Annotated in this window: 50 protein-coding genes (1 of these 50 cut by a window edge); 22 read left to right on the forward strand and 28 right to left on the reverse strand. The window is 69.7% G+C overall.

The window, feature by feature from the left end; all coding sequences use genetic code 11:
* From ACWEPL_RS28220 to ACWEPL_RS28235, 4 genes are all read right to left on the reverse strand, one after another.
* Window positions 1-1,072 carry the 5' portion of an ABC transporter permease gene (locus tag ACWEPL_RS28220; protein WP_452437920.1) on the reverse strand. 209 nt of this gene lie to the left of the window's left edge, so only the first 1,072 of its 1,281 coding nucleotides appear in the window; it begins with the start codon at window positions 1,070-1,072; the stop codon falls past the left edge of the window.
* The gene (locus ACWEPL_RS28225; protein ID WP_363962326.1) at window positions 1,069-2,211 is read right to left on the reverse strand and encodes an ABC transporter permease; all 1,143 of its coding nucleotides are present in this window, start codon (window positions 2,209-2,211) and stop codon (window positions 1,069-1,071) included. Before ACWEPL_RS28225 ends, ACWEPL_RS28220 begins: the two co-directional genes overlap by 4 nt.
* Complete coding sequence (locus ACWEPL_RS28230; RefSeq protein WP_452437921.1) at window positions 2,211-3,797, reverse strand: ABC transporter ATP-binding protein; 1,587 nt, start codon at window positions 3,795-3,797, stop codon at window positions 2,211-2,213. Before ACWEPL_RS28230 ends, ACWEPL_RS28225 begins: the two co-directional genes overlap by 1 nt.
* An 84-nt stretch (window positions 3,798-3,881) precedes the next feature.
* Window positions 3,882-4,952 (reverse strand): BMP family lipoprotein, encoded by a 1,071-nt coding sequence (locus ACWEPL_RS28235; RefSeq protein ID WP_363962324.1) that lies wholly within the window; start codon window positions 4,950-4,952, stop codon window positions 3,882-3,884.
* A 279-nt stretch (window positions 4,953-5,231) separates the two neighbouring features.
* Between ACWEPL_RS28235 and ACWEPL_RS28240 the strand changes: the two genes are divergently transcribed.
* The gene (locus ACWEPL_RS28240; RefSeq protein WP_452437922.1) at window positions 5,232-7,112 is read left to right on the forward strand and encodes a Xaa-Pro dipeptidyl-peptidase; all 1,881 of its coding nucleotides are present in this window, start codon (window positions 5,232-5,234) and stop codon (window positions 7,110-7,112) included.
* 3 nt (window positions 7,113-7,115) lie between these two features.
* Here the strand turns inward: ACWEPL_RS28240 and ACWEPL_RS28245 are convergent, their stop codons facing one another.
* Complete coding sequence (locus ACWEPL_RS28245) at window positions 7,116-8,342, reverse strand: M20 family metallopeptidase (RefSeq protein WP_350731293.1); 1,227 nt, start codon at window positions 8,340-8,342, stop codon at window positions 7,116-7,118.
* 533 nt (window positions 8,343-8,875) lie between these two features.
* Between ACWEPL_RS28245 and ACWEPL_RS28250 the strand changes: the two genes are divergently transcribed.
* Window positions 8,876-10,228 (forward strand): peptide ligase PGM1-related protein, encoded by a 1,353-nt coding sequence (locus ACWEPL_RS28250; protein ID WP_350731291.1) that lies wholly within the window; start codon window positions 8,876-8,878, stop codon window positions 10,226-10,228.
* Here the strand turns inward: ACWEPL_RS28250 and ACWEPL_RS28255 are convergent.
* Window positions 10,200-10,433 carry an SCO4848 family membrane protein gene (locus tag ACWEPL_RS28255; RefSeq protein ID WP_350731290.1) on the reverse strand — a complete coding sequence of 78 codons (234 nt, stop codon included), beginning with the start codon at window positions 10,431-10,433 and terminating at the stop codon, window positions 10,200-10,202. The two genes, ACWEPL_RS28250 and ACWEPL_RS28255, sit on opposite strands and share 29 nt — an antisense overlap.
* Window positions 10,434-10,516: 83 nt before the next feature.
* On the opposite strand from ACWEPL_RS28255, the gene ACWEPL_RS28260 reads away from it, so the two are divergent.
* A complete protein-coding gene (locus tag ACWEPL_RS28260; protein ID WP_364243402.1) occupies window positions 10,517-11,629 on the forward strand; it encodes a D-alanyl-D-alanine carboxypeptidase family protein in 1,113 nt (370 codons plus the stop codon).
* Here ACWEPL_RS28260 and ACWEPL_RS28265 read toward each other — a convergent pair.
* Together ACWEPL_RS28265 and ACWEPL_RS28270 are read right to left on the reverse strand one after the other, a co-directional pair.
* Complete coding sequence (locus ACWEPL_RS28265; protein WP_452437923.1) at window positions 11,618-12,580, reverse strand: YihY/virulence factor BrkB family protein; 963 nt, start codon at window positions 12,578-12,580, stop codon at window positions 11,618-11,620. The genes ACWEPL_RS28260 and ACWEPL_RS28265 overlap by 12 nt on opposite strands.
* Window positions 12,581-12,624: 44 nt before the next feature.
* Window positions 12,625-13,905 (reverse strand): amidohydrolase family protein, encoded by a 1,281-nt coding sequence (locus ACWEPL_RS28270; RefSeq protein WP_452437924.1) that lies wholly within the window; start codon window positions 13,903-13,905, stop codon window positions 12,625-12,627.
* Window positions 13,906-13,966: 61 nt separating this feature from the next.
* On the opposite strand from ACWEPL_RS28270, the gene ACWEPL_RS28275 reads away from it, so the two are divergent.
* Window positions 13,967-14,470, forward strand: a complete 504-nt coding sequence (locus ACWEPL_RS28275; RefSeq protein ID WP_363962318.1) for a MarR family winged helix-turn-helix transcriptional regulator — start codon at window positions 13,967-13,969, stop codon at window positions 14,468-14,470.
* Window positions 14,471-14,477: 7 nt separating this feature from the next.
* Here ACWEPL_RS28275 and ACWEPL_RS28280 read toward each other — a convergent pair whose 3' ends face one another.
* Entirely contained in the window at window positions 14,478-15,344 is an 867-nt protein-coding gene (locus ACWEPL_RS28280) for a haloalkane dehalogenase (protein WP_452437925.1), read from the reverse strand.
* A 93-nt stretch (window positions 15,345-15,437) separates the two neighbouring features.
* Here ACWEPL_RS28280 and ACWEPL_RS28285 point away from each other — a divergent pair, with 93 nt between their 5' ends.
* The 3 genes from ACWEPL_RS28285 to ACWEPL_RS28295 all read left to right on the forward strand — a co-directional run bounded on the left by ACWEPL_RS28285 (window position 15,438) and on the right by ACWEPL_RS28295 (window position 17,445).
* On the forward strand, window positions 15,438-15,911 hold the full coding sequence (locus ACWEPL_RS28285) for a MarR family winged helix-turn-helix transcriptional regulator (protein WP_350731278.1): 474 nt from the start codon (window positions 15,438-15,440) through the stop codon (window positions 15,909-15,911).
* A gap of 71 nt (window positions 15,912-15,982) precedes the next feature.
* Entirely contained in the window at window positions 15,983-17,173 is a 1,191-nt protein-coding gene (locus tag ACWEPL_RS28290) for a helix-turn-helix domain-containing protein (RefSeq protein ID WP_452437926.1), read from the forward strand.
* 77 nt (window positions 17,174-17,250) lie between these two features.
* Complete coding sequence (locus tag ACWEPL_RS28295) at window positions 17,251-17,445, forward strand: hypothetical protein (RefSeq protein WP_363962315.1); 195 nt, start codon at window positions 17,251-17,253, stop codon at window positions 17,443-17,445.
* 83 nt (window positions 17,446-17,528) lie between these two features.
* Here ACWEPL_RS28295 and ACWEPL_RS28300 read toward each other — a convergent pair whose 3' ends face one another.
* The 3 genes from ACWEPL_RS28300 to ACWEPL_RS28310 form a co-directional block, all read right to left on the reverse strand.
* Window positions 17,529-18,347, reverse strand: a complete 819-nt coding sequence (locus ACWEPL_RS28300) for an alpha/beta fold hydrolase (RefSeq protein ID WP_452437927.1) — start codon at window positions 18,345-18,347, stop codon at window positions 17,529-17,531.
* Window positions 18,348-18,468: 121 nt separating this feature from the next.
* Entirely contained in the window at window positions 18,469-19,968 is a 1,500-nt protein-coding gene (locus ACWEPL_RS28305) for an MDR family MFS transporter (protein WP_452437928.1), read from the reverse strand.
* A 202-nt stretch (window positions 19,969-20,170) separates the two neighbouring features.
* On the reverse strand, window positions 20,171-20,842 hold the full coding sequence (locus tag ACWEPL_RS28310; protein WP_452437929.1) for a sulfotransferase family protein: 672 nt from the start codon (window positions 20,840-20,842) through the stop codon (window positions 20,171-20,173).
* Between the two features lie 184 nt (window positions 20,843-21,026).
* Between ACWEPL_RS28310 and ACWEPL_RS28315 the strand changes: the two genes are divergently transcribed.
* Window positions 21,027-21,644, forward strand: a complete 618-nt coding sequence (locus ACWEPL_RS28315; protein ID WP_452437930.1) for a TetR/AcrR family transcriptional regulator — start codon at window positions 21,027-21,029, stop codon at window positions 21,642-21,644.
* Between the two features lie 192 nt (window positions 21,645-21,836).
* Here ACWEPL_RS28315 and ACWEPL_RS28320 read toward each other — a convergent pair whose 3' ends face one another.
* Together ACWEPL_RS28320 and ACWEPL_RS28325 are read right to left on the reverse strand one after the other, a co-directional pair.
* Entirely contained in the window at window positions 21,837-22,037 is a 201-nt protein-coding gene (locus tag ACWEPL_RS28320) for a hypothetical protein (protein WP_363962311.1), read from the reverse strand.
* A complete protein-coding gene (locus tag ACWEPL_RS28325) occupies window positions 22,034-22,642 on the reverse strand; it encodes a hypothetical protein (RefSeq protein ID WP_452437931.1) in 609 nt (202 codons plus the stop codon). Before ACWEPL_RS28325 ends, ACWEPL_RS28320 begins: the two co-directional genes overlap by 4 nt.
* A gap of 218 nt (window positions 22,643-22,860) precedes the next feature.
* On the opposite strand from ACWEPL_RS28325, the gene ACWEPL_RS28330 reads away from it, so the two are divergent.
* The gene (locus tag ACWEPL_RS28330; protein WP_452437932.1) at window positions 22,861-24,399 is read left to right on the forward strand and encodes an alpha/beta fold hydrolase; all 1,539 of its coding nucleotides are present in this window, start codon (window positions 22,861-22,863) and stop codon (window positions 24,397-24,399) included.
* A gap of 114 nt (window positions 24,400-24,513) precedes the next feature.
* On the opposite strand, the gene ACWEPL_RS28335 is transcribed toward ACWEPL_RS28330, so the two are convergent.
* Both ACWEPL_RS28335 and ACWEPL_RS28340 read right to left on the reverse strand, forming a co-directional pair.
* Window positions 24,514-25,233, reverse strand: coding sequence for a GntR family transcriptional regulator (locus ACWEPL_RS28335; protein ID WP_452437933.1), 720 nt, complete (start codon window positions 25,231-25,233; stop codon window positions 24,514-24,516).
* A gap of 3 nt (window positions 25,234-25,236) precedes the next feature.
* Window positions 25,237-25,824, reverse strand: a complete 588-nt coding sequence (locus tag ACWEPL_RS28340) for a GntR family transcriptional regulator (RefSeq protein ID WP_363962307.1) — start codon at window positions 25,822-25,824, stop codon at window positions 25,237-25,239.
* Between the two features lie 232 nt (window positions 25,825-26,056).
* Here ACWEPL_RS28340 and ACWEPL_RS28345 point away from each other — a divergent pair, with 232 nt between their 5' ends.
* Window positions 26,057-26,386, forward strand: coding sequence for a hypothetical protein (locus ACWEPL_RS28345; protein ID WP_452437934.1), 330 nt, complete (start codon window positions 26,057-26,059; stop codon window positions 26,384-26,386).
* Window positions 26,387-26,976: 590 nt separating this feature from the next.
* On the opposite strand, the gene trpS is transcribed toward ACWEPL_RS28345, so the two are convergent.
* Window positions 26,977-27,981, reverse strand: a complete 1,005-nt coding sequence (gene trpS / locus ACWEPL_RS28350; protein ID WP_350731256.1) for a tryptophan--tRNA ligase — start codon at window positions 27,979-27,981, stop codon at window positions 26,977-26,979.
* 14 nt (window positions 27,982-27,995) lie between these two features.
* Window positions 27,996-29,309 carry a hemolysin family protein gene (locus ACWEPL_RS28355; protein ID WP_452437935.1) on the reverse strand — a complete coding sequence of 438 codons (1,314 nt, stop codon included), beginning with the start codon at window positions 29,307-29,309 and terminating at the stop codon, window positions 27,996-27,998.
* Window positions 29,310-29,395: 86 nt separating this feature from the next.
* Here ACWEPL_RS28355 and galE point away from each other — a divergent pair, with 86 nt between their 5' ends.
* Window positions 29,396-30,346, forward strand: coding sequence for a UDP-glucose 4-epimerase GalE (galE, locus tag ACWEPL_RS28360; RefSeq protein ID WP_452437936.1), 951 nt, complete (start codon window positions 29,396-29,398; stop codon window positions 30,344-30,346).
* A gap of 210 nt (window positions 30,347-30,556) precedes the next feature.
* Here galE and ACWEPL_RS28365 read toward each other — a convergent pair whose 3' ends face one another.
* Together ACWEPL_RS28365 and ACWEPL_RS28370 are read right to left on the reverse strand one after the other, a co-directional pair.
* On the reverse strand, window positions 30,557-31,543 hold the full coding sequence (locus tag ACWEPL_RS28365) for a malate dehydrogenase (RefSeq protein ID WP_452437937.1): 987 nt from the start codon (window positions 31,541-31,543) through the stop codon (window positions 30,557-30,559).
* Between the two features lie 53 nt (window positions 31,544-31,596).
* Entirely contained in the window at window positions 31,597-33,537 is a 1,941-nt protein-coding gene (locus ACWEPL_RS28370; protein WP_363962302.1) for a serine/threonine-protein kinase, read from the reverse strand.
* 144 nt (window positions 33,538-33,681) lie between these two features.
* Between ACWEPL_RS28370 and ACWEPL_RS28375 the strand changes: the two genes are divergently transcribed.
* The gene (locus ACWEPL_RS28375) at window positions 33,682-34,809 is read left to right on the forward strand and encodes a saccharopine dehydrogenase family protein (RefSeq protein ID WP_363963089.1); all 1,128 of its coding nucleotides are present in this window, start codon (window positions 33,682-33,684) and stop codon (window positions 34,807-34,809) included.
* On the opposite strand, the gene ACWEPL_RS28380 is transcribed toward ACWEPL_RS28375, so the two are convergent.
* The gene (locus ACWEPL_RS28380; RefSeq protein WP_452437938.1) at window positions 34,796-35,140 is read right to left on the reverse strand and encodes a hypothetical protein; all 345 of its coding nucleotides are present in this window, start codon (window positions 35,138-35,140) and stop codon (window positions 34,796-34,798) included. The genes ACWEPL_RS28375 and ACWEPL_RS28380 overlap by 14 nt on opposite strands.
* A 674-nt stretch (window positions 35,141-35,814) precedes the next feature.
* Here ACWEPL_RS28380 and ACWEPL_RS28385 point away from each other — a divergent pair.
* Window positions 35,815-36,501, forward strand: coding sequence for a hypothetical protein (locus tag ACWEPL_RS28385; protein WP_452437939.1), 687 nt, complete (start codon window positions 35,815-35,817; stop codon window positions 36,499-36,501).
* Here the strand turns inward: ACWEPL_RS28385 and ACWEPL_RS28390 are convergent.
* From ACWEPL_RS28390 to ACWEPL_RS28410, 5 genes are all read right to left on the reverse strand, one after another.
* Window positions 36,495-37,499 (reverse strand): polysaccharide deacetylase family protein, encoded by a 1,005-nt coding sequence (locus tag ACWEPL_RS28390; RefSeq protein ID WP_363962299.1) that lies wholly within the window; start codon window positions 37,497-37,499, stop codon window positions 36,495-36,497. The two genes, ACWEPL_RS28385 and ACWEPL_RS28390, sit on opposite strands and share 7 nt — an antisense overlap.
* A gap of 312 nt (window positions 37,500-37,811) precedes the next feature.
* On the reverse strand, window positions 37,812-39,422 hold the full coding sequence (locus ACWEPL_RS28395) for a hypothetical protein (RefSeq protein ID WP_452437940.1): 1,611 nt from the start codon (window positions 39,420-39,422) through the stop codon (window positions 37,812-37,814).
* Window positions 39,423-39,835: 413 nt separating this feature from the next.
* A complete protein-coding gene (locus ACWEPL_RS28400) occupies window positions 39,836-41,050 on the reverse strand; it encodes an NADP-dependent isocitrate dehydrogenase (protein ID WP_452437941.1) in 1,215 nt (404 codons plus the stop codon).
* Window positions 41,051-41,106: 56 nt separating this feature from the next.
* A complete protein-coding gene (locus ACWEPL_RS28405) occupies window positions 41,107-41,403 on the reverse strand; it encodes a DUF3017 domain-containing protein (RefSeq protein WP_350731236.1) in 297 nt (98 codons plus the stop codon).
* Entirely contained in the window at window positions 41,400-42,521 is a 1,122-nt protein-coding gene (locus ACWEPL_RS28410; protein ID WP_452437942.1) for a citrate/2-methylcitrate synthase, read from the reverse strand. The genes ACWEPL_RS28405 and ACWEPL_RS28410 overlap by 4 nt, the downstream gene beginning before the upstream one ends.
* A gap of 237 nt (window positions 42,522-42,758) precedes the next feature.
* On the opposite strand from ACWEPL_RS28410, the gene ACWEPL_RS28415 reads away from it, so the two are divergent.
* Window positions 42,759-43,406, forward strand: a complete 648-nt coding sequence (locus ACWEPL_RS28415; protein WP_192790024.1) for an FHA domain-containing protein — start codon at window positions 42,759-42,761, stop codon at window positions 43,404-43,406.
* 152 nt (window positions 43,407-43,558) lie between these two features.
* On the opposite strand, the gene ACWEPL_RS28420 is transcribed toward ACWEPL_RS28415, so the two are convergent.
* Window positions 43,559-45,022: a glycoside hydrolase family 10 protein gene (locus ACWEPL_RS28420; RefSeq protein ID WP_363962297.1), complete on the reverse strand. Its 1,464-nt coding sequence runs from the start codon at window positions 45,020-45,022 to the stop codon at window positions 43,559-43,561.
* A gap of 151 nt (window positions 45,023-45,173) precedes the next feature.
* Here ACWEPL_RS28420 and ACWEPL_RS28425 point away from each other — a divergent pair, with 151 nt between their 5' ends.
* Together ACWEPL_RS28425 and ACWEPL_RS28430 are read left to right on the forward strand one after the other, a co-directional pair.
* Entirely contained in the window at window positions 45,174-46,610 is a 1,437-nt protein-coding gene (locus ACWEPL_RS28425; RefSeq protein WP_452437943.1) for a glycoside hydrolase family 3 protein, read from the forward strand.
* Window positions 46,595-47,467, forward strand: coding sequence for a MurR/RpiR family transcriptional regulator (locus tag ACWEPL_RS28430; RefSeq protein WP_363962295.1), 873 nt, complete (start codon window positions 46,595-46,597; stop codon window positions 47,465-47,467). The genes ACWEPL_RS28425 and ACWEPL_RS28430 overlap by 16 nt, the downstream gene beginning before the upstream one ends.
* A gap of 102 nt (window positions 47,468-47,569) precedes the next feature.
* Here ACWEPL_RS28430 and ACWEPL_RS28435 read toward each other — a convergent pair whose 3' ends face one another.
* Entirely contained in the window at window positions 47,570-48,340 is a 771-nt protein-coding gene (locus tag ACWEPL_RS28435) for an IclR family transcriptional regulator (protein WP_452437944.1), read from the reverse strand.
* Between the two features lie 101 nt (window positions 48,341-48,441).
* Between ACWEPL_RS28435 and ACWEPL_RS28440 the strand changes: the two genes are divergently transcribed.
* From ACWEPL_RS28440 to ACWEPL_RS28465, 6 genes are read left to right on the forward strand one after another with little or no spacing between them, the layout of a single operon-like run.
* A complete protein-coding gene (locus tag ACWEPL_RS28440; RefSeq protein WP_363962293.1) occupies window positions 48,442-49,383 on the forward strand; it encodes an ABC transporter substrate-binding protein in 942 nt (313 codons plus the stop codon).
* The gene (locus ACWEPL_RS28445; protein ID WP_452437945.1) at window positions 49,380-50,159 is read left to right on the forward strand and encodes an ABC transporter permease; all 780 of its coding nucleotides are present in this window, start codon (window positions 49,380-49,382) and stop codon (window positions 50,157-50,159) included. The genes ACWEPL_RS28440 and ACWEPL_RS28445 overlap by 4 nt, the downstream gene beginning before the upstream one ends.
* The gene (locus tag ACWEPL_RS28450) at window positions 50,156-50,908 is read left to right on the forward strand and encodes an ABC transporter permease (protein WP_363962291.1); all 753 of its coding nucleotides are present in this window, start codon (window positions 50,156-50,158) and stop codon (window positions 50,906-50,908) included. Before ACWEPL_RS28445 ends, ACWEPL_RS28450 begins: the two co-directional genes overlap by 4 nt.
* On the forward strand, window positions 50,901-51,671 hold the full coding sequence (locus ACWEPL_RS28455) for an ABC transporter ATP-binding protein (RefSeq protein ID WP_397375323.1): 771 nt from the start codon (window positions 50,901-50,903) through the stop codon (window positions 51,669-51,671). The genes ACWEPL_RS28450 and ACWEPL_RS28455 overlap by 8 nt, the downstream gene beginning before the upstream one ends.
* On the forward strand, window positions 51,668-53,338 hold the full coding sequence (locus ACWEPL_RS28460; protein ID WP_452437946.1) for a thiamine pyrophosphate-dependent enzyme: 1,671 nt from the start codon (window positions 51,668-51,670) through the stop codon (window positions 53,336-53,338). The genes ACWEPL_RS28455 and ACWEPL_RS28460 overlap by 4 nt, the downstream gene beginning before the upstream one ends.
* Window positions 53,339-53,348: 10 nt before the next feature.
* Window positions 53,349-54,809 carry a benzaldehyde dehydrogenase gene (locus ACWEPL_RS28465; protein WP_452437947.1) on the forward strand — a complete coding sequence of 487 codons (1,461 nt, stop codon included), beginning with the start codon at window positions 53,349-53,351 and terminating at the stop codon, window positions 54,807-54,809.
* Window positions 54,810-54,904 lie beyond the last annotated feature (95 nt).

The following is a 54,904-nucleotide window of genomic DNA, read 5'->3' on the forward strand; positions in this document are numbered from 1 at the left end:
TGGCCGCGAGCTCGGCGGGCCGGTCGGGCGACAGCATCCGGCGGACCCTGATGATCAGGTAGATGAGCAGCAGCACGGCGCCGAACAGGAAGACCGTGGTGATCGCCCCGGTGCTGCGCAGCTGGAGCCCGCTGGCGTAGCCGAACAGCGAGGAGCCGATGGCGAGCCCGCCCGGCCGCCAGTTACCGAAGATCATGGCGGCCAGGCCGATGAAGCCGCGCCCCTGCGTCTGGCCCTCGACGTACTTGGAGGAGACAAAGACCAGGAACACGCCGCCGAGCCCGGCGAACGCGCCGGAGACGACGACCGCGAGGTACTTGATCCGGTAGACGTTCACGCCCAGCGACTCGGCCGCCCACGGGTTCTCGCCCACCGAGCGCAGGCGCAACCCGAACGGGGTGTGCCAGAGCACGAAGAACGTCAGGGGCAGCAGCAGGACCGCCAGGATGACCAGCACGTTCACTTCGTGCGTGAGCCCGCGCAGGATGCCCGCCAGGTCCGAGAGGAGGAACCAGTGAGTCCCTTCCAGCTTGCCCAGGAGGTCCGGCCCGTCGGAGAGCAGCGGCAGGCTGGGCGTCGGCGCGGGCGAGGTGATCGCCGGTGAGCCGGTGAAGCCCGCGCCCGCGTCCGCCGCGGCGGTGCCGTCCTTGTAGAACACCTCGGACAGGAAGCGGGTGATGCCGGGGCCGAGCAGGTTGATCGCGACGCCGCTGATGATGTGGTCGACGCCGAACGTCACGGTCGCGACGGCGTGGATGAGGCCGCCGAGCGCGCCGCCGAGCAGCCCGGCCAGCAGCGCGGCCCAGGCGCCCCACTGGTATCCGGCCCAGCCGGCGAACCAGGTGCCGAGCACCATCATGCCTTCGAGGCCGATGTTGACCACGCCGGCCCGCTCGGCCCACAGGCCGCCGAGGCCGGCCAGGCCGATCGGCACCGCGAGCAGCAGGGCGGCGGCGAACGTGCCGGACGAGGTGATGTCGTTCTGGCCGGACGCGACGCGTACCAGCGACATCAGCAGGATGAGCGCGGCGACTCCGATGAGCGCCAGGTGGTACTTGCTTAGCCTGGTCATGCTGCCACCTCAACCGGGGTCTTGCTGCTGAGCTGCTGGGCGGCCCGGCGCTCCTCGAGTCTGAGCGCGAGCCGGTTCGTCACCTCGTTGGCCACGACGACCAGCAGGACGATGACGCCCTGGATGATCGTGATGACGGACGGCGGGACGTTCGCGATCTGCAGGGGACCCTGCGCCCGGTCGAGGAAGGCGAACAGCAGCGCGGCGACCGCGATGCCGACGGGCTTGTTCCTGCCGAGCAGCGCCACCGCGATGCCGAGGAAGCCCAGACCGGCGGTGAAGTTGGAGTTGAACGCGCCCTTGTCGCCGAGGATCTCGGGCAGGCCGATGAGTCCGGCGATCGCACCGGACAGCACCATCGCCGCGATGACCATGGTCTTGGGGTTCACGCCGGAGGCGAGCGCGGCCGGGCCGTTGAGGCCGCTGGCCTTGACGTTGAAGCCGAACCGGGTCCGCTCCAGCACCACCCAGATCACCACGCCGAGCACGATCGCCACGATCAGGAAGCCCCACAGGCCGCCGCCGCGCGTGGGCGGGAGCAGGCCGAACCCCTCGAACAGGAAGTTCAGGTTGGGGAACATGGCAGACTCGGGCAACTGCGGCGTGGTCGTGGTGAGCTGGCCCGCGGCGCGCTGACCCGCGAAGGGGCCGCGTACGAGGTAGGACGCGATGTTGATCGCGACGTAGTTCAGCATGATCGTGGCGATGACCTCGTTCACGCCCCTGGTCACCTTCATGACCGCGGGGATCAGCGCGTAGAGGCCGCCGACGGCCGCGGCGACCACGATGATCACCGCGATCTGGATCGGGGCGGGCGCCTCGAACGTCGAGCCCACGTACGCGGCGACGATGGCCGCGAGCCGGTACTGGCCCTCAACGCCGATGTTGAAGAGGTTCATGCGGAAGCCGACGGCCACCGCGAGACCGGCGATGAACAGGGGCACGGCCCGGTTGAGGAAGGCCGCGATGCCGTTGGAGACGGCCCGCGGGGTCGCGCCGAAGTCGAAGAAGGCGGCGAACGCGTCGAGCGGGCTGGCGCCCGCCGCGGTGATCGCCACGCTGGAGATCGCGACCGCGAGGACGATGGCGACGACGGCGCCCGCCACGGTGAGCAGCGCCCGGTTGAGCCCGGCGGGCATCACGTCTCCTCAGTGCCGGCGATGGCGCCGGTCATGTAGCCGCCCAGCCGCTCGGGCGTGATGTCGGAAGGGTCGAGCGCGGCCACGAGCCGCCCGCGGTAGATCACCTGGAGCGTGTCGGACAGGCCGATCAGCTCGTCGAGGTCGGCGGAGATGAGCAGCACGGCCAGCCCGGCGGCCCTGGCGTTGCGCAGGTGGTCCCAGATGGCGGCCTGCGCGCCGACGTCCACGCCTCTGGTGGGGTGGGCGGCGATGAGGAACCTCGGCTCGCCGCTCATCTCGCGGCCCACGATCAGCTTCTGCTGGTTGCCGCCCGACAGGGCCAGGGCCAGCGTGTCGACGCCGGGCGTGCGTACGTCGTAGTCCTTGACGATGCGCTCGGTGTCGGCCTTCGAGGCCCGCCGGTTGATCCAGATGCCGCTGCGCGCGGGCTTCCTAGTCTGGTGGCCGAGCACGCGGTTCTCCCACAGCGAGGCCTCCAGCAGCAGGCCCTGCCGGTGCCGGTCCTCCGGGATGTAGCCGATGCCGGACTCTCTGCGCTTGAGCGTGGACCATTGGCTGATGTCCTGGCCGTCCAGCTCGATGCTGCCGTGCGCGGGCCGGATGCCCATGATCGCCTCGATCAGCTCGGACTGGCCGTTGCCCTCGACACCGGCGATGCCGAGGATCTCGCCCCGGTGGATCTCGAACGACACGTCGTCGAGGAGCAGCCGTTTGCCTTCTTCGCGCAGCTTGGCCGGGTCGGCGGCGGCGTGGTAGCCGTCGGCCTCCATGGTGACCTGGGCGACCCGCAGCGTCACGACGTGGGTCACCGTGGACTCGCGGGTCTCGGGCGTGGGCAGCTCGCTGCCGACCATCAGCTCGGCGAGCTGGCGCGCCGTGACCTCGCGGGGGTCCACGCTCGCGACCGTGGTGCCGCGCCGGATCACGGTGATCGCGTCGGCGATGCCGAGCACCTCGTCGAGCTTGTGGGAGATGAAGATGACGGTCAGGCCGTCGGCCTTGAGCTCGCGCAGGTTCTGGAAGAGCTCCTCGACCTCCTGCGGCACGAGCACGGCCGTCGGCTCGTCGAGGATGAGGATGCGCGCGCCTCGGTAGAGGACCTTGAGGATCTCGACGCGCTGGCGGTCGCCTACGCCGAGGTCCTCCACGAGCTTGTCGGGGTCGACCCGCAGGCCGTGGCTCTCGGCCAGCTCGGTTATGCGTTTCCGGGCGGAGGCCATGTCGAGCATGCCGGCCTTCTTCGGCTCGGCCCCGAGGACGACGTTCTCCAGCACGGTGAGGTTGTCGGCCAGCATGAAGTGCTGGTGGACCATGCCGATGCCGACGCCGATGGCGTCGCTCGGCGTACGGAAGCTGACCTCGGCGCCGTTGATCCTGATGGTGCCCTCGTCCGGCTTCTGCATGCCGTACAGGATCTTCATCAGCGTTGACTTGCCCGCGCCGTTCTCCCCGACGATGGCGTGCACCGTCCCTGGTTCGACGGTGATGCGGATGTCGTGGTTCGCGACGACACCGGGGAAACGCTTGGTGATGCCCTCCAGCTCTACAGCGGGTTTCGCCGTGGCCAGGGTGTCAGCACTCATTTCGCCTCTCCTAGCGGGGGGCGGGGGATAGACAGAAGGCCCGAAGTGGGGACTCCGGGCCCTCAGCTGTCACTCCTACCCCGATTACGGCTTCGACGGAACCGTGATTTTGCCGTCGACGATGTCCTTCTTGGCCGCGTCGAGCTTGTCCTTGATGTCGTCGATCTCGCCGCCGGTGGTGGACAGGCCCACGCCGTCGACCTTGAGGTCGTACGTGATGTTGGAGCCGCCCTTGGCGCCGCCCTGGAAGGCCTTGATGAACTCGAACACGCCGACGTCGACCCGCTTGAGCATCGAGGTCATGATGACGCCCTGCAGGTCGGTCTCCTTGACCGTCTGGCGCTGGTCGGAGTCGACGCCGATGGCCTTCTTCTTGGCCGCGGCCGCCGCCTGGAACACGCCCAGGCCGGAGTCGCCGGAGGCGTGGTAGACGATGTCGGCGCCGTCCTGGTACATCTTCTCGGCCGCGACCTTGCCCTTGTCGGGGGCCTTGAAGCCGGAGAAGTCACCGTCGGGGGTGAGGTACTTGATGTCGATCTTGGCGTCCGGCTTGACCGACTTCACGCCGGCCACGAAGCCCGCCTCGAACTTCTTGATCAGGTCGTTCTCGACGCCGCCGACGAAGCCCACGTGGTTGGACTTGGACTTGGTGGCCGCCGCGACGCCCGCCAGGTAGGAGCCCTGCTCCTCGGCGAACAGCAGGCCGGTCACGTTCGGCCCGTTGGAGGCGGAGTCGACCACCGCGAACTGGATGTCGGGGTACTCGGCCGCCGTCTTCTTGATGTCGTCGCCGTACGCGAAGCCGACGCCGATGATCGGGTTGTAACCCGCGTCGGCGAGCTGGCGCAGCAGGTCGCCACGGTTGGAGCCGTCGGCCGCCGGGCTCAGCTCCTTGATGTCCGCGCTGAGGTCCGTCTTGGCCTTCTCCAGACCGGCGTAGGCCGCGTCGTTGAAGGACTTGTCGCCCCGGCCGCCGACGTCGAACGCCAGTCCGACCTTCAGCCCGCCCTTCGACGCCTCACTGCTCGCGTCGGCGCTGCTGGGCGCCTCGCTGGCCGTGGTACCCCCACCACTGCCGCCGCAGGCCGCCGCGGCCATGAGCATGACCCCGGCCACGGAGCCGATCGCCATCCTGCTGAATCGCTTGCCGAGCAAGGCGACTCCCTTCCATTTCCCCGTCGTCCTCGCCGCTGTCAGGCCCAAAAGAACGTACGGCACCTGCACGGAAGATAGTTGCTTGACCAGGGCGAACCAAACCAGCGCACAGGGTCGCAACCGCTCCGTTATCGACATCACTCGCGTCCGTGACCTGAAGGACGAATCGGGAGCAATCCGTGACACACGGAAGGTTTTGCCCAACTTTGACCCCTTGTGCCGGCGCGGATCATGACGGAGATTCCGACAGACGGTGGAAACCTGATCTCGGAGCCCCGTATGCATCCTTGGAAGGTCCTGACAGTGCCGCTGGCCACACTGCTCGTCGTGGCCCTGAGTGGAAACACGCCCGCGACGGCCGACGCACCGGCCATAAAGATCGAGAACAACGCCACCCAGCCCGTCTTCTCCCGCGCGGACGCCGTCAAGCAGACGGTGTTCGTCGAGGTCGAGGGCACCGACAGCGACAACGACGGCAAGCCCGACCGGGTCGCCGTCGACATCCTGCGCCCCAAGGAGACCGACCAGGGGCTGAAGGTCCCGGTCATCATGGAGGCCAGCCCGTACTACGCCGGCGGCAACGACGTTCCCAACCACCCCGTGGACGTGGACGCGAACGGCAACCCGCTGCCCGCCCTCGCCGCCGCCAGGAACAAGCTGGCCGCCGAGCCCTTCGACGGCTACTACGACAACTACTTCCTGCCCCGCGGGTACGCCATCGCGCTGGTGGAGAACCTCGGCAGCGGCCGCGCCACCGGCTGCCCCACCTCCGGCGACCGCAACGAGACGGCCGGCCCGAAGGCCGCGATCGACTGGCTGAACGGCCGCGCCAAGGGCTTCGACGCCGCCGGCAACCCGGTCGAGGCCACCTGGTCGACGGGCAAGGTCGGCATGATCGGCGTCTCGTACAACGGCACGCTGCCCAACGCGGTCGCCACGACCGGCGTCGAGGGCCTGAAGACGATCGTGCCGATCGCCTCGATCTCCAGCTGGTACGACTACTACCGCGCCAACGGCGGCGTGCTGGCGCCCGGCGGCTTCCAGGGCGAGGACCTGGACGTGCTCGCCAAGTACGTGCTGACCAGGCAGGACGGCCAGGCCGCCTGCGGCGCCCTGATCGACGGGATCACCACGGCCCAGGACCGGATCACCGGCGACTACAGCCCGATGTGGGACGCCCGCAACTACCTGAACGACGTCGGCAAGGTCAAGGCCAGCGTCTTCCTGGTGCACGGGCTCAACGACTGGAACGTCAAGACCAAGCAGTTCGCCCAGTGGTGGTACGCCCTGGCCAAGCGGCACGTGCCGCGCAAGATCTGGCTGCACCAGGGCACCCACATGAACCCCTTCAACCTGCGCACGGTCGAGTGGCTGCGCCAGCTGCACGGCTGGTTCGACTACTGGCTGTACGGGATCGACTCGGGCATCATGCGCGAGCCGCAGGCCGACGTGGAGATCGCGCCCGGCCAGTGGGCCCAGCACGCCTCATGGCCGCTGCCCGGCGCGGCCACGGTGCCGCTCTGGACGGGCTCGGGCTCGAAGCTGGGCCTGCTGCCCAGCCCGCGCTCGGCCAGGGAGTCGTTCGTGGACCAGAAGTCCAGGACGGCCGAGCAGCTGGTGGAGGCCACGGGCTCCGATCCGAACCGGCTGGCGTACGTGACCGGCGACCTGCCCGCCGACGTGCGGATCTCCGGCACCCCGACGGTGTCGGTGCGGGCCTCGTTGAAGGACGGCTCCTCGCCGTACCTGACGGCACTGCTGGTGGACTACGGCACGGACGTCCGCGCGAACGGCTCCCTGGTCTCGACCGGCCAGTCCTACTGCTACGGCGAGGGCTTCCCGGGTGACACGGGCTGCACGACGCTCAGGACGCTCGGCACCGCCACCACCCCGTACAAGATCGTCACCAGGGGCTGGCTGGACGTCCGCAACCGGCACCGCGCGGACCGGACCGAGGCCCTGCGCCCGGGCAAGGAGTACACGTTCACGTGGGACTTCCAGCCGACGGACTACCTGTTCAAGAAGGGCCACCGGCTGGGCCTCGTGATCATCTCGACCGACGTCGACTACACCCTGCGGTACCCGCCGGGCACGAAGGTCACGGTCTCGCCCGGGCAGTCGTCGCTGCGACTGCCCGTGGTCTTCGGCAAGCTGCTGTAGGGACTAGGCCATCGCGGTGGTGGTGACCGTGTCGAGCGGGCCGACCTCCCACAGCGCGGTCAGCGCCGTGGCGGCCATGACGCGCACACCCATCGCGATCGCCTTCTCGTCGACGTCGAAGGTGCCCTGGTGGATGTCGTACGTCACGCCGTCGGGCGAACGCGTGCCCAGGCGGGCGAACGCGCCGGGGATCGACTCGAGGTACCAGGCGAAGTCCTCGCCGCCGAGTGACTGCTGGGTCGGGACCACCGCGCCCGCGCCCAGCACGCGCTCGGCGGCCTCGGCCAGCATCTCGACGCTGACCTCGTCGTTGACGACCGGCGGCACGCCGCGCGTGTAGTCCATCTCGGCCTCCACGCCGTAGGCGCCGGCCACCGACTCCAGCAGCGACTTGATCAGGTCGGGGGCGGCGTGCCAGGCGCCCTCGTCGAGGCAGCGGACCGTCCCGGCGGCCAGGCCGTCGTCGGGGATCGCGTTGGCCGCCGTGCCGGCCTCGACCTTGCCCCAGACCAGGCTCAGCGAGGAGCGCGGGTCGACGCGGCGCGACAGGGCGGCGGGCAGCTCGGTGAGGATCTTGGCCAGGGCGAAGACCAGGTCGGCGGTCAGGTGGGGGCGGGCGGTGTGCCCGCCGGGGCCCGACACCCTGACGACCAGCTTGTCGCAGGCCGAGGTGATCGGGCCGGCCTTGAGCCCGACCTGGCCGACGTCCACGCGCGGGTCGCAGTGGAGGCCGAAGATGCGGTCGACGCCGCTGATGCCGCCCTGGGCCATGACCTCGAGCGCGCCGCCGGGCAGCTCCTCGGCGGGCTGGAAGATCAGCCGCACCCGGCCGGGCAGCAGGCCGGCGGCGGCCTGCTGGGCGAGGAAGAGCGAGGTGCCGAGCAGGACCGTGGTGTGCACGTCATGGCCGCACGCGTGGCAGACACCGGCCACGGTGGAGCGGTAGGACACGTCCTTCTCGTCCTGCAGCGGCAGCGCGTCGATGTCGGCGCGCAGCGCGACGGTCGGGCCGTCGCCGCTGCCCACGTCGCAGATCAGCCCGGTGCCGCGCGGGAGCACCGAGGGGGTCAACCCGGCGGCGGTGAGCCGCTCGGCGATCCGCTGCGTCGTGCGATATTCCGCGAAGGCCAACTCAGGGTGCATGTGCAGGTCGCGGCGGAACGCCACGAGATCCTGCTCGGTCTCCGCCAGGAACGCGTCGAGTTCCCCCCGAAGCTCACGTCCCCGCATATGTCACCGTCCCGTCCATGCCGCGCGCACCAATATGTCTGACCACCGCGGCTCATCCGCTGTGAAAGCTCGTCCATCCCGCCGTGGCCTCCCGGTCGAGCGGCACACTCGGCGGATCAAAAAACACACCCACTGGTAGGGGTGCGCGAGATCGTCAGCATGGGCTTTGCGTTCGTCAGTCGCGAGCGCCGCTGCAGCCCGGGAGCACAGCGGTCGGCCGTGAGCCCGATGGCGATGCTTCGACTTTATCGCCCCGGCGCAAGTTCGCGGTGACAGATACTCCAAAAGTTCCTGTGAGCATGTCCGTAACCCCAGGTGGTCACGGTCCGTGAACGTTCAGGTGATCCGGAAATGGTCACAACGGATCAGTAGATCATGACCCGATGCTGTTAGTTCAAACGTGGTCAGCGATTCCGAATCCTGTCACCTTCTGTCATGGTCATCACACTTCGACGATGGCTGCATTTGAGAAGAATGCGTGTTTCACTCGCAATATGATCACTAATATCCCGTTCGGGGAGAAGTATGCTGGGTTGAGCATCTTCAAGCCGAGCGAGGGGACCCTGGTGGTCGTACCCTCGCTCTCCCTTCCTCAGGATGAGCTCCGCCGGATCACAGGGGCCAGATCCTACGAGGAGCGGCTGCTGTTCCTGCTGCTCACGCTCCGCGAGCCCGGGGTCAAGGTGGTCTACCTCTCCTCCGCGCCCATCGATCCCGACATCATCGACTACTACTTCGCGTTCCTGCCGGATCCGGATGACGCGGCCAAACGGCTCACGCTGATCAGCCTCGACGACCCTTGGTCCCAGCCGCTGACCAAGGCCCTGCTCGCCCGCCCGGACGCGCTGGAGCAGGTGCGCGCGGCCATCGAGGGCGACGCCTGGCTGGTGCCGTTCGTCCTGAGCGAGCTCGAGGAGGAGCTCGCCTCGTTACTCAACGTCCCCCTCTACGGACCGGCCACCGCCCTCGCCTATTACGGCTCCAAGAGCGGGGCGCGCGAGGTCGGGCACGAGGCGGGCGTGCCGATGGCGCGGGGCTTCGGCGACGTCCGGCACGTGCTGGAGATCGAGGAGGCGATCGAGGCCCTGCCGGGCGAGCGGGTGATCGTCAAGCTGAACGACAGCTACTCCGGGCTCGGCAACGCGATCGTCACCAAGGCCGACCGGTCGCTGACCAGCTTCTCGGCCTCCGGCGAGACCTGGGCCAATTTCACCGCGAAGATCAGGGATCGGGGGGCGGTGGTCGAGGAGTTCATCGAGCACCGGCCGCTGTACTACCCGAGCGCGCTGGCCTGCATCACGCCGGGCGGCACCGCGCAGGTGCTGGCCACGCACGACCAGATCCTCGGCGGGCCCAACGGCCACGTCTACCAGGGCTGCACGTTCCCCGCTGCGCTCGAGTACCGGGCCGAGGTGGGCTCGTCCGCCGAGCGGATCGCCCAGGTGCTGGCCGATCGGGGCGTGGTGGGGATATTCGGCATGGACTTCTTCGCGCTGAAGGCCGACGCCGGGTACGCGGCGCTGCTGTGCGAGATCAACCTGCGGATCGGCGGCACCACGCATCCGTTCGGCGCCGCCGTGCTGACGACCGGGGCCACGTACGATCCGGCCACCGGCCTCCTCATGTCCGGAAATCAGCCGAAGTTCTACACCGCGACCGACAATTGCTCATCGACCTGCCTGCGCGGGCGCAGCCCCGGCGAGGTCGTGCGCATGGCCGATCGGCTCGGGGTCGGGTTCGACGCGGAACGGCGTACCGGCAACGTCTTCCACCTGCTCGGCGCCGTGCCCGAGCACGGGAAGCTGGGCTTCACCACGATCGGCGACTCCCGGGAGGAGGCGGACGAGCTGCACGCCCTCACCCGGCGTCTCCTGTGCGGCCCGTGACCCCCTTCTCGCGACTCCCGCGCAACCCCCGCCAGCCGATGATCCCCAGCACGATGGCGAGGATGATGTTCACCGCGATCAGGATTCCGTGCACCACGTAGAAGCTGGTCGGATGCCCGTCGGCCAAGTTAAACCCGAGGTTCACCCACTCGAAGATCATGAATGCGCCGAGGATGATGAGGAATCCGGCGATCTTTCGTGACATGAGCGCCTCTCTAGTATCGAAGGTGGATCAACGGGGGATGTGTCGCCACATGGGCATTCACTCGAAGCTACGCTGAGACCGCCATGTGGACGAAACTCGTGCCGGTCACGGCACTCATCGCCTCGGTCTCGCTCACCGGCGGGACCGCATATGCCGCTCCGACGACACCGGTCGGGGGTGAGGCGCTGGGCAGCCGCGGCCTGGTGACGCCCGAGGGCGTCAAGGAACCGCCCAAAACCCAGGCTACGTCGTACGTCGTCGCGGACGCGGACACGGGTGAGGTGCTCGCGGCCAAGGACCCACACGGGCGCTACCTGCCGGCCAGCACGCTCAAGACGCTGACCGCGCTCACACTCATTCCCAAGCTCGACAAGGACCGCAGGATCCGGCCCAGCGAGAACGCCTGCAACCAGGAGGGCACGGCGGTCGGCCTGTCGGTCAAGGCGACGTACAAGATCGACGACCTGTTCAGGGCGCTGATGATGTCGTCGGGGAACGACGCGGCCATGGCCCTGGCCGAGACGAACGGCGGCGTCGCCAAGACCATGAGCGACATGAACGCCACGGCCAAGCGGCTGCAGGCGTACGACACCGTGGCCAAGACGCCCAGCGGGCTGGACAAGCCGGGGCAGAGCAGCTCGGCGTACGATCTGGCGCTGATCGCCCGCGCCGGCCTCGCCAATCCCGCTTTCCGCGGATATATCAGTACGAAGACGTCCAAGTTCCCCGCGCCCAAGGGCTACTACGAGATCAGCAACCACAACAAGCTGCTCTGGCGCTACAAGGGCATGATCGGCATCAAGAACGGCTGGACCTCGAAGGCCCTGGGCAGCTTCGTCGGCGCCGCCACCCGCGACGGGCACACGATCGTCGTGAGCATCATGCGGCACGAGGGGTACTTCTGGGAGGAGGTGGCCAAACTGCTCGACTGGGGCTTCTCGGTCAGGGGCAAGGTCCAGCCGGTCGGCCGGCTCGTCGACCCGCTCCCGGCGGTCCAGGCCGCACCGCGCTCCTCCGCTCCGCCGGCCTCCAAGGTCACGCCCGCGGCCCAGCCGCCGCTGCTGGACACGGCCGCCTCCAAGCAGACCGACTCCACGAAGACGATCGGATCCGTGGTGATCGGCGGGGGGCTGCTGTTCGGGCTGGTCTGGCTCGGGTTCGGCATCCGCCGCCGGCGCGGCCGCTCAGGCTCCTGACGTGCCCTCGCGCACGGCCCAGCCGTCCGGGTTCCAGGACGGGACCGGGGTCGGAGAAGGCGGCGGGCAGCGGCCGGCGGTGGCCGTCCAGGCGGCGACGTAGAGCACGAGCCTGGCCGAGAAGTTGATCCAGACGAGCAGCCCGACGATGACGGCGAACGTCCCGTAGATCGGGTTGCTCAGCGTCTGCCCGAGCAGCAGCGTCGCCGCCTGCTTGAGCACCCCGAACCCGATCGCGCCCAGCAGCGCCCCCCTGGCGATCAGCCGGAACGGCCGGGTCGGCCGGTCCACCCACCCGAGCAGGATCAGGAACAGCAGCCAGTCGGCCGCCACGCTCGCCACCACGCCCGCGAGCCGCAGCCCCCAGGTGGCCAGCGCCGACTCGCTCCCGAAGACGAACTGCATGACCTTGTCCGTGGCCGTGGTGGCGAACCCGGCGACCAGCACGGACGCGATCATCGTGACCCCGATCAGGAGGATCGAGGCCAGGTCGCGGAGCTTGCCGACGAGGAAGCTGAGCGGCGGCGCGGTGGTCATCGACATCTCGCGCAGGGCCCCGCGCAGCGCGTCCAGCGCGCCGAGCCCGGCGTAGAGCAGACCGAGCAGACCGATGACCCCGGCCGTCTGCCTGGCCGTGGCGATGGCGTCGAGGTTGAGCTGGGTGGCGATGCCGGGCAGCCGCTCGACGATCGCCTTCTCCAGCGCGTCCCTGGTGGCCTCGCTGGTCGCCACCACGAACCCGAGCACCGCGTACGAGAGCGCCACGAGCGGGAAGAACGACAGGAACGCGTAGTAGGTGACGGCGCCCGCCAGCGTGTCGCCGGACTGGTGCTGGTAACGCCGCACCGCCCTGATCGCGTGGTCCAACGCCGGACGCCGTTCCCGCCAGCGTGTCACCTTGCGGCGGCCCCGGGCCTTGACCGCCTCGATCCGCTTCATCACGCTCGCCATCACGCGCCTCCTGGGGACCCACTACCCCGGCGCCGGGGCGACGATCAGGGGTTCGCCACCATATCCGCCGATTCGATCAGTGTGGAGAGGACCGCCGCCACGTCGTGGTGGAGCAGCCGCCCGTCACGCTTGACCACCCGGCCCCCGACCAGCACCGTGTCCACGGCGCTGGTGTCGGCGTTGAGCACGACGGCGCCGATCGGGTCGTGCGCCGCTGCCATGCCGAACGTGTCCGTACGCAGCAGCACGAGGTCGGCCTGCTTGCCCGGCCGCAGCGAGCCGATGACGTCGGCGAGGCCCAGCACCTGGGCGCCCTCGATGGTGGCCATGCGCAGCGCGTCGCGGGTGGTGAAGCCCATCCCGGCGCCGCCGGGGCGGCCGCGTTCGAGCAGGTGGACCGCCCGCATCAGGCTGAACAGGTCCCCCGGCGCGCAGACCACGGTGTCCGCGCCGAGGCCGGTCGGGATCCCCGCCGCCCTCAGCCGGCCGGTGGCGGGATAGCCGAGGCCCAGGTTCATCTCGTCCACGGGGGCGAGCGAGGCGGTGCCGCCGGCGGCCGCGATGCGCCGGAGCGCCTCGTCGGTGTAGTGCAGCGCGTGCACGAAGGTCGTGGGGGTGGCCAGGAGGCCGTTCGCCTCCAGGAACGCGAGCCCGCGCTCGGCGCTCTCCGGGCCGTGGCCGCCCAGGTGCGCGGTGACGGGAAGGCCGAGCTCGGCCGCCACGCGCCACTCCTCAAGCGAGCGCTCCTCCCCCACGATCTCCGGACCGAGCGCCGCGACCACCATCGTGACCAGCCCGGACGAGCAGAAGAGCGAGTCGTGGACCCGCCGGGTCTCCTTGGTCAGCTCGTCGGAATCGCCGCCGTAGCAGTAGCCGAACACGGCCCGGATGCCCGACTCGCCCAGCCCCCGCACGGCCGCGTCGGTGTGCTCCGGGCTGAACTGGACGTGCGACCAGTCGAGCAGCGTGGTGATGCCCGCGTCCAGGCACTCCAGCGCGCCCGCGAGGTTGCCCGCGTAGACGTCCTGGGGGCGGTGGCGGGGTGCGAGCTCGGTGAGGACCCGCCGCAGGTAGGTGTCGAACGTGATGTCGGGCGCGACGGCCCTGATGCCCGCCTGCCAGGTGTGGCGGTGGGTGTCGACGAAGCCGGGGAGCACGATCCGCCCGGTCGCGTCGATCACCTCCGCACCCGGGACGTCCGGCAGGCCGGGGCCCACTTCGGCGATGAGGCCGTCCTCGATCCGCACGTCCACCTGACCCAGCACGACGGGCTCGGGCTCGGTGTCCACGACGACGCCGTTCCTGATCAAGATCGTAGATGTCATGGCCGAAAGCTTAGTGAGAAGCTTTTAAGAAAGCAATATTGTGACAGGTATCCTCGATGGCGTGACACACGATGAGGTCGACGCGCTGGTCCCCCGCTGGAAGGACGCGGGCCTGTCGCCGTCGCTCATCGCCGCCCTGGAGCTCAGCAAGCGGACGGCGCGGCTCCATCTGCTGTTCGATCAGGTGGTCAAGGCCGAGCTGGCCGAGCTGGGGCTGACGTATGCCGAGTTCGACGTGCTGGCCGCGCTCAGCCGTGCGCCGGCGTACCGGATGAAGCCGAGCGAGCTGTCGAAGGCGCTGTTCCTGACGTCGGGCGGGATCAGCAACGTGCTGCAGCGGCTGGCGACGGCGGGATACGTCGAGCGCGAGGCCGACGCGGGCGACGCGCGCAGCCGCTGGGTGCAGCTCACCGAAGAGGGGCAGCGCGTGGCGGAGGCCGCGCTGGTGGCCTCGGGGCGGGCGACCGAGGAGGTGGCGGGCGGGATCCCGGACGAGGTCGTGCGCGAGGCGGCCGACGCGCTGCGCGAGGTCCTCTCCCGCCTCGGCCGCCGCCGCTTCCGCTGACCCCCGCTCAGGACGTGCCCGCGCGCCACCCGTGGCGGGCCGCCCAGCCGGCGATCGCGGCGGCGATGGCCTCCGGCTGGTCCTCGGAGGCGTGGTGGCCGGCCGGGCCGCAGTGCTCGACCTCCAAGGCGGCCATGTTCGCGGCGCACCAGGCGGCCGCCTCGGGCCCGATCAGCAGCGTCGGGGAGGAGTCGAAGGTCAGCAGCAGCTTGGGCACGTCAGAGCTGGCCCCGAGCCACTTTCCGTAACCCTCGACCCGCTCGGCCACGTCGGCGGGCTCGCCGTCCAGCGGCAGGGACCGCGCCCACTCCAGCAGCGGCCGCCTGCTCTCCCTGGTGGGGTACGGCGCCCGGTACGGCTCCTTCTCCTCCTCGCTCAGGCTCGTCAGCACGCCGCCCGAGAACGCCGTCTCCACGAGGAAGTTCTGGTCGAGCGCCAGCGCCTCCCCCTGGGCGCTCCGCAGCATCTCGGCGCGGGCACGCGGGGCCTCGCCCAGGTCGCTCCAGCTCATCGTGCGGACGATGCTCTCCATGAACGCCACCCCACGGACCCGCTCCGGGTGACGGGCGGCCCAGTCGAACGCGAGCGCGCCACCCCAGTCATGCCCGACGAGCACCACTTCCTCCAGCCCGAGCGCGTCGAACCACGCGTCGAGGTAACGGGCGTGGTCGCCGAACCGGTAGGGAATGTCCGGCTTCCCCGAGCGCCCCATGCCGATGAGGTCGGGGGCGAGCAGGCGGCCGTCCAGCCCCCGCAGCACCTTCCGCCACGCATGGGACGAGGCCGGGTTCCCGTGCAGGAACACGAAGGGCAGGCCGGCGCCGCCGGAGTCCTCGAAGTACATGGTCGAGTCGAGCACGTCGATCGTCGGCATGACGGTTCTCATTTCGTAAGTGCGACTAACGTTTATGGCACTAACGAAAGTACATCGTTAGTGCCACTAACGCAAGGGACTATCATCGGGAGCATGACGGACGACCTCAGGGCCACCCCCGCAGCGCTGCGGCTCCTGCCGAGCCGGACGCTGTCGCTGGTCGCGATGCACGCCGACCGGCTGGTCAACGAGGGTCTGGCCGCCGTCGACGCCCGCAAGTGGCACTACGCGGCGCTTGTCGCGCTCCGCGAGGCGGGCCCGGTGAGCCAGGCCGAGCTGAGCAGGCGCACCGGCATCTACCGCAGCGACATGGTCGCCGTCATCAACGAGCTCGCGGAGCGCGGCTTCGTCGAGCGCGCCCCCGACCCCGCCGACCGCCGCCGCAACGTCATCACCATCACCCCCGAGGGGATCCAGCAGGTACGACGGCTGCACACGCTCATCGCGAGCCTTCAGGACGAGCTGTTCGCCCCTTTGAGCCAACCGGAACGCGAGCAGTTGTCAGGTCTGCTGACCCGCCTCCTGGAGCATCACGCGCGCTCCGGCAGCTCCTCTGAGCAGGGCTGAATCCAGGACAGGCGATCTCCTGGAGCCCTAGCCTGTGGGATGTCGGGACCCACCCAGGAGGCCGCACGTCCATGTCCGAAATAGCCACCGGGCAGATGATCAGGCTCCAGCGCGAACGAAGGGGCATGAGCACCACCGCGCTGGCGACCCAGTCCGGCTGCACCCCCAGGCACATCGAGCTGATCGAGCACGGCAAACGAACCCCCTCGCTCCCCCTGCTGCGGGAGATCGCCAAAGTGCTGGGCGTACGCACCGCCGTGCTCTTGGGGGAGACCCCGCGCGACTCGCACGAGCCCAGCCGGCCGCAGATCAGCGACATCGAGCGGGCGTTGTTCACGTGGCGCTCGCTGGAGCCCGACATCGAGCCGCCCGACGCCGAACAGCTCTCCGAACGGGTGGCGGCGGCCCGCAGCGCCTGGTTCACCTCGGCGCACCGCTACTCGATCCTGATGGCGTCCCTGCCGTCCCTGATCTCCGACGCCGAGAACCTCGCACTCGCGGACACGCCGCAGGCCCACCGCGTCGCGTCCGACGCGTACATGCTGGCCAGGGGGGTGCTCAAGCACCTGCGGCGGGTCGATCTCGCGCATCTGGCCGCGGACCGGGCCATGAGGTTCGCGGAGGAGTCGGGGGATCCGCTGATCCGGGCGTGGGCGTACTGGAGCCTGGGGCAGTCGATGTTGTCGGACGACATGCACCAGATCGCGTACGACATCGGCCGGCGCGGCATCGAGATGCTGGAACCCCACGTCGCCGACGGCGACGAACGCCACGTCAAGGCGCTCGGCGCGCTGCACCTGCTGACCGCGATCGGCGCGGCGCGCGGGGGCGACGACGACGAGGCCAGGGAGATCGTCCGCGGGCCCGCGGCGCGGCTCGCTCAGCGCGTCGAGGACGGGGCCGACGTCTACGACCTGGCCTTCTTCGGGCCGACCAACGTCGCCATCCACATGGCCAGCATCGAGAACGACCTGGGGCGGCCGGAGGCGGTGCTGCAGATCGCCGACGACATCGACCTGCGGCACACGCCGTCCATCGAGCGGCGCGCCACCCACCTCAGCCAGGTCGCCCGCGCCTGCGAGGACGTGGGCGACGACGCCGCCAGCCTGCTCCACCTCCTGCGGATCGAGCGCGAATGCCCGGAGGAGCTGGACCACAAGCTGCTGCTGAGGGAGATGGTGCGGTCCCTGGCGCGGCGCGCGCGGCCGTCGTGGGCGCCGGAGGTCCGCTACCTGGCCGAGCGCCACGGCATCGCGAACTGAGAGTTCGGGCCGGATGAACGGGGAGTTCTGCGGCCGGAGTTCGTCACGGAGCGGGGTGTTGATGCCACGCTGTGTTCATGACCACAGCGCCGAGTGCCGAGTTCGTCATGGAACGACTGCTTCAGGAGGCAACGCGGGAGTTCCCCGGGTGGTCGTTCCAGCGGGATCGTTCAGGCTGGACCGCCACCCACGGGGACACCCGCCTCACCCGCCCCAGCCTGGCGGCCCTGCGCGCCCTGCTCCGGCTCCACCGCAGCACCCGCCGGGGCTGACCGAGCCATCGCAGCGGCCCGCCGGGACCTCGGCGACCCTTGAGCCTCGACTACCGGCCGGGACCTTCCGCGACTCCGGCACCTCAGCGACCGGGTCGGCCGAGCACCTTGGCGGCGAAGGAATCGATGACGGCGGCGACCTCACCGGGGGCCTTGGCGTGGGCGGAGTGCCTCTGCCCGCGCATCACCACCCGCTCCACCCGCGGCATCACCCGCTCCAGCGCGTCGAGCCGCTCCCCGAGATGCGCCGGACTGCGATCACCGCCGAGCAGCACGGTGGGCACCTCGATCCCCGAGTAGGCGTCGAGCCGCACGCCGAGCGAGTCCATGCCCACGTTGTCCTCGATCTGCGACGGAACGAGCGCCCGCATCCTCGGCACCACCGTCACGAACACCCCGGCCAGTAACGCCACCCACGCGGGAACCCGCACGGAACGCCGCAGGAAAACCCTCAACGCCTTCCCCGGCCGACCGGCCGCGATCGCCGCCCGAGCCCGCGCGTGCACCTCACCGTGCGGCCCGCCGAGTGGCGCCCCGATCACGGTGGGCGGCTCGTACAGGACCGCCCCCGCGAAGGCCGACGGGTCGGCCACCAGGGCCTCCAGCGCGATCACGGCACCCGAGGAATGCCCGACGAGCACCATCGGCCCGCCACCCAGCGCCGCCACCACGGCCAGGACGTGCTCGACCTCCTGAGCGACCGTGCAGGAGGCGCCGTCGAGATCGAGCCGGTACCGCCGCCGGTGCAGCCGCACGACCCGGTAGCCCGCGGCGAGCCGCGCGGCCACCTCCCGCCAGGACGAGCCGTCGTCGAGGCCGGGATGGAGAACGAGAACGATCGGCCCCTGCCCCTCATCGACAGCCCGCGCCTCGGTCCCGTCGGCCGTCATCACGCTGATCATCAGCCACCCCCTTAGCGTCGCTAAGGCAAATTTAGCACCGCTAAGGCCGCACGACTACTGGGTGCCGTATCGCCTCGCGTCGTGGGCGTTGCCTGGTGCCGGCCGGTGGCGGCGGATGGCCTCACCTACCGGCCGCGACCGGCTCGGCGTCGGGGCTGGCAGCCGGTGCGGCGGCGCTGCGCAGTGGGACCTGGCGGATGAACAGGGCCAGGATGACGCCGACGGCGGTCACCGCCGCGCCCCAGGTGAACAGGGTGGTGATGCCGTCGGTGACGGCTTGCTGGAACAGGTGCCGGGCTGCCTCGGGCAGGGCACGCAGCGCTTGCGGGGTCATCGAGACGGCGGAGGCGGCCACGCCCTGCCCGGCCGGCCCGGCGGCTGCCAGGGAGTCGGCCAGTTGGCTGGTGTAGACGGCGCCGAGCAGGGAGACGCCGAGCGAGCTGCCCATGTTGCGCAGGAAGGTCGACACCCCGGTGCCTGCGCCCATGTCGCGCAGGTCGAGGCTGTTCTGGGCGATGAGGGTGCTGGTCTGCATCAGCGCGCCCATGCCGGCGCCGAGGACCACCATGTAGAGGGCCGTCATCGTGGTGGTGGTGTCGAGGCCCACGGTGGCGAACAGTGCCAGGCCGACGGTGACGAGGATGGAGCCGATGATGGGCAGCGATTTGTAGTGCCCGGTCTTGCTGATCAGTGAGCCACCGGCCAGGCTGACGATCATCGCGGCGATCATCATGGGCATGAGCAGCAGGCCGCTGTTGGTGGCCGAGGAGCCCTGGACGAACTGCTGGAACTGCGGCAGGAAGCCCGTGGCGCCGAACATGGCGAAACCCGAGATGAAGGCGACGGCGCCGGCGAGGGAGAAGTTGCGGCTCTTGAAGACTCGCAGCGGCATGATCGGCTCGGCTGCCCGCCGCTGGACGATCACGAAGGCGACGAACCCGGCCACTGCCAGCGCCGCCAGGCCAAGGATCTGCGGCGAGCTCCAGTCATACTGGGTGCCGCCCCAGCTGGTGATGAGCACCAGTGCGGTGATCCACACTGTCAGCAACGCGGTGCCCCACCAGTCGATCACGGCCTTGCCGGTGCCCTTGGGCAGCTTGGCCAGGGTGATCCAGCACAGGACCAGGGTGACGGCGCCGAGCGGCAGGTTGACGTAGAAGGCCCAGCGCCAGCTCAGGTTGTCGGTGATGAAGCCGCCGATGAGCGGGCCACCGATCATCGCCACCGGCATGGCGGCCATCATCACGCCCTGGTACTTGCTGCGGTCCCGCGGCGGGATCATCTCACCGATGATCGACAGCACGCCGACCATCAGGCCGCCCGCTCCCAGGCCCTGCAGCGCGCGGAAGCCGATCAGCTGCGCCATGTCCTGTGACATCCCGCACAAGACCGAGCCGAGCAGGAAGAGCGCCACGGCGGCGACGAAGACGATACGCCGGCCGTACAGGTCGCCGAGCTTGCCCCAGATCGGCGTGGCCACGGTGGAGGCCAGGACGTAGCCGGTGGTCACCCACGCCAGGTGGTTCAGGCCGCCCAGATCGCCGACGATGGTCGGCAGCGCAGGGGCGACGATCATGTTGTCCAGCATCGCCAGCATCATGGCGATGACCAGGCCGCTCATGGTCACGAGGATTTGGCGGTGGCTGAACCCCAGTCCGGCCTGCTGCCCCGTCACCGGGGGACTCGTCGCGCTGTCTCCTGCCATCATTGCGCTCCCATCGATGCAATAGAACTTACCGGTCGGTCGGCAAGCTTACTTGCTAACCGGCCGGTAAGCAATTGCACGGCTGCCCTCCTCGCCGGCATCTGGCGCGGCACTGGGGTCATTGCCCGCCGAGGTCGCCCATCCGGGCCCGCATGTCGGCTGCGGTGTTCTCGTGCGGGAACGGCTCGTCGGGAACCGGGAGGTCGAGTGCGGCGCACAAGGGCTGCCAGCCGTCGGCCGGCTGCCATTCCAGCAGCCGGTGCGCCGGCACGGTGGCGCGGACCTCAGCGAGGTGCCGCTCGTAGGCCGCGATGACCTTGTCGCGGTCGTGGGGGTCGCCGAACGCGCCGCCGAACAGGGCCCGGATCATCTCCTCCATGGCGCGGGCCTGCTCCGGGGTGCCACCGGCGTCCATCGGCGGCCGCGCGCCGGCGAAGTCGCCGCGCGTCAGGCGGCGCGCCCCTTCCAGCACCGTCCGGTCCATGCTCTGATACCAGCGCTCGGCACTTTCCCGCCGGGACAGCAGCACCAGCGCGTCCGGGAACTCGGCGGACAGTTCCCGCCAGAACCACGACATCGGCCAGTCCACCCCGGCGGCGTATCCTGCGAGGAACCGCTGCCAGTCAGGCATGACACCCGCGCAGGCGTCGCGCCAGACCGCGGCGTCGTCCGGCCGCCCGAACAGGTCCCGCATGTGGTAGCAGGGCGCCCCGAGCAGCCGTTCCAACGCCGCCTTCAGCGACGTCGTCCCCGTACGCGGAAATCCCGCTCCCACAACTCGCAAACTCATGCCAGCCCTTCCTTCCTCGATCACGGCGACCCCAGTCGCCTCCGGCTGGGCCAGGTCATCAAACACCCAAGCTCCGCCCCGGAGGTGGTTGCCTACCGGCCGGTTAGCAAGCTACTTGCCGACCGGCCGGTAAGCAAGTGGGTGTAGACTTTCCGGAGAGCTGAGCCTGGGAGCAAGAAGAGCGATGCCAAAGACGGAACAGGCCACGGCCCCGCGGCGCAAGGGCAGCCAGACGCGGGGTGAGATCCAGCAGGCCGCGCTGTCGCTGTTCACCGAGCGCGGCTACGACGCCACCTCGATGCGCGAGATCGCCGAACAGATCGGCATCACCAAGGCGGCGCTCTACTACCATTTCGACAGCAAAGAGGCGATCATCCTCAGCCTCTTCCAAGACAACATGCGCGCCCTCGACGATCTCCTGGACTGGGCCGCAGGCCAGGCGCTCACCCCGGAGCTGTCCTCCGAATTCCTGGGCCGCTGGATCGCTCTGAGCGGCGGACGGGGACTGCGGGTCATGCGGTTCGCCGCCGCCAACCATGCCACCCTGCGCAAGGTGATGCCACTACGGGACGGTGGCCCGCTGGAACGGATAGGCAGGGCCACACAGCTCCTCCTCGGCCCCGACGCGCCGCTGACCGACCGGCTGCGCGTCCGGATGGCCCTGCTCAGTGTGCACAACGCCGTGCTGGCCGCCCAGGGCACCGAGGCCACGGACGACGACATCCTCGCCATCGCCACGCAAGCTGCGACGCTGCTGGTCGGCGATCTGTTCCCGGCGCCGCGGCTCCCCGTCCCCGAGTAAGCACGCAGGACGTGGCGACCGGTTGTTCGATCTCTGGCGCCACTCCGACGACCCGCACGCCCGCCTGCCTCGCTCTTCGGGCGTGAAGTCGTCGAACAGTGCCGCCGCCGATTGTGATGGTCCGAGCTCACCCGCGCGGGAAGCGCCCGTGCTGCGTGAAGTACTGCCAGGAGACGTTGGTCAACGGCACCCCTACTGCTCGTCCGGTGGTGAATCCTCCGCGGTTCGCAGGTGTGCCGCGTCCTGGTACGCCCGGATCACGGCGGCGATCATGGCGAGCAGCGCGACGGCGGGCGCGACGAGCCAGCCGATCTCCCCGGAGACGTACCAGGCGGGAATCAGCTGCGCGGCAGCCAGGTAGACCCAGAAGCCGGGCGTTCCGGGGACTCTCAAAACCGGCTCTCCCATACGTACCAGGGACCCCGGATATGCGTGTATCCGGTGTGGGACTCGTCCGGCGGCTCACCGCCGGGGCTCCACGCGAAGCCATAGCGGTCGAGGAACCCGGTGTCGCTCACCAGGAAACGAGCCCCGCCCTCGATCCGCTCGATCGACGTCAACGGGTAGAGCCCCGCCCATTGGTCGTCGTGCCCGCCGGCCTCGTCCCCCGAGGCGACCGTCCGGGCGAGCTGCTCCAGGCTCGCCTCCGAGAACGCGAACCGGGCGGCGAAAGGCCGGTCGGTATACACCAGGCCGACCACGGCCACCCCGATGACCGGCGCGCACGCCCAGCGCAGCCAGTGCCGTCGCAGCCCGGCGCGACCGTCCGAACGCAGCAGGCCCACCAGGAACCGGGCGGTCCAGACGACGACCGTGGCGAGCCCCAGCAGCAAGCCCGTCAACACCAGCGGGAAGGGACCGCCGCCCGGCAGGCTCCAGTGGTTCAGGATGATCAGCGCGAGCAGGACGACCAGGGGAAGCAGCACCTTGCCAGGCGGACCGATCAGGATCCGGGTGAGCTCCGGTAACGGAGGTTGCGCGGTGGCATCGTCGGACACGCCGCGAGCGTATCGCGGCGTGCCCGCTACAACGTGGGAGAAGCTACTGGCCCGGGTGGAAACGCACAGCCTGGGCGAGTCCGCCGCCAGGCGCCAGGCGCCCGACCTTTGACCGGTGCATAGGACCAAAGACCCAGTGCCGTCGTCCTCGCGAAGGAGCCGCCGGTCCATACCTGCGCCCGATTCACAGTCGTCCGGAGGCCGTTGAAGATCAGAGCATGCGAAGACTCACCGCATTGTTGTTAGGACTCATCTCGCCGCTCGCCTTACTCACGCCGGTCTCGGCCGCCACCACGCGGGCCACGCAGCCACGGGACACGATCTCGTGGGCGCCGTGTCCGGAAGAGCCGGCCGTCGAGTGCGGAACGCTCACCGTGCCCATCGACTGGAACCAGCCGTCGAGCGGCACGTTCGAGGTGGGTGTCGCCCGCCGCAAGGCCACCGATCCCGCGGCCAGGATCGGCGCGCTCGTGCTGGGAGCGGGCGGCCCCGGAGGATCCGGGGTGAGGCTGGTCTTCGGCAGCCCGTACACGTTCAGTCCCGAGATCCTGCGCCGCTTCGACATCGTCGGCCTCGACCCGCGAGGCACCAACCGCAGCCACCCCGTGGTCTGCTCCACGGACGTGATGATGCAGGCCCCGGATCCGCTCCTGAAGAGCCAGGCCGACTTCGACAGGATGCTGGCCTACAACGACCGCCTGCGTGCCGACTGCCGGGCCCGTACCGGCCCGCTCTTCGACCACGTCGACTCGCTCAGCACCGCGGCCGACCTCGACGCCTTCCGCGCCGCGCTCGGCGAGGAGAAGCTGACCTTCTGGGGCGGCTCCTACGGCACCCTCCTCGGCCAGTTGTACGCCGAGCGTTACCCGTCGCGGGTCCGCGCCTTCGTGCTCGACAGCACGATGGACCACAGCCTGGGCACGCGGGGTTTCATGGACACGGAGACCTGGGGCGCGCAGGACGCCTTCAACGAGTTCGTGGCCTGGTGCGACCGCGACAGCCGGTGCGTCCAGCACGGCAAGGACGTCAGATCGATCTGGAAGGGGCTGCTGGAGCGCGCCGACCGCGGCGAACTGCCCGTCCCGGGAGAGCCGGACACCAAGGTGACCGCGTTCATGCTGATCCGCGAGGCCCTGGGCGCCTTCTACGATCCGGCCAACTGGCAGCCACTCTCCCAGCTGCTCGCCGATCTGGAGGCCGGTGAGACCCCGCGCCCGGGCGCGTTCCCCTTGGCGATCGACCGGACGCAGGAGGTCAGCCCCAACCCGTTCCAGGTCTTCTGCCTGGACTTCCGGCTGCCCGTACGCGACTACCGGGAGTTCAGCAAGCACCTGCGCCGCCTGGCGAAGATCGCGCCCGACATGCGTTACAGCCCGCTGGCGATCGGTCCGGTCATCTCGTGCCTCGGCCAGCCGGACCCGATCCCCAACCCGCAGCACCGCCTGAAGGTGCGGACGAACACGCCGCTGCTGGTCCTCAACTCCCTGCACGACCCGGCCACCGTCTATCCGTGGTCGCTCAGCACGACCCAGCAGCTGGGCCGGTCGGGCCGGCTGCTCACGTACGAGGGTTGGGGTCACATCGCCTACGGGCGTGGAGCCTGCACCACGGGGGCCGTCGACACCTACCTGATCGCGCGGACCCTCCCGGCGCCGGGGACCCGTTGCCCGGCTGTCCCACCTGCCGAGGTCCAGACGCTCAGGGAGCCCGTCTCCCCGCTGCCCGGAACGCCTGGCTGGATGGGCCTCTTCAAATGATCTTCGGGTGATCTCGTGATGAGGGGTGGCTCGTGCGCGTACGAGCCACCCCGCTGTCGACTGTCACGCAGAGCAGGGGAACGCCGATGGGGAACCGCCGGCGGCGGCTGAGCACTATTGGTCGGCGACCTGGTGGTACGAAAGCTCGTAGAGGTGCCCGCCTTTGATCAGGATCGAAATCTCCACCGGTCGCTGGAAGTCGCTGTAGATGACCCGGAACTGCCGGAAAACCGGTACATCGGCCGACAGGTCCAGGCCCTCTACTTCGTTCACGGTGGGTTGCCGGACAGAGATGCGATCATCGAAATACCGCTCGGGAAACCCAAGGCCCGCCAGGACCCGCGGTGCGCCACCGCGGATCTTCTTGCGGCTTGCCAGGGGACTCCCAGCAGCGATGTCCACGGGATAGAACGACCACGAGAGCTCAACGGGCTCGCCGTCATGCAGCAACAGCCGATGACGCATGATGACGCTGCCACCGGGAGACATCGCGAATGCCGCGGCGACATCGTTGGGCGGCTCCACCTCGCCGACGTCGAGCAGTTCGTAGCTGTAGCCACGCGGGCCCGGGGACTTGTACGGGGTGGCTTCGACAACGAATTGCCGTCCCTCTCGGACGAACACCCCTTTACCAGCATGGCCGCGTACGAATCCCTCGTCCTTCAGTGATTGAAGGGCTCGTTGAATCGTCGCGTTGGCCGCCTCGAAACGCGCGACCATCTGGGGTGTCGAAGGAAGTTGCTCGCCCGGCTTCAGTGCGCCGGACATGATCTCGGCTCGCAGCTCCGCGGCGATCTGCTGATGACGAGGACGTGGGTCCGGGCGCCTTGCCAAGGGTCAGATCTCCTCGTTAATGATCATTCTGTAGCGTAGCTCACGCCCGTCGGCGACCATCGTCATGACGGTGGCCTCGATCGGCATTCCAGTGTCCGTGCGCAACACTCTAGTGAGGACCATCACCCAGTCTTCCGGGTGGATATCAAGCGCATCCTGTTCAGGCTTGGTCGAAGGACGGGCCGTTACCGACTCCTCAGCGCTATGGGGCCGGTAACCCAGTTCGGCCAGCGCGGTGAGGGCCCCACCTGGAATCTTGCGCTCTTCGGCCAGCCGCGTGCCGCGGGCGATCGACGCCGGATAATAGGAGTCGGCCAACTCCGTCGGCCGGTCGTCGAGGAGCACCAGCCTCCGCCGGATGACCGCCGCCCCCTCGGGACCGAGGTCGAGCGCATCAGCCACTTCGCGGGGAGGGCTCGCCTCTTCCACGGCTCGCAGACGGTTCGTACCGACGTGACCATGCGCGGCCGCTTCCTCCGTCCAGGCATCCGCTTCGCCCGGCCGCCGCGGCCTTACGTAAGGGGTGGAGACGCTGGCCCAGCCTGGGTCTGGCATGTGCTCCTCCATCGAGACGAAAAGGACCACCAGCACGCCACTATCCGGTTCGTACGTGGCGCCTGGATCAAAGCGTACTCAGGTCAGCGTCAACTCTACCTTGTCGCCTTTCGGGAATGGCATTAAGGTTGTCCTGGGCGACCAAGGCTTGGATCCCAGGGACGGGCACGGTTTCAGCACTGAACGGCCCCTGATCAGGAATCGAGGTCCACGCAGTGATGGCTTGTCTTTACCGCACCGGCAGGCAGGCGACCGGAAGGGTGGGGCGATGACGGGCACCGAGCAGGACGGCGTCGTTCCTCCGGTGGGTCAGAACATGCGTCAGGTCGTCGCGCAGGCGGCGCTCCTACAGGACTGGGCAGGTCGCCAGCTTTCGACCTTGAGAAGCACCTATCCAGCATGGGACATCGGACGCGAGCGTGATGTGTCCGGTCAGATGTGGTGGACCGCCAGGCTGCGCCAGCAGCTCAGCCTCGACATGGTGGCGGCTGGGGTGCTGCAGACCGTCCGGCAGCCGGACGCCATTGCGCTCGCGGCAGCACTGGCCTGGCAGACGGCCTTCTTGCAATACGCCCGGGCCCGCGTCGCACCACGGTGAGCATGCTGGTCCGAGGAGTCCAAAGCCAAAGATCCAGCCTTGCGCAAGGAAGCCATCTCGCGGCCTCATAGGTCCGGCAAGAAGAGATCCGAACGGACTCTATGGGTCTGAGCCCGGACGCCATGAGCCGGCGCGGCGGTGCTTCCCTTCGACCGGTCCCACCGCCGCGCCACAAGATCTCCCGCAGTCCTCCGGAGTTGCTGCCGGAGGCCCCGCCTGTCCGGGTCGGGCGGGGCCACTCTTCTGCCGCCGCGTGACGGGCATAGCCTGCGGAATCGCACCTTTGGCGTCGACGAACCGCGCTCGGGCGACAGGGCGGCCTTGGGCGATAGCGCGGCCGAAGGCCGCCGGAGGGAGGGCAGCCCGAGCGTCAGCGAGGACCGCTCGGGGTGGGCTCCAGGAGGCCCACCCGGTAACCGGGCAACGGGCGGGCGATGGCGCCGCGAGGCGCGGGGGTTGCGCCGCCAGGCGCCCAAATGAGGACGCCTGAGCCCCGAGCGCGAAGCGCTCCCCGCGAAGACCTTTGGCCCGGGGCGGGGTCCAGCAGGCCCACCCGGTGACCGGGCAACGGGTGGGTGGAGCCGCGCGACCTACAGCGTGGGGAGGAAGCCGACCTTGTCACGAACTTCGGCCATGGTCTGCTTGGCCACCGCCGCGGCGCGCTCGGCGCCGATGGCGAGCAGGCGGTCGAGCTCGGCCTCGTCCGACAGCAGCTTCTCCGTGCGCTCCCTGATGGGCGTGAACGTGTCCGCCACCGCCTCCGCCACGTCCTTCTTGAACGTGCCGTAGCCCTGCCCCTCGTAGCGGGCCACGAGGTCGGGGATGGGGGTGCCGGTCAGGGCCGACTGGATGCGGAGCAGGTTGGAGATGCCCGGCTTGTTCTCCTCGTCGAACAGCACCTCCGAGCCCGTGTCCGTGACCGCCCGCATGACCTTCTTGCGCAGCGGGCCGGGCTGCTCCAGGACGTCGAGGATGCCGGCGGGGCTCGAGGAGGACTTCGACATCTTCGCCGTGGGGTCCTGGAGGTCGGTGATCTTCTCGACCTCCTTGAGGATGTACGGCTCGGGCAGCGTGAACGTGTCGCCGAAGCGGTGGTTGAAGCGCTGGCCCAGGTCGCGGGTGAGCTCCAGGTGCTGCTTCTGGTCGGCGCCCACCGGGACCCGGTTGGCCTGGTAGAGCAGGATGTCGGCGGCCTGCAGGATCGGGTAGGTGAAGAGGCCGACGCTGGCCGCGCTCTCCCCGAACTTGGCCGACTTGTCCTTGAACTGGGTCATCCGGCCCGCCTCGCCCATGCCGGTGAGGCAGATCAGGATCCAGGCGAGCTCGGTGTGCTCACGTACGTGCGACTGCACGAAGACCGTGGACTGCTCCGGGTCGAGGCCCGCGGCGAAGAGCTGGGCGGCGGCGACGCGAGTGCGGCGGCGCAGCGCGGCGGGCTCGGTCGGCACGGTGATCGCGTGGAGATCGACCACGCAGTAGAAGGCGTCGTGGGTCTCCTGCAGAGCAACCCACTGGCGGACGGCACCCAGGTAGTTGCCCAGGTGGAAGGAGTCCGCTGTGGGCTGGATGCCGGAGAGTACACGAGGTCTGGCCATAGCACGCAATTGTGTCAGGAATCTTGCTCGGGCGGCGACTCGACCGCCGGGCCGCGTTTCACTCTCACCCTGGCGATACGGCGCCCGTCCAGCTCTGTGACAGTCATCTCAAAACCCGATATTTCCACCTTTTCCCCCACGACCGGCACATGCCCCAGCATCGCCATGACAAATCCGGCAAGCGTCTCATAAGGGCCGTCCGGCAATCGGATGCCGGTCTCGGTGGCGAAGTCGTTGAGGTTCGTGAGGCCGTCGATCTCGATCTCACCGGCGGGCAGGACCACGACGTCCTCCTCCTCGTCGTACTCGTCCCTGATGTCCCCGATCAGTTCCTCGACCAGGTCCTCCAGGGTCACGATGCCCGCCGTGCCGCCGTACTCGTCCACCACGATCGCCAGGTGCTGGCCCTCGTCGCGCATCTCGTTCAACGTGCTGAGCAGCCGCTTCGAGGCAGGCACGAACTTGGCCGCGCGGATCGGCACCACCGCGCTGATCGGCTCGGTCCGCCCGTTGAGCTCGGGGTCCAGCAGGTCCCGTACGTGTACGAACCCGATGACCTCGTCGTACGTCTCCCGATAGACGGGGAAGCGCGAGTGCGGCAGCCCCGCCGCGAGGCGGGCCGCCTCGTCCAGCGGCGTCTCGGCGTCCATGAACTCGACCTCGGTACGCGGCAGCATCACCTCCCTGAGCTGCCGTTTCCCGGCCGCGAACACCTCGGCGATCAGCTTGCGCTCGTCGGCGGTGAGGTCGGTGTGCCCGACCACCATGTCACGCAGTTCCTCGGTGGTGACCTCTTCGCGGTCGGCCTCCGGATTGCCCCCGAGCAGCCGGACCACGAGGTCGGTGGACTTCGACAACATCCAGATGATCGGCCGCGACAGGGACGCGATCCGGTCGAGGAACGGCGCCACGTACAACGACAGCCCCTCGGCCCGCTGCAGCGCCAGGCGCTTGGGCGCCAGCTCGCCGAGCACGAGCGACACGTACGAGATCGCCAGCGTCACCAGCACGAGGCCGAGCACGGGGGCCACGGCCTTGGGCACCTGCCACTGCTCCAGCACGGGCACGAGCTGCGCGGCCAGCCGGTCGGCGCCGAACGCGGCCGACAGCATGGTGGCGACGGTGACGCCGATCTGGACGGCGGACAGGAAGCGGTTGGGGTCATGGGCGAGTTTGGCCACCCGCTCGCCGCGGCGGCCCCGCTGGGAGAGCTTGCGGACCTGGCTTTCCCGGAGGGAGACCATGGCGATTTCGGCGGCGGCGAAGAACCCCCCGATCAGGATGAACACCAGAACCAGGGCGATGTTGGCCGCGAGGGTGTCAAACATGGTGGTTGGCAGCGTACTCGGCGGCCTTCGCGCGTATGCTGGGCGGCGAGCCGTACAAAATCCAACATATTTGAACAGGAGTACACATGAGACTATTGGTCACCGGGGGTGCCGGATACGTCGGCAGTGTCGTGGCGGCGCAGCTCATCGAGGCAGGGCACGAGGTGACCGTACTCGACGACCTGTCAACCGGGCATCAGGACGCGGTGCCGGAAGGTGCCCGATTTGTCCAAAAAAGCATCACCGAGGCACAGGACGTGCTCGACGGCATGGACGCGGTGCTGCACTTCGCGGCCAAGTCGCTGGTGGGCGAGTCGGTGGAGAAGCCGGGCCTCTACTGGGCGCACAACCTCGGCGGCACGCTGGCCCTGCTCGACGCCATGCGGGACAAGGGCGTGAGCAGGATCGTGTTCTCCTCGACCGCGGCCACGTACGGGGAGCCCGAGCGCTCCCCCATCGAGGAGGACGACCCCACGCGCCCGACCAACCCCTACGGCGCCTCCAAGCTGGCCGTCGACACCGCACTGAGCGCGTTCGCGGCGATCCGCGGGCTGGGCGCGGTGAGCCTGCGCTACTTCAACGTGGCCGGCGCCTACGGCCGCTACCGCGAGCGGCACACGATCGAGACCCACCTCATCCCGAACGTCCTGAAGGTCGCGACCGGCGAACGCGAGTCCGTGAGCGTCTTCGGCACCGACTACCCGACGCCCGACGGCACCTGCGTGCGCGACTACGTTCACGTGTCCGACCTGTCGCGGGCGCATCTGCTGGCGTTGGACGCCGTCACGCCGGGCGAGCACAAGATCTACAACCTGGGCAGCGGCACCGGCTTCACCGTCCAGGAGGTGATCTCGGTCTGCCGCGAGGTCACCGGGCACGAGATCCCGGCCGTGGTCGCGGACCGGCGCCCCGGCGATCCCGCCGTGCTGGTCGCCTCGTCCGCCAGGATCCAGCGGGAGCTCGGCTGGAAGGCCGAACGACCCGCGCTGCGTGACATCGTTTCTGACGCGTGGGACGCGCTTTCCGCAAATGCGTGATGCGGCACCGGAAAATGTGCTGTGATACCGAAATGTGAGGAACTTTTCACCAAGGGTCACGAAGCTGCTCTTCGGTGTCCTCATCGTGACGGGTAGTCTCCTGGCCGCCGCCGGCGTGATCTTCGCCACCCCGCCGGCCGTCCCCGCCGTGCAGCCCGTGTTCTGTCCGCCCTGAAGCCCCCCGCCTCGCGCGGGGGGCCGGGCCGGTCGTCAGATGAGGCCGAGCTCCTTGACCGCGTCGCGCTCCTCCACCAGCTCGCGCACGCTGGCGTCGATCCGGTCGCGGGAGAACGCGTCGATCTCGAGCCCCTGGATGATCTCGAACTTGCCGTTCGCCGCACGCACGGGGAACGACGAGATGAGCCCCTCGGGCACGCCGTAGGAGCCGTCGGAGACGACGGCCGCGGAGGTCCACTCGGTGCCGTTGACCCAGTCGTAGACGTGGTCGATCGCCGCGTTGGCGGCCGAGGCGGCCGAGGAGGCGCCGCGGGCCTCGATGATGGCGGCGCCGCGCTTGGCCACCGTCGGGATGAACGTCTCGCGCAGCCACTCGCCGTCGACCTGCTCGGCCGCGATCTTGCCGCCCACCTCGGCGTGGAACAGGTCGGGGTACTGCGTCGCGGAGTGGTTGCCCCAGATCGTCATCTTCTTGATCTCGGTGACCGGCACCTGGAGCTTGGCGGCCAGCTGGGACAGCGCGCGGTTGTGGTCGAGCCGGGTCATCGCGGTGAAGCGGTCGGCGGGCACGTCGGGCGCGTTCTGCTGGGCGATGAGCGCGTTGGTGTTGGCCGGGTTGCCCACGACCAGGACCTTGATGTCGTCGGCGGCGTGGTCGTTGATCGCCTTGCCCTGGGGGCCGAAGATGCCGCCGTTGGCGCCGAGCAGGTCGCCGCGCTCCATGCCGGCCTTGCGCGGCATGGCGCCGACCAGCAGCGCGACGTTGGCCCCGGCGAAGGCGACGTTGGGGTCATCGGTGATCTCGATGCCGGACAGCAGCGGGAACGCGCAGTCGTCGAGCTCCATCGCGGTGCCCTCGGCCGCCTTCACCGCCGCCGGGATCTCCAGCAGGCTGAGCTTGACCGGGACGTCGGCGCCGAGCAGCTGCCCCGACGCGATGCGGAACAGCAGTGCGTAACCGATCTGACCGGCGGCTCCGGTGACGGTTACCTTGACGGGCCCGTTGGCTGACGACGCCATGGCCTTCCCCTCACTCGCAGGATATTCGTTGACTTTGGGATGCTACCTGCTCGTCATCCACAGCTTTCCATCGCGGGCACCTTCAGCTCCGGATCGAATTCGACCTTGGCGAAGTACTTGCTCAGAAGCTGCTTCATGAAGCCCGTGCGATAGAGGTCGGCGATGACCGCCTTCACCGCCTTGCAGGTCTTCACGTCGCCGTTCTTGATGCCGACGGCGTACCGCTCGTTGTTGAGCTTGGCGCCGACGATCTTGTAGCGCATGTTCTCGCGGGCGGCGAACCCGGCCAGGATCAGGTCGTCGCCGGGGATCGCGTCCACCTTGCCGTCGCGGAGCAGCTGCATGCAGACGGCGTAGTCGCCGGCCGAGACCGGCTCGACCTTCACCTTCTGCTGCACCTCGCCGACGGACGGGCTGTCGGGCGCGCAGAGCTTCTTGCCCTCAAGGTCGTCCACGGAGTCGATGCCGCTGCCCGCGCGTACGAGGACGTCGTGGTGCGCCACGTAGTACGGCCCCGCGAACTGGGTCTCGGACCGGTCGACGGAGTAGGTGGCCACGACCAGGTCGACGCTGCCTTCGGCCAGCGCGTCGGCCCGGTCGCCCCTGCTGACCTTGACGAGCGCGGTGTCCTTCGCTCCTAACTCGGCGGCGATGCGCTTGGCGACCTCGACGTCGAAGCCCTGGAAGTCGTCGCCGTCCTGCAGCGCGACGCCGGGCAGGTCGCCCTTGACGCCGATCACGATCTTCCCGGTCTGCGCCACTTTGTCGACCACGGTGGCGAACGCGGTCGAGGGAGCCTTCTGCTCGGCCGTCTCCGTGGGCTCGGGCCCCTCGCGGAACGCGAGCGGCCAGCCGCCGTTCATCGCGAGCGCGATGGCGGCGGCGGCGAGCAGGACGACGGCGGTGCCCACCGCGAACCACACCCTCGCGCGGCGCGACCGCCCTGGGAGGGAGGGCTCGGTCACCGGGTACGGCACCCTGTCCCCCTCCGGCGGCACCGTCGCGGGAGGCGCAGCCGTGGCGGAAGGCGCAGCCGCAGGCGGTGCCGTCGCGGACGGGGCCGTCGCGGGTTGCGGCCGGGGCAGGTCCGTGATCGACCCCGCCGACACCCTGTTGAACGGCGTCGTGTCGTCGCTGGCCACCTGCACGCCCCGGGTGAGCACCGCAGTGGACGCCCCCACCGTGGACGGCTGCCCGAGCAGCCGCAGCAGGATCTGGTCGGCGGACGGCCGGTCGGCCGGGGACTTGGACAGCGCGGAGCTCACCACGCCGCGCAGCGGCTCCGGCATCATGCCGACGTCGACCTCGTGGTTGAGGATCCGGTTGAGCACCACGGCGATGGACTTGCCCTCGAACGCGGGCGTCCCCGTGGCCGCGAACGCGATGGTGGCGCCCCAGGAGAACACGTCCGTGTAGGGCCCGACGTCGTCGCCCGCGATCTGCTCGGGCGCCATGTAGGCGGGGGTGCCGATGGCCCGGCTGGTGATCGTGCCGGTGGAGTCGATGATCCGGGCGATGCCGAAGTCCACCACGCGCGGCCCGTCGGCGGCGATCAGCACGTTGTCGGGCTTGAAGTCCCGGTGGACGATCGAGGCGTGGTGGATCGCGGTGAGCGCGGTCGCCGTGCCGATGGCCAGCCGGTCGAGCACCGTGCCGGTGAGCGGCCCGTCGGTCTCGATGATGTCCCTGAGCGCCCGGCCGTCGATGTACTCGCTGGCGATGTACGGCGTGTTGCCGTCGAGATCAGCCTCCATCACCCTGGCCGTGCAGAACGACGCCACCCGCTTGGCCGCCTTCAGCTCCCTGGCGAAGCGCGACCTGGCGATCGTGTCACCGGTGAACTTGACGTGCAGCAGCTTGATGGCCGCCTGCTCCCCGTTGTCGTTGACGCCCAGGTAAACGATGCCCTGACCGCCTTCCCCGATCCGTCCGGACAGCCGGAAGGACCCCAGCTGTGTGGGATCGCCGGCGACCAGCGGCGAGATTTGCGGCATTCGTCATCCCCACGTGTGCTAACCCCAACGACGCAAACTTTACGACGTTCAGCAACTCCTCAGGGATCCGTTAAGCGTTCGTGACGTCACGGTTTTACCGGCGTGGAGTTGCGCGCGCGGGCCGTCGAGGGGAGGCTCGGGATCATGGAGCGCCCCTACGACATCGTACTTTTCGGAGCGAGCGGCTTCACCGGCGCGCTCACGGCCGCCTACCTCGCGCAGGCCGCCGGACCCGGCACACGGTGGGCGCTGGCCGGGCGCGACCGCGCCAAGCTGGAGCGGCTGGGGCTCGACGTACCGATCCTGCTCGCCGACGCCACGGACCCCGCCTCTGTGGCCGCGCTCGCCCGTCAGACGCGCGTCCTGGCCACGACGGTCGGCCCTTATGTGGCGTACGGAGAGCCGCTGGTGGCCGCGTGCGCCGACGCCGGCACCCATTACCTGGATCTGACGGGCGAGCCCGAGTTCGTGGACCTGGTCTACGTGCGCTACCACGACCGGGCGGCCAGGAGCGGCGCCAAGCTCGTGCACGCCTGCGGCTTCGACTCCATCCCGTACGACCTGGGCGTGCTCCACACCGTCACCCACCTCCCCGAGGGCGTCCCGCTCAGGGTGAGCGGCTTCCTGCGGGCGAGGATGGCCCCGTCGGGCGGCACCCTGGCCACGATGATGTCCATCCTCGGCCGCGCCCGCCAGACGGTCCAGCAGGGCACGCAGCGCCGCTCCGCCGAGCCCCGGCCCAGCGGCCGCAGGGTGAGCTCGCTGCCCGGCGGCGTCCGCTACGTGGGCGGCTGGGCGCTCCCGATGCCGAGCCTCGACCCGTTCGTGGTCGGCTACTCGGCCCGCCTCCTCGACCGCTACGGCCCCGACTTCACCTACCGCCAGCACTACGCCGTCCGCACCCTTCCCGAGGCCCTGGCCACCGTGACGGCCGCCGGCGCCTTCGCCGCACTCGCCCAGATCCCGCCCGTACGCGGCTGGATCCAGGACCGGCTGAAGCCCGGCGAGGGCCCGTCGGCCGAGCGCCGCGCCCGGAACTGGTTCAAGGTCACGTTCCTGGGCGAGGGCGGGGGCGAGCGCGTGGTCACGGAGGTCGCGGGCGGGGACCCGGGCTACGGCGCGACGGCCAGGATGTTCGCGGAGTCGGCCCTCTGCCTCGCCTTCGACGACCTCCCGGACCGCGCCGGCCAGCTCACGACGGCCTCGGCCATGGGCCGGCCGCTCATCGACCGCCTGCGCGCGGCGGACATCTCCTTCGTCAGGAAGCGTTGACGCGGCAAGCGGACTCGACCGAGAGGGTGTGCCAGGGTTCCTCGGACTGCGCCTCGGCAGTGGTGCGGCCCCACCACTGCTCCACCTCCACCACGAGGGGGACGTCCTCCGACAGGGCGGCCCGGCAGTCGGTGACACCGAGGACGAGGGCCAGCGTCATCCGCGTGCGGGGCGGGATCGAGCGGGGAAAGGCGCCGCTACCGTCGAGGGTCACCGATCGGAGCGCGAGACCGGCCGAACGCACGCCCACCGCCGTGACCGTCGTGGGCAGCCAGCCTTCGTTGACGACCTCCAGGCCGATCAGGCGCACCCAGACTTCATCGGAAATCACTCGAGCCCCCTTTTTGGCGATTCCGCATTCTGCTACTTTTCCGGGCGTGGCGAAAGACGACTCTTGTTGCTGACCGGCTTTCTGGTCTTCCTGTTATTGGTGATACCGATGGTCGCCGCGGCCGCCAACTCACCCCTGCACCGCGTGGAGGCGGACCGATTCGGACACCGCCAAATGGTGGACGTCACCGCGTTCAACGGCCCTCACATACTGCGATATCTCCAGGTGACGCGGCGATACCGGTGGATGGGCACCAGCGCGGGACTGGCCACGGGTGTTTTCAGCGCATCATCCGGATCAATGTTTCTGGCTCCTTACTTCGTGCTGATCGGCTGGCTCCTCGGAGTCATGGCCGGTGAAATCGCATTCGGCCGCCCGCGGGGCCCAATTCGGCGCGCGCCAGGAATACGGCTCGTCCCGCCGCAGCTCACCGCGACCTGGCTGATCTGCGCCGCCCTCTCCTGCGGAGTCGCCTTCAGCACGGTCGAACGGTCCCTCTCCGCGGAGACCACCGTCGGCCGTCGACTCGGCGCCGCGGCCGCGCTTGCCGTGGTGGCCGGCGTCCAGTTCATGGTCAGCGGCCTGTACCGGCGGGCGCTGCTCCCAGGGCCGGCTGACCTCGTGGGCGGGGAACTGGCCACGCGGTCCCATGCCGCCCGCTCAAGGCGCTCCCCGTGCGACAGAAGGGCGGCACGGTCAGCGAGATGTTCGGCGCCCAGATCCCGCTGTTCTCCCTCGACGGCCGCCACCTGCTCATCCAGCGCGACCACCTGGACAAGGACGACGAGACCGTGCTGGAGAACCCGATGATCGTGGACCTCGGCACCGGCGCCGTCCGTCACCTGCCCGCCGTCGGGCAGGTCGTCGGCTGGACGTCCGCGGGGCTCATGACCATGACGACCCGTCGCACGAACAGCCTGCCCGGGCACACCACGTCGGCCTCGTTCACCGTCTGGTCGGCCAAGGGCAAGGTGGTCGGACGCTTCACGCTGCCCGGCAACCTGGCGGCTGGCGCCATGCCGTCGCCGTCCGGGCGCGCGACGGCCACACTCGCCCGCGAGATCACGCCGGACGGCGTCGTCGGGCACGGCATCGTGCTCACCGACACGTCAACCGGCAGGCCGGCGCGGACCGTCGCGCCGGGGCTGCCGGCGGGCTGGCAGGCCACGAGCGTCCTGCGCTGGGACGGCGAGGACGCCGTCGTCGTGCGGACCTCCGGACCTCGTGCCGAGATGGCGTACCACGTCGTGGACCTCGCCACCGGGGCGGCGCGGCGACTCGACGTACGCATGAGTGACGTGGCCGACCTTTTCCTGCAGCCCGCCGAACTGGGAGTGGCCCTCGGGAAGGTCCGTCAGTAGGGCAGCCCCCACTTGGAGAAGGTCTTGCGCAGGTACGGGTTCTTGAACTTCGGATACGCCACGGTCCGCACGTCCCCGTCCGAGGTGTAGCGCATGTCCGGGTTGTTCTTGAGCCAGTCCAGCCACGCCTCCGAGCAGAACTGCTTGCAGTCGCCCTTCTTCTCCATGACCTTGATCCGCGGGATCCCCGGCGGTTCGAACGCCTTGCTGAACGGCGCCGGCGCGGGCGTGTAACCGGCCAGGAACGCGCCCAGGTGGTTGTAGGCCTTGCCGTGCATGGCCCACTCCTTGGTGCTCGGCTGGTTGCCGTACGGCAGGGCGATCGTGGTGGGGTGGACGCCGGAGAGGGAGGCGATCTGCTGGGCGATCGTGCTGATCTGCTCGTCGACCTCCTGGTGCGAGCGTCCGCGCAGGTTGATGTGGTCGCGGGTGTGGTTGCCGATCTCGAAACCGTTGTCCTTGAGCCAGCCCAGCATCTGGGCCTGCTCCTCGCGTACGGTCTTGCCGAACATGTCGCGGGTCACGTAGAAGGTGGCCTTCGCCGGGAAGCCCGGGTTCTTGGCCGCCACGTCCTTGAGGATGGCGACGGCGGTGTTCGGGGCGGGGACGCCTACCTCGTTGAGCGTCAGCTGCGACGGCGACGAGTCGTCGAAGGTCAGCACCACCGGGTGCTTGCCCGCCGGAATGTCGATCTTCCCGGCCACCATCTCGGCGGCGGTGATCGGCACGTACCCCTCCCTGGCCAGCCGCTCCAGATCCGCGCGGAACTGCTGCGGCGTCCTGTCGTCCGTCGAGCCCGGTTTGTCGATCACCCGGTGGAACATCAGCACCGGGATCTGCCCCAGCTCGTTCGCCTTGACCTCGGCGGCGCGCTTGGCCTTGGCAGCCTGGGTCGCCTTGAGCTTGGCGGCGGCGTCGACCTTGGTGTCGGCCATCTTGACGGTGGTGGGCTGCGAGTCGCAGCCGCTCAGGAGGGCGGCGGCGGCCAACAGCCCCACTCCACTGAAAATACGCAGTCGCATCCGAACCCCCCGAGACGCGCACGACTGTTACGAGGTGGCTCTTACCCAGCTGATCAACTGCGCCACGCCGCGTCACTGTCAAGAGATGGTCTGGGAAGCGGACAAGCGAAAGGGCCGCCCGCGGGCGGCCCCTCAACCAGGATGGCGCAGGCCAGAAATGACGTTGACCTGGACCGCAGCCATCGCGTTGTGCGTGCTCGGACGAAGCCGGGGCACTCGCCTACCCGCCACGGCTCGAGCGCGAGCCGTGGCTCATGACGTGGCCATCCAGTGATGTGGCTAGGCCGGTTACCCGCGTCCCCTCCGCACCGCGACCGAGTGATCGGCCTGGGCGGGCTCGTAATCGGTGTCTTCCCATCGGACCGTGTACGCGTAACGGCCCGCCGCGTCCGGCGTGTCGGTGAAACCGAACAACCCATCGCCGCCAGGAGTCACCGCCGGCAGCGTGGTGGTAGTGACGGTGCCGTCGCCACCCGTCAAGGTACGCTGCACGCTGATCGAGATCCCGCCCGGGATGGTCCCGCTGTTGGTGTCCAGTACACCCTTGAGCTGTAGCGGCTCGCCGACGACACCCTTCGCGGGTCCGATCAAAGTCAGTGAGGCGGCGAACCGGGTCCACGTGAACGCCGAGGCCGCGCTCCCCCGGAACACCGAATCGCCGTCCCAGCGCACGTCGTACGTGGTCCCTCCATAAGCCGATGGGATGTCGGTGATGGTGAATGTGCCGTCCGCCGCTGTGGTTACACCGGGGAGGCTCACCGGGGTTCCGTATTGCGGGCGCCTGGTTACGACAAGGGGCTGCGGACCTGGAGCCGACTCGTCGGCCAGCGTGAGCCGACCGGTCATGGTGAGCGGCTTCGAGATGACCGAGTCACCGGGCGTCGTCAATGTCAACGTGGACGCCTTGAGGGTCGCGCCCTGCGAGCGCCACAGATGGATCTTGCCGTCGCGCCACTCTCGCAGCACGCCGAAGAGATCGGCACCCGAGAAGGTCAGGCTTCCCCCGACCAGGTCGCCGAGGGGGCCGGTGTTCGTGTAAGTCTTCGCCGCCGTCGCCGTGTCGAACACGGCGATGTCCATGCTGCCACCGCTTCGCCCGCCCGCGACGTGCGCGCCGTCCGCACTGATCGCGACACCTAATGCGTAGCCGTCGAACGACGGCTCCTGACCGTAGGTGCGGACCTTCGCGAGACTGCCCGTGTCCCAGGCGTCGTAATGGTACGGGCTGCCGAACGACGAGATAACCATGGACCCGTCCGGTGTGATGGCCAGATCGTTCACGAAGGACAGGTCCTGCACCCTACCGTCGATCACGCCGCGCTGGGTGGGCGTGGGGCTGCTCACGTCGTACACCAGCAGATCTGTCGGTGCGACGCCAGGGTCGCCGAAAACCAGCGTGTCACCAGCGGCGGCGACGATCGGTGCGCTGTTCATATTGGGCCCGAACGCTACCGGCTCCGCTGTCGCCGCTGACAGGTCAAGGCCGAGGACTCCGCCGCCATAGGTGTGCGGGCATCCGTAGCCGACCCACAGCCGGTCACTCGCCAGGGACAAATTCGACGGGCACGGGTATGCGGTCAGAGCGATCCGCCGGGTGATGTCGAGGGAGGCAGTGTTGATCTCGGCCACCTCGTTCGAGCCGCTCAGTGCCGCGTACAGGCGAGTGCCATCCGGACTCGCGGCGAGGCCGAGCGCACCGGACAGACCCGTGATCGTGCCCGTGAGCTTGCCGGTGGTATCCGCGACGACGATGCGGTCCTCCGCGGAGACGAAGACCTTCCCTCCGCCCACGGCCACGTCACCGCTCTTGGAGGTGACGCCCAGGGACACGTTGAGGTACGTCGTGGAGTCCGCCGGCGAGGCGGCGGCGGCAGGCAAGGCGACCAGGCCGACTGTCATGGCCAGGACACCGCTCAGGGTCGTCGACCACCGGGCGAGCCGGGTGAGCGCCGGACTAACCGCATGACGGCGTTCGAGGCGTAAAGGGCGCACTCAAGTCTCCGATCAGGAGCAGGGGGAAAGAGCGAAACGCCCCTGATCAAGCCAGAGAAAAACGCCACCGTCAAGATCCACGATCAAACGCCCATCATCGTGGCGCCGAACGCTGCTGCCGCGTTCACATCCGCGGCGGCGACGGCCTGTATGCCGGCAGCGCTCCCCTCACCAAGGTTGTCGAGCGGTACGACTAATTAGTACCCCTACACGTTCACGGCCGATGCCGCTGGGGCTGCTTCCTCAAGCGGAAAGATCAAGCAAGAAGACCCAGGAATGCGAAAGGGCCGCCACGTGGGCGGCCCTCCCGAAAAGAACGATCAAGCCATCTTCTTCTTGAGGTTCTCGTCCAGTGCGCCCAGGAAGTCCTGGGTGGTGAGCCACTTGGCGTCGCCGCCGACCAGGAGCGCCAGGTCCTTGGTCATCTGGCCGCCCTCAACGGTCTCGACGCAGACCTCTTCCAGCTTGTTGGCGAAGTCGGTCACGGCGGGAGTGTTGTCGAGCTTGCCCCGGTGGGCCAGGCCGCGCGTCCACGCGAAGATCGAGGCGATGGGGTTGGTGGAGGTGGGGTTGCCCTTCTGGTGCTCGCGGTAGTGGCGAGTCACGGTGCCGTGCGCGGCCTCGGCCTCGACGGTCCTGCCGTCGGGGGTCATCAGGACCGAGGTCATCAGGCCGAGGGAGCCGAAGCCCTGCGCCACAGTGTCGGACTGCACGTCGCCGTCGTAGTTCTTCGCGGCCCAGACGTAGCCGCCCTCCCACTTCATCGCCGCGGCGACCATGTCGTCGATGAGGCGGTGCTCGTACGTGAGACCGGCCTTCTCGAAGTCGGCCTTGAACTCGCTCTCGTAGACCTCGGCGAAGATGTCCTTGAAGCGGCCGTCGTATGCCTTGAGGATCGTGTTCTTCGTCGACAGGTAGACCGGGTAGTTGCGGGCCAGGCCGTAGCGCATCGAGGCGCGGGCGAAGTCGCGGATCGACTCGTCCAGGTTGTACATCGCCAGCGCGACGCCGCTGCCGGGGAAGTCGTACACGTCGAGCTCGATCGGCTCGGAGCCGTCCTTCGGCGTGTACGTCAGGGTCAGCGTGCCCTCGCCGGGGATCTTCAGGTCGGTGGCGCGGTACTGGTCACCGAAGGCGTGACGGCCGACGACGATCGGCTTGGTCCAGCCGGGGACGAGGCGCGGCACGTTCGACATGATGATCGGCTCGCGGAAGATCACGCCGCCGAGGATGTTGCGGATGGTCCCGTTGGGGGACTTCCACATCTTCTTGAGACCGAACTCCTCGACCCGCGCCTCGTCCGGGGTGATGGTGGCGCATTTCACACCGACGCCGTACTTCTTGATGGCGTTCGCGGCGTCGATGGTGACCTGGTCGTCCGTCTCGTCCCGGTACTGGATGCCGAGGTCGTAGTACTTCAGGTCGACGTCGAGGTAGGGAAGGATCAGCTGGTCCTTGATGAACTGCCAGATGATCCGGGTCATCTCGTCGCCGTCAAGCTCGACGACAGGACCCTCCACCTTGATCTTGGGCATGCGAATGGTTCCCCTTCAATGTTTTGATGCGTTGAGGCTATCGGACCGTCCGGTCATCAGGCGAAAAGGGACAGTATCAACGCTTTGAGCTCGTTGTTGTAGAGCAGGAGCGAGGTCAGGACCAGCACGAACCCGAACCCGGCCAGCGTGATGACGTCAACCTTCTTGCTGCGGATGGACAGCTGCCCACCGTAACCGGCGAAGCGGAGGGCGGCGGCGATCATGATGACGGCGCCCAGCGCGAACCCGCCCCAGCGCGGGTTCACGAAAAAGATCACGAGTACGCCGACGACCGCACCCGCCAGAATCAGCGGGTACGGCCCCCAGCTCTCACGCTTGGTCCCGTGGCTCAACGTTCCTCTAGTGGCTTCCACTTCTGATCGGTCTCACCGATGTACTCACTGTCAGGCCGGATCAGCCTATTGTCTGCATGCTGCTCTATGACATGGGCAGTCCAGCCAGACATTCGGCTGATCGAGAAGACCGGCGTGAAGAGGTCCGTCGGGATCCCGAGATAGTGGTAGACCGAAGCCGCGTAGAAGTCGACGTTGGGGTAGAGGCCCTTCGTCTCGAAGACGACCTCCTCCATCTCCTTGGACATCCGGTAGTAGGTGTCGTCGCCGCTGGCCTCGGCCAGCTCGGCGGACATCTTGCGCAGATGGGTCGCGCGCGGGTCCTCGGTCTTGTAGACGCGGTGCCCGAAGCCCATGATCTTCTCGTGGGCCGCCAGCTTGTCACGTACGACCTGGGCCACCTGGCCCGGAGGGATCGACTCCAGCAGCTTCATGACCTGCTCGTTCGCCCCGCCGTGCAGCGGGCCCTTGAGGGTGCCGATGGCGGCGACGATCGCGGAGTGCATGTCCGAGAGGGTCGCGGCGCAGACGCGGGCGGCGAACGTGGAGGCGTTCATGGTGTGGTCGGCGTGCAGCACCAGGCACTCGTCGAAGATCTCGACCGCCCGGGGGTCGGGGACGCGGCCGGTGACCTCGTGCAGGAAGTTCGCGGCGATGCTGAGCGACGGGTCGGGCTCGGGAACGCTTCCGCCGGTGCGGGCGGCGTGGTAGCGGGCGACCAGCAGCGGTTGCTGCGCGGTCAGCCGGGCCGCCTTGCGCAGGTTGGCGTCGGGGGAGATGGAGTCCTTGTCCGCGTCGTCGGCGCCGGCCAGCGAGACCAGGCTGCGCAGCGCCTCCATCGGTTTCTGCTTCTCGGCGATCTCGGCGATGTTCGCGGAAGCCAGGGCGCCCAGCTCCCGGCCCTGCGCCAGCTCGTCGACGTACGCGTCGAGCTCGGACCGGTTGGGCAGCTTGCCACGCTGAAGCAGGTGTGCGGTCTCCTCGAACGTCGCGCGACCGGCCAGGTCGTGGATGTCGTATCCACGGTAGAAGAGCCGGCCGGCCTTTCCGTCAATGTCGCTCAGCGCTGTGGACGCGGCAACGACATCGGCCAGGCCTTTCGTGGGCTTGTCCGCCATGAGTGTTTCCTCCGCTTATCTTCGTCCGAAGTCTACCCGTGAGCAGGCAAAACCGGCCTCAAAGGTCCAGACCAATTTCACGCCGGATTCTCCTTTCGGCAAAGGCGATTCCGCATCCCCTCGTTTGGGTAAGCCGGAGCTGTAGTAATAGTTACGGCGGGCTACCTGGGGAGGAACTGCCGTGCCCAGGTGGAGGCGTGCCGTTCATACGCTGCCTCACAAGGGGAGGAACCGCCAGTGGAGGGGCCGTTCATACGCATCGAGGACACTGGCGAGGTGGTCCCGTTGCGCCCCGAGATCACGACGGTCGGGAGAGGCCGGGGGGTCGACATCCGGCTCACCGATCCCAGTGTGTCTCGACTCCATGCCGAGTTCGTCAGACGAGGACCCTACCTGTACGTCGTCGACCTGGGGCTGTCCAGGAACGGCACGCGGGTGAACGGCAGGCCGATCGCCCGGAGGGTCCTTGACGACGGCGACGTGGTCTCCTTCGGCGCGGCGCGGGGTCGCATCGGTGGAGTCCCCCGAGAGGACTTCACCCCGGAGGTCGAGCTGCGCAGGGCGGCGGCGCCCGAGCTGACCAGGCGCGAGGTCGACGTGCTGACCTCGCTCTGCAGGCCGGCGCTGTCGGACGAGGCGTTCGTCGCCCCGGCGACCGCGCGCGAGATCGCCGACGACCTGGTCGTGACCGAGGCCGCGGTCAAGCAGCATCTGCTGCGGCTCTACCAGAAGTTCAGGATCCCCGAGGGCACCAACCGGCGCACGCGCCTGGCCAATGAGGTCGTCGCGCTCGGTCTGGTCCGTCCGACCCCCGTGGTGCCACCACAGCGGTCGACGGGCACCCCCGCCGAGCAGCCGTCGGCGGCTGGGCGAAGGGCTTCTTGACGACGGTTCTTGGGGCCTGATCGCGACCGGGGCTTCGGCGAGGGGTTCCGGCAGCGTCGGAACCTGAGCGTCAGCGTGCCCGCGACCCACGGGAAACGGGCACGTCGCCGGCCAGGAAACCGGCCGGCGACGCTTATCGGCGAAGCATGCGCTCAGATCACCCTGAAGCCGTTGCTCGGCTTGCTGGTCCGGTTGGCCCGGTCCACCGCGACCACGTAGTAGTGGTCGCCGCGCTTCCCGTCGGCGTCCGTCCAGCGGACCTGCCGGTCGCCGGGCACGACCGCGACCAGGTTGCGGGCGTCGGCGAAGTCGCGCGAGGACGCATGCTGGCCGAAGCGGAAGATCGCGAACTGGAACGGCTCGTCCCTGCCGGTGGCCACCGCGCGCACCTCGACCCCGCCGGGCTTGCGCAGCGCGTACGCCAGGACCGGCCTGTGCGGCGGCTCGCCGTTGGCCAGCCGGGGCAGCACGGGAGCCAGCGCGGGCCGCTGATAGTGGTCGTTGACGGCGGTCGTGATGGAGCCGATCCGGTCGACCTTGACGTCGTTGGCGTTGTACCAGATGTCGCCGCTGATCTCGGGGTGGTCCCGGTTGAGCGTCAGGTGCGCGGACAGCTCGCCGGGGGCCTGCCACTGGGCCGCCTGGGCCGGGTCGCCCGCCTTGTAGGCGGCCTGGCCGATCCACAGCAGCGTGTTGGTGCCGCTCGCCACGTCGGACCACCAGGGCACGAGCTTGGTGTAGTCGGCCGGCGGCTGCCCCATGTACCAGTAGAGCTGCGGCGCGATGTAGTCGAGCCAGCCCTTCTTGACCCAGCCGCGGGTGTCGGCGTGCAGGCTGTCGTACGACTGGCCGCCGTTGGTGTCCGAGCCGAGCGGGTCGGAGGCCTTGTTGCGCCAGATGCCGGACGGGCTGATCCCCCACGCGATCTCCGGCTTGGCCGCCAGGACGCGCTGCTGCATCTCCTGGACCATCAGGTCGACGTTGTTGCGCCGCCAGGTGGCCAGGTCGGGGAAGCCGGCGCCGTACTTGGCGAACGTGGCGCTGTCGTCGAAAGCCGTGGTGTTCGTGGGGTAGAAGTAGTCGTCGAAGTGCAGGCCGTCGATGTCGTAGCGGGTGATCGCGTCCATCATCGCGTCCTGGCAGAACTTCCGTACCTCCGGCAGGCCCGGGTTGTAGTACAGCTTGCCGCCGAACGGCAGGATCCAGTCGGGGTGCTTGCGCCCGGGGTGGTCGGGGTGCAGCTTGGCGGGGTCGGGCTGCATCGAGACGCGGTACGGGTTGAACCAGGCGTGGAAGGCCAGCCCGCGCTTGTGCGTCTCCTCCACGGCGAAGCCGAGCGGATCATAGCCGGGGTCCTGACCTTGGGTTCCGGTCAGATACTGTGACCAGGGCTCGAACGGTGACGGCCAGAACGCGTCCGCGGTCGGCCTGATCTGCACGAACACCGAGTTGAGCTTGCGCTGCACGGCCACGTCCAGCCAGGCGACGAACTCGGCCTTCTGCTCGTCGGCGGTCAGCCCTGGCTTCGACGGCCAGTTGATGTTGACCACCGAGGCGATCCACATACCGCGCATCTGACGCAACGGCGGCACGTAGTCCTGCGCCAGGGCAGGCATCGGAACGGCGGTGGCGGCGGCAGCGAGGGCGAGGCCCTTCAAGAGAGTCCGTCTGCTCGGCATGGGGGGTGGCCTCTCGGAAAGTGGTTGTATCGAAGGCGACGATGACAGAAAATTACCTTCAGATCAACAACCGTGAAGGAAAGTGCCGATGAGCGGTGACCTGTCCAGACTGGCGATGACAGTGTTGCACCCAGGGTACGAGGGGACCTCGGTCCCCGACTGGCTGCGCCGCGCGCTGGGCGAGGGTCTGGGCGGGGTTGTCCTGTTCGCCCGCAACGTCATAGATGCGCAGCTCGTACGGCATTTGCGAGCCGAGAACCCGGACACCGTCGTCGCGATCGACGAGGAGGGCGGCGCGGTCACCCGGCTGGAGGTCCAGGCCGGCAGCTCCTTCCCCGGCAACCGGGCCCTGGGGGTGGTGGACGACGTGACGCTCACCGAGCGCGTGGGCCGCCAGATCGGCCGGATGCTCGGCGAGCTGGACATCACGCTCGACTACGCGCCCGACGCCGACGTGAACTCCAACCCGGCCAACCCCGTCATCGGCATCCGCTCCTTCGGCCCCACGCCCGACCTGGTCTCCCGGCACACGGTCGCGTACGTGAACGGCGTCCAGGGTGCGGGCGTGGCCACGTGCGCCAAGCACTTCCCCGGCCACGGGGACACCGTCACCGACTCCCACCTGGCGCTGCCCACCGTGCACGCCTCGCGCGAGGTGCTCTTCGCACGCGACCTGCCGCCGTTCCGGGCCGCGATCGCCGCCGGGGTGCGCTCGATCATGTCGGGCCACCTGCTCGTCCCCGCTCTCGATCCGTCGATGCCGGCGACGCTGAGCCGTACCGCCATGACCGAGCTCCTGAGGGGCGAGCTCGGCTTCGACGGGATGCTCGTCACCGACGCGATCGAGATGCAGGCGGTGGCGGCCATGTTCACGCCGGGCGAGATCGCGGTGCGGGCCCTGGACGCGGGCGTGGACGCCATCTGCGTGGGGCTGGCCACCGAGGAGAGCCTGCACGCGATGCGCGACACGATCGTGGCCGCCGTACGCGCCGGGCAGCTGCCCGAGGAGCGGCTCGCGGAGGCGGCCGCGCGGGTGCTCGCGCTCTCCCAGTGGTACGGGGCGCAGGCGGCGCTGCGCGACAAGGCCCGCGGCGACGTGGACGAGGGCGTGGGCCTGGAGGCGGCCAGGGCCGCGCTGACCACCTCCGGCACCGCCCGGCTCGACCGCGCCCCGCTGGTGGTCGAGGTCAACACCCGCTTCAGCAAGGCCGTGGACCCCTCGACGCCGACCGGCATCACGGCCGCCCTCACCTCCCTCCTGCCGAACACGGCCCGGCTGCAGCTCGAACCCATGGGCGACCTGCCGGACCTGGCGGCCGACGGGCGGCCGATCGTGCTGGTGGTGCACGACGCCGCCCGGTACGACTGGGTGCGTTCGACGGTGGCCAAGGCGCTGGCGGTGCGGCCCGACGTGATCGTGGTGGACACCGGCGTGCCGGCGCCGCCCGGCGAGGCCGTCCACCTGGCCACCCACGGCATCTCCCGCGTCTCCGCACAGGCGGCGGCAGAATGGCTGACCCAGTGACCGCCGAACCCGCGAACCCGGTCGCCGCCGTACGCGCCGTGCTGCCCTCGCTCACCCCGGCGGCGCAGTCCATCGCCCGCATCATCCTGGACGACCCCGGGCTGGTGGTGCGCAGCACGATCACCGAGTTCAGCGCGGTCTCCGGGACGAGCGAGGCCACCATCGTGCGCACGGCCCGGGCCCTCGGGTTCGCGGGATACTCGCAGATGCGCTTCGCCCTGGCGGCGGCCGTGGCCAAGGAGCCGGAGCGGCTGGTGCCCGGCGACCTCGGGCCCGACGACCCGCTGACCGACGTGATCGCCAAGGTCGCCCGCGCCGAGTCGGAGGCGCTGGCCGACACCGCCGCGCAGCTCGACCCCGACCAGCTGGGCGACGTGGTGAAGGCCATCTCGGTGGCGCGGCGGGTGGACGTGTACGGGGTGGGGGCCTCGGGGCTGGTGGCGGCGGACATGTCGCAGAAGCTGCTGCGGATCGGGCTGTCCAGCCATCCGTTCAGCGATGCGCACCTGGCTCTGACCAGCGCGGCGCTGCTCAAGGAGACCGACGTGGTGGTGGCGATCAGCTGCAGCGGCGAGACGCCCGACGTGCTGGTGCCCGCCCGCACCGCGGCCGACACCGGGGCGCTGGTCGTGGGCATCACCAACAACCCCCGGTCGTCGCTGGCGGAGCTGGCCGATCACACGCTGGTGTCGGCGGGGCGGGAGACGGCCTTCCGGCCTGGGGCGCTGGCCAGCCGGATCAGCCAGTTGTTGATCGTGGACTGCATCTTCGTGGGGCTGGCGCAGCGGACGTACGACACGGCCGACGCGGCCATCCGGGCCACCCGGGACGCCACGGACCGCTACCGCAACCGCTGACCCACCGGCCCCGGCGCAACCGCCGACGTCGGTTGCCGTCCCTTGGGAGGGATCCCGTCGAGGGGGGGTGGCCGAAGCGACCGCCGACGTCGCGGGCGGGGGTCAGGCGCGGGCGACCGACAGGGCGGTCAGGTCGGCCTCGATCTTGGCGGCCGTGGCCAGCAGCGGCGGCAGAAGGTCGCGGCGGGCCGCCTGCAGGGTCGTACGGCTGGCGTGGGTCGAGACGTTCACGGCGGCCACCGTCCGCCCCGAACGGTCGCGGATCGGCGCGGCGATCGAGCGCAGCCCCTCCTCCAGCTCCTGGTCCACCATCGCCCACCCCCGCCCGCGCACCTTGCCCAACTCGGCCCGCAACGCGGCAGGCAGCACGATCGTGTGCGAGGTGAGGCGGCGCAACGAGGCCCCCTCCAGGTACGCGTCCAGCTCGTCCGGCGGGAGGGCGGCCAGCAGGACCCGCCCCATCGACGTGCAGTACGCGGGGAACCGGGTCCCGATGTTGATCGTCACCCGCATGATCCGCGCTGTCGCCACCCGCGCCACGTAGACGACGTCCTCCCCGTCCAGCACCGCCACCGAGGCCGACTCGTGCACCTCGGCCGCCAGGCGCTCCAGGTGCGGGTCGGCGACCTCGGGCAGCGACAGGCTCGACAGGTACGCGTACCCCAACTCCAGCACCCGGGGCGTGAGCGAGAACAGCCGCCCGTCGCTGCGCACGTACCCCAGATCCTCGAGCGTGAGCAGGAATCGCCTGGCCGCGGCCCTGCTGAGGCCGGTCGCGCGGGCCACCTGGCTGAGCGTCAGCTCAGGGTCGGTGGCGCTGAACGCCCGGATCACCGCGAGCCCCCGGGCCAGCGACTGCACATGATCAACCATCGTGATCCCCTTGACATGAGCCGGCAAGAGCGTAGGTTCCGCGATACGGGATTGTTCGGTCAGAGAATACATGTGCGCATCGCGAACAAATAGGAGCAGCCGTGCGTCGCGCTCTCATCGTCCTCGCCGCCTTGTTCACGGCGGCCTGCGGCGGCACCCAGCCCTCGACCTCCCCCGGCCAGGCCAACCAGGCAGACAAGGTCAACGCCGGAGTGATCGCGATCGTCGACACCGCTCCGATCCACCTCGGCAAGGCCAAGGGCTTCTTCACCGAGCAGAACATCGATCTCACCATCACCCCGGTCCAGGGCGGCGCGGCCGCCGTCTCGGGGGCGGTGAGCGGGCAGTTCCAGTTCGCGTTCGCGAACACGACCTCGCTGCTGACCGCCAAGCAGCAGGGCCTCGACGTCAAGGTGGTCGCCAACGGCGTCTCCTCCACCGGTCAGCAGGGCAAGGACTTCAGCGCGGTGCTGGTCAAGCAGGACAGCCCGATCAGGACGGCCAAGGACCTGGCGGGCAAGAAGATCTCCGTCAACCAGCTCAAGAACATCGGCGACACGACCGTACGCGCCTCCGTGCGCAACGCGGGAGGCGACCCCACCGGCATCGAGTTCGTGGAGCTGCCCTTCCCGGACGCGCCCGCCGCGCTGCAGAGCGGCCGGGTGGACGCGATCTGGGTGGTCGAGCCGTTCGTCAGCCAGGCCGTCAGCCAGGGAGCGCGCCCCGTGGCCTGGAACTTCGCCGACGCCGCCCCCAACCTCACCGTCGCCATGTACTTCACCACGGGCAGGACCGACGCCGACCTGACCAGGCGGTTCACGGCGGCGATGCGCAAGTCGCTGGAGTACGCGGACGCGCATCCGGACGAGGTCAGAGAGGTGCTGAAGACGTACACCAAGATCGCGCCCGAGGTGATCGCGAAGATCAACCTGCCGAAGTGGCCCGTCGAGGTCAACAAGGCCTCCGTGCAGACCGTGGCCGACCTGGCGCTGGCCGACGGGGTGCTCAAGCAGAAGGTCGACGTCTCGGCGCTGGTGCCGTGACCGGCTCGCTCGGCAGGCTCGGACATGGGCTCGCCGGCCTCGGCGGGCTGCTGGTGCTGGCGGAGGCCGTACCGCGGCTGGGCCTGGTCGACGAGCGGTTCCTGCCGCCCGCCTCGCGCATCCTGGGCACGCTCGCCGCCGAGCTGGCCACGCCCGAGCTGTGGATCGCGCTCGGCGAGACCATGCTCGGCTGGGTGCTGGGGCTGGCGCTGGCGTTCTGCGCGGCGGTGGCGGCCGGGGTGGTCATCGGGATCGTGCCGGGCCTGCGTGCGATGACGAACTCCACCGTCGAGTTCCTGCGCCCGATCCCGTCGGTCGCGCTGGTGCCGCTGGCGACGCTGCTGTTCGGGCCGTCGCTGGGCTCGACGCTCCTGCTCGTGGTGTACGCGTCGTTCTGGCAGGTGCTCATCCAGGTCCTGTACGGCGTCGCGGCCGTGGACTCCGTGGCCTTCGACACCGCCCGGTCGTACGGGCTGTCGGCCTGGTCCAGGGTCAGGCACCTGGTGTGGCCGACGGCGCTGCCGTACGTCATGACCGGGCTCAGGCTGGCGGCGGCGGTGGCCTTCATCCTGGCGGTGACGGCCGAGCTCGTGATCGGCAGCCCCGGGCTGGGCGCCGAGATCCAGGTGGCGCAGAGCAGCGGGGCCGTGCCGACCGTGTACGCGCTGATCGTGCTGGCCGGGCTGGTCGGCATCGGGGTGAACGCGGCCGTGCGCCTCCTGGAGCGCCGGGTGCTGGCGTGGCATCCGAGCGTCCGGTCGGAGGTGGCCGCATGATGCGGGTCGTCAGGCTGCTCTCCCTGCCGGTGGCGCTGGTGCTGCTCTGGTGGGCGGTCAGCGGCAGCTCGTTCTACCTGCCGAGCCCCGGCCTGGTCGGGCAGGCGTTCGCGGAGACCTGGTTCTCCGAGCGGGTGGTCGAGGACGTGCTGCCGAGCGTGGGGCGGCTGCTGGCGGGCTACGCGGTGGCGGGGCTGCTGGGCGTGGGCCTCGGCGTGCCGATCGGGCTGTCGCCGCGGCTGCGTGCCACGCTCGAACCGGTGCTGGAGTTCTTCAGGGCCGTCCCGCCGCCGGTGCTGGTGCCGCTGATCATGTTGCTGGCCGGGATCGACACCCCCATGAAGGTGCTGGTCATCGTCTCGGGCTGCCTGTGGCCCATTCTCCTGAACACCGTGGAGGGCGTACGGGCGCTGGACGAGGTGCTCGCCGACACCTGCCGCATGTACGGCGTACGAGGAACCGCCAGATTGCGGCGGTTCGTGCTGCGCGGCGCCAGCCCGCAGATCATGACCGGGCTCCGGCAGGCGCTGTCCATCGGGATCATCCTCATGGTCATCAGCGAGATGTTCGCCAGCTCCAGCGGGCTGGGGTTCACGATCCTGGTGTTCCAGCGGCAGTTCCAGATCGCCGAGATGTGGAGCGGGATCCTGCTGCTCGGGCTGATCGGCCTGACCCTGTCCGTCCTCTTCCGCCGCGTGGAGCGGCGGGTCCTGGCCTGGTACTACGGCAGTGGAGCGGCCCGTGCTTGAGATCTCCTCGTTGCGCAAGGTCTACGAGAGCCCCGGCCGCACCGTCGAGGCGATCCGCTCGATCACGTTCGGCGTCGGCGCCGGTGAGCTGGTGTGCGTGGTGGGGCCGTCGGGGTGCGGCAAGACCACGCTGCTGAGGTGCGTCGCCGGGCTGCTGCCGGCCAGCGGGGGCGAGGTGCGGGTGGACGACGTGCCCGTGACCGGGCCGCCGCCGCGGATGGCCGTGGTGTTCCAGGAGTACGGGCGCAGCCTCTTCCCCTGGATGACCGTGCGCGAGAACGTCGAGCTGCCGCTGAAGGAGAAGAAGGTGCCCGCCGGGCAGCGGCACGAGCTGGTCCACGGCTCCTTGAACGCGGTCGGTCTCGGCGACGCCGCCGACGCCCATCCGTGGCAGCTCTCCGGCGGCATGCAGCAGCGGGTGGCCATCGCCAGGGCGGTGGCGTACCAGCCGCAGGTGCTGCTGATGGACGAGCCGTTCGCCGCCGTGGACGCCCAGACCCGGGCGGACCTGGAGGACCTGATCCTGCGGCTGTGGCGGGACCTGGAGGTGACCACGCTGTTCGTCACCCACGACATCGACGAGGCCGTCTACCTGGGGCAACGCGTCATCGTGCTGTCCTCGTCGCCGACCGTGATCCTGGAGGACCTGAAGGTGGATCTGCCGCCCGAACGCGACCAGCTGACGACCCGCTCGCTGCCCCGGTTCGGCGAGTTGCGCGGGCACGTCTACCGGCAGATCCAGCGGGCGAGGGACCGGCGATGACGACCGTCCGGGACGCCACGTTCGACGTGCTCAGGCGGTACGGCCTGACCACGATCTTCGGCAACCCCGGCTCCACCGAGGTGACCCTGCTGACCGGGCTCCCGGACGACCTGCGTTTCGTGCTCGCGCTCCACGAGGGGTCCGTGGTGGGGATGGCCACGGGGTGGGCGATCGGGCACGAGGCGTCCGCGCTGGCCGTGCTGCACACCACGGCCGGGCTGGGGAACGCGGTGGGAGCCATCGCCACCGCCCGGGTGAACCGGGTGCCGCTGGTGATCCTGGTCGGGCAGCAGGACCGACGGCATCTGGCGCTGGAGCCGTTCCTGACCGGGCACCTGAGCGGGCTGGCCGGGGACTATCCGGTGCGGGTGGACCAGCCGGTACGCGCGCAGGACGTGCCCGGGGCGGTGGCCCGGGCCTTTCACGAGGCGACGACCTTCCGCGGGCCCGCGCTGGTCGTGGTGCCGATGGACGACTGGGAGACGCCCTTCTCGGGCGAGACGGTGGCGGCGCCCGCGCGGATGGTGCGGCCCGCCGGCATCCCGGACGATGACCTCGCGCCGCTGGTGGAGCTGCTGTCGGGGGCCCGGTCGCCGGCGATCGTCGCGGGCGCGGGGGCCGGGTGGGAGGCGCTGGTCGCGCTGGCCGAGCGGCTCGGGTGTCCCGTGTTCCAGGAGTCGTTCGGGGGGCGGGCCGGGTTCCCGCAGGACCATCCGCAGTACGCGGGGGTGCTGCCCGCCGACCGGGTTCGGCTGCGGGAGGCGCTGGCGGGGCACGACGTGGTGCTCGCGGTGGGGGCTCCCGTCTTCCGGCAGTACCCGTACGTGCCCGGTCCCCTGGTGGCGGCGGGGACGTCGGTCGCGGTGATCACGGACGACCCGGCCGAGGCACATCGCAGCCCGGCCGACCTGGCCTACCTCGCCTCGCCGTCGGCCGTCTGCGCCCGGCTGGCCGCTCTGCTCCCCTCATCGTCACCGGCCGCGGGACGGGCTCCCGCGCCGGACATCCCCGAACCCCCGTCAGCGGGACGTGCTCCCATCGCGGACATCCCCGAACCGCTGTCAGCGGGACGGGCTCCCATGGCGGACGTTCCCGAACTGCCCGCTGCGGGGCGGCCGTTGCGGGCGGCGCACGTGCTGCGCGAGCTGGCGCTGCGGCTGCCCGCCGACACCGTGCTCGTCGAGGAGACCCCCTCGTCCCGCCCCGACCTGCACCGGCTCGTGCCCGCCAGGACCCCGCTCGGCTTCCTGTCGGCGGCCATGGGCGGGCTCGGGTTCGCCGTGCCCGCCGCGGTGGGCCTGCGGATGGCGCTCCCCGACCGGCCCGTGGTCGCCGTCGTGGGCGACGGGTCGGCCCTCTACGGCGTGCACGGGCTCTGGAGCGCCACGCACTACCGGGTGGGCGCGCTGTTCGTCGTGCTCTCCAACGGCCGGTACGCGATCATGGACCGGCTGGCCGACAAGCAGGGCGGCAAGGCGCCGTGGCCGCCGTTCACCGAGGTGGACATGGGCGGCCTGGCCAGGTCTTTGGGCTGCCCCGCCAGGCGGGTGGACTCGTACGACGAGCTGACGGCGGCCCTCGACGAGGTGCTCCCGTCGCTCGCGGCCCGCGAGGAGCCCCTGCTGCTCGACGTGACCGTGACCGTGGATCCGGACTTCCAGCCTTAGGAGGCTCACCATGACGTTCCTCGACCCCAAGATCTGGACGGGATCGATCTTCGACGGCGGATGGACGGCCTCGCGCGCCGGTGACGCGCCCGTCACCGAGCCCGCCACCGGCGACGAACTCGGCCGCGCGGGCACCGCCTGCGCCGACGACGTGGCGGCCGCCGCCGTACGGGCCCGGTCGGAGCAGCGGGCGTGGGCCGCCACGCCGTACGAGGAGCGGGCGGCGCTGCTTCGGCGGGCCGGACGGCTGTTCGAGGAGCACGCGCAGGAGATCCAGGACTGGATCGTCAGGGAGTCCGGCGGCGTGCCGGGCAAGGCCGGGTTCGAGACGCACGTGGCGGCGCAGGAGTGCTACGAGGCGGCGGCGCTGGCCTCGCAGCCCCTGGGCGAGGTGCTGCCGACGGCCCGCAAACGGCTCAGCTTCGCGCGGCGGGTGCCGGTCGGGGTCGTGGGGGTGATCGCGCCGTTCAACTTCCCGCTGATCCTGGGCATCCGGTCGGTCGCCCCGGCGCTGGCGCTGGGGAACGCGGTGGTGTTCAAGCCGGACCAGCGTACGGCCGTGTGCGGCGGGTTCGCGATCGCGCGGGTCTTCGAGGAGGCCGGGCTGCCGAGCGGGCTCCTGCACGTGCTGCCCGGCGGTCCCGAGGCCGGCCAGGCGCTGGTCGCCGACCCGAACATCCCCGTGATCTCCTTCACCGGCTCCACCGCCGCCGGGCGCAAGGTCGGGGAGGCGGCGGCGCGCCTGCTCAAGCGGGTCCACCTGGAGCTGGGCGGGAACTCGGCGCTGGTCGTCTTCGACGACGCCGACCTCGGGGCCGCCGCGTCGGCGGGCGCGTGGGCGTCGTTCTTCCACCAGGGGCAGATCTGCATGACCTCGGGACGGCACCTCGTGCACGAGGCCGTGGCCGAGGAGTATGTCGAGCGCCTGGCCGCCAAGGCCACGGGGCTGCCGGTGGGCGACCCCGCCACCGGGCAGGTCGCGCTCGGGCCCCTGATCGACGCCGGGCAGCGCGACCGGGTGCACCAGCTGGTCACGGCGAGCGTCTCCGCCGGGGCCCGGCTCGCCGCCGGGGGAACGTACGAGGGGCTGTTCTACCGGCCGACCGTGCTGGCCGAGGTGCCGGTGAGCGCGCCGGCGTACGCGGAGGAGGTGTTCGGGCCGGTGGCGCCGGTGACGACGTTCTCCACGCTGGAGGAGGCTGCGGCGCTGGCCGCGGACTCGGAGTACGGCCTGTCGCTGGGCATCCTCACGCGGGACGTGATGAAGGGGATGGCGCTGGCCGACCTGGTGCCGACGGGGATCGTGCACATCAACGACCAGACCGTGGACGACGAGGCCGTGGCGCCGTTCGGCGGGGTGGGGGCCTCGGGGACGGGGGCGCGGTTCGGCGGCACCGGGGCGAACGTCGACGCCTTCACCGAGACGCAGTGGGTCACCATGCAGGGGGACATCGCCACGTACCCGTTCTAGGGGTGTGGGGGGGGGGGGGGGGGGGGCGGGGGGGGGGGGCGGGGGGGGGGGGGTGGGGGTGTTGTGGGGGGGGGGGGGGGCCCCCCGCGGGGGAC

The sequence above is a fragment of the Nonomuraea sp. NPDC004186 genome, from assembly GCF_053603495.1.

Excerpts from the sequence above, each read along its gene's own strand:
- ACWEPL_RS28395 (WP_452437940.1), bottom strand. The coding sequence starts at position 39,422 with ATGACAGTCGGCCTGGTCGCCTTGCCTGCCGCCGCCGCCTCGCCGGCG.
- galE (WP_452437936.1), top strand. The coding sequence starts at position 29,396 with ATGAGACTATTGGTCACCGGGGGTGCCGGATACGTCGGCAGTGTCGTG.
- ACWEPL_RS28240 (WP_452437922.1), top strand. The coding sequence starts at position 5,232 with ATGCATCCTTGGAAGGTCCTGACAGTGCCGCTGGCCACACTGCTCGTC.
- ACWEPL_RS28330 (WP_452437932.1), top strand. The coding sequence starts at position 22,861 with ATGCGAAGACTCACCGCATTGTTGTTAGGACTCATCTCGCCGCTCGCC.
- ACWEPL_RS28245 (WP_350731293.1), bottom strand. The coding sequence starts at position 8,342 with ATGCGGGGACGTGAGCTTCGGGGGGAACTCGACGCGTTCCTGGCGGAG.
- ACWEPL_RS28465 (WP_452437947.1), top strand. The coding sequence starts at position 53,349 with ATGACGTTCCTCGACCCCAAGATCTGGACGGGATCGATCTTCGACGGC.
- ACWEPL_RS28285 (WP_350731278.1), top strand. The coding sequence starts at position 15,438 with ATGACGGACGACCTCAGGGCCACCCCCGCAGCGCTGCGGCTCCTGCCG.
- ACWEPL_RS28420 (WP_363962297.1), bottom strand. The coding sequence starts at position 45,022 with ATGCCTGCCCTGGCGCAGGACTACGTGCCGCCGTTGCGTCAGATGCGC.
- ACWEPL_RS28355 (WP_452437935.1), bottom strand. The coding sequence starts at position 29,309 with ATGTTTGACACCCTCGCGGCCAACATCGCCCTGGTTCTGGTGTTCATC.
- ACWEPL_RS28280 (WP_452437925.1), bottom strand. The coding sequence starts at position 15,344 with ATGCCGACGATCGACGTGCTCGACTCGACCATGTACTTCGAGGACTCC.
- ACWEPL_RS28230 (WP_452437921.1), bottom strand. The coding sequence starts at position 3,797 with ATGAGTGCTGACACCCTGGCCACGGCGAAACCCGCTGTAGAGCTGGAG.
- ACWEPL_RS28310 (WP_452437929.1), bottom strand. The coding sequence starts at position 20,842 with ATGAGTTTGCGAGTTGTGGGAGCGGGATTTCCGCGTACGGGGACGACG.
- ACWEPL_RS28315 (WP_452437930.1), top strand. The coding sequence starts at position 21,027 with ATGCCAAAGACGGAACAGGCCACGGCCCCGCGGCGCAAGGGCAGCCAG.
- ACWEPL_RS28265 (WP_452437923.1), bottom strand. The coding sequence starts at position 12,580 with ATGGCGAGCGTGATGAAGCGGATCGAGGCGGTCAAGGCCCGGGGCCGC.
- ACWEPL_RS28260 (WP_364243402.1), top strand. The coding sequence starts at position 10,517 with ATGTGGACGAAACTCGTGCCGGTCACGGCACTCATCGCCTCGGTCTCG.
- ACWEPL_RS28255 (WP_350731290.1), bottom strand. The coding sequence starts at position 10,433 with ATGTCACGAAAGATCGCCGGATTCCTCATCATCCTCGGCGCATTCATG.
- ACWEPL_RS28225 (WP_363962326.1), bottom strand. The coding sequence starts at position 2,211 with ATGCCCGCCGGGCTCAACCGGGCGCTGCTCACCGTGGCGGGCGCCGTC.
- ACWEPL_RS28450 (WP_363962291.1), top strand. The coding sequence starts at position 50,156 with ATGATGCGGGTCGTCAGGCTGCTCTCCCTGCCGGTGGCGCTGGTGCTG.
- ACWEPL_RS28345 (WP_452437934.1), top strand. The coding sequence starts at position 26,057 with ATGACGGGCACCGAGCAGGACGGCGTCGTTCCTCCGGTGGGTCAGAAC.
- ACWEPL_RS28270 (WP_452437924.1), bottom strand. The coding sequence starts at position 13,905 with ATGACATCTACGATCTTGATCAGGAACGGCGTCGTCGTGGACACCGAG.
- trpS (WP_350731256.1), bottom strand. The coding sequence starts at position 27,981 with ATGGCCAGACCTCGTGTACTCTCCGGCATCCAGCCCACAGCGGACTCC.
- ACWEPL_RS28410 (WP_452437942.1), bottom strand. The coding sequence starts at position 42,521 with ATGGCGGACAAGCCCACGAAAGGCCTGGCCGATGTCGTTGCCGCGTCC.
- ACWEPL_RS28295 (WP_363962315.1), top strand. The coding sequence starts at position 17,251 with ATGACCACAGCGCCGAGTGCCGAGTTCGTCATGGAACGACTGCTTCAG.
- ACWEPL_RS28305 (WP_452437928.1), bottom strand. The coding sequence starts at position 19,968 with ATGAGCGGCCTGGTCATCGCCATGATGCTGGCGATGCTGGACAACATG.
- ACWEPL_RS28430 (WP_363962295.1), top strand. The coding sequence starts at position 46,595 with ATGGCTGACCCAGTGACCGCCGAACCCGCGAACCCGGTCGCCGCCGTA.
- ACWEPL_RS28290 (WP_452437926.1), top strand. The coding sequence starts at position 15,983 with ATGTCCGAAATAGCCACCGGGCAGATGATCAGGCTCCAGCGCGAACGA.
- ACWEPL_RS28460 (WP_452437946.1), top strand. The coding sequence starts at position 51,668 with ATGACGACCGTCCGGGACGCCACGTTCGACGTGCTCAGGCGGTACGGC.
- ACWEPL_RS28400 (WP_452437941.1), bottom strand. The coding sequence starts at position 41,050 with ATGCCCAAGATCAAGGTGGAGGGTCCTGTCGTCGAGCTTGACGGCGAC.
- ACWEPL_RS28435 (WP_452437944.1), bottom strand. The coding sequence starts at position 48,340 with ATGGTTGATCATGTGCAGTCGCTGGCCCGGGGGCTCGCGGTGATCCGG.
- ACWEPL_RS28300 (WP_452437927.1), bottom strand. The coding sequence starts at position 18,347 with ATGATCAGCGTGATGACGGCCGACGGGACCGAGGCGCGGGCTGTCGAT.
- ACWEPL_RS28425 (WP_452437943.1), top strand. The coding sequence starts at position 45,174 with ATGAGCGGTGACCTGTCCAGACTGGCGATGACAGTGTTGCACCCAGGG.
- ACWEPL_RS28370 (WP_363962302.1), bottom strand. The coding sequence starts at position 33,537 with ATGCCGCAAATCTCGCCGCTGGTCGCCGGCGATCCCACACAGCTGGGG.
- ACWEPL_RS28365 (WP_452437937.1), bottom strand. The coding sequence starts at position 31,543 with ATGGCGTCGTCAGCCAACGGGCCCGTCAAGGTAACCGTCACCGGAGCC.
- ACWEPL_RS28375 (WP_363963089.1), top strand. The coding sequence starts at position 33,682 with ATGGAGCGCCCCTACGACATCGTACTTTTCGGAGCGAGCGGCTTCACC.